The organism is Peptoniphilus sp. (genome assembly GCF_034090345.1).
Classification (GTDB): domain Bacteria; phylum Bacillota; class Clostridia; order Tissierellales; family Peptoniphilaceae; genus Peptoniphilus.
Genome location: NZ_JAXDSS010000046.1, coordinates 1 through 57,671, shown reverse-complemented (window position 1 = coordinate 57,671; position 57,671 = coordinate 1). Strand labels below are relative to the sequence as shown.

Below are 57,671 nucleotides of genomic sequence, written 5' to 3'. Positions count from 1 at the left end.
TATCAGAGTTTCCGACACTCATTTTACCAAGTATTAGAGAACATATTGCATACGAAAAAGCTCCTATTCCCCTGGCTTTTGAAAAGTCTATATTTTTATCAAGTTGCATATAATTCATTCCAAGACTGTTCAGTAATGGTTGAAGAGATAAAACTAACACATTGGGAATTAAAATTAAAATGAGCACTGTGATAATTGGACTGCGAAACAATAGTGAAAGTATTAGAGATATGATTGAAACTAAAATTACAATCAGCATGTATTCGCGTTCGGTTTTGCTCTTTGAATTTTCACATAGTTGAGATATAAATGGTCCAAAGAAAGCTGCAATTACACTACCGACGGCTGCTATTATTCCGATATTTGAAACGCTTATTCCACGACCGGTCAAGATAACATTGATGTATGATGTCAGACAAGCCATCAACATCCAAAAAATTGATTGAGTTAAAATATATTTTAATTTAAGATTTTTCATAAACACCTCAAGATTATTATAATTTAAAATATATAAGATAACAAAGAAAATATTTAGTTGACTGATACATTGGAGGTGAGATTATCATTTAGATAGAGGTGATAATATGTTAATAAATGAAGTTGCAAAAATTACTGGGCTAACTAAAAAGGCAATTGTGTATTATACAGAGAAAGAACTTGTGAGTCCAAAAATATTAGAAAACGGATATAGAGATTATTCACAAGAAGATGTAAAAGTTTTAAGAGATATCTATGTGTACAGAAAATTGAATTTGCAAGTTGAAGAGATAAGAGAGATTTTAAAGTACGGAAAGAAAAAGTTAGATGAAATTTCAATAAAAAAGGATTTGGAATTAAAAAGTCAATCTATTCGAGCTGAACTACTTCACAAACTATCAAATGGGTCTAAATTTGAGGAGATTGAAGAACTATTAAACATTTTAGAGAAAAACAGTTATATTTCAGAAATGCTGATTGAAAAATTTCCGGGGCATTACGGAAGATATTTATATTTACATTTTTCAAAGTTTCTTGAGATAAAAATTGTAACGGAAGAACAGAAAAGAGCGTATGAAAAAGTCATGGAGTTTTTAGATAATATGCCAAACTTTACAATTTCTGATAAACTGAGCAAGTTTTTAGAGGCTACACCTAATATGGAAATTCTTGAGATAGCGGAAAGTGAAACTATTAAGAGCATTGAAGATCCTGAGAACTTCTTGAAAAATAGAGAACAGATAGAAGCTTATTTAGAATATAGAAAGTCTAATGAATATAAAAGTTCAATTGGCTATGAGTTAATGGAAAGTTTTAAATCTTTTAATCAGGAAAATGGATTTTATGATGTATTTATTCCAAATATGAGAGTTTTGAGTAAAAAATATGATGAATTTTATAAGAAACTTGAAATTGCAAATGAACTTTTTATAGAGGAGTATGGAAATTTGGATTAAAATTTGTGTAAACTCAATCTCAAAGGGTAAATAGAGTTTGGGTGAATTTATGAATATAATAGGATTAAAAACTATAAAGATAGCTTTGGCGGCGGGAATATCTTTGTTCATAGCAGAATTATTGGGGCTTAAGTCTTCTTCAGCTGCAGCAATAATAGCAATACTAAGTGTGATGGACACTAGAGAGGCAACTTACAAAGGTGCTATAAATAGAATAGCATCGGCAATACTGGCATTGGGAATAGGAACTATGTGTTTTATGATCTTGGGGTATAATCTTTGGGCATATGTATTGTATTTAATGTTATTTGTGCCAATTTCTTTGTCATTAAAAATTGATATAGGACTTGGACCGTCAAGTGTGCTTGTAACTCATTTATTGTTATCAAATGGAGTTGATTTAGGTTTGATATTAAATGAGATTGCGCTCATGGTTATTGGTTCAGGATTTGCAATTGTAGCCAACTTATATTTCCCATCTGTTTCAAAAGAACTACAAGAAGTTTTGAATAAGATAGATGGAAAAATAAGGTCTATTTTAGTTCACTATGCAAATTATATTACACAAGATATGCCTTTGATGAAAGGTGAAGTTGTGTTTAATATTTTAGACAATGACCTCAAATTGGCAGAGACATTGCTGAGGAATGAGCGAGAAAATATGTTTTATGAAGAAAGTGCCGATTTAATGAGTTATTGGACTATGCGTGTTGAGCAAGTTAGAATTTTAAGACGCATGTTTGAAAACTTAAAGTATATGCCTCAAGAGTTTACACAGGGAACAGGCCTTGCAGAATTGATGATTTTACAAAATGAAAAGAATAGTGAGGCTGAATTAACAGACACTATAATTAATAGATTAAAAGAGCTCTACAACAGATATAGAAATTTACCATTACCTGAATCGAGAGATGAGTTTGAAAAAAGGTCTACATTATTTAGGGCTTACTTAGAGTTTAAAGAGTTTGTAGATGTTAGAAATGCTTATGATGATGTGATAGAAGCTAAAAAATCCACAATAAATTAAAAGAGAGGGCACCCTCTCTTTTTTAGCTAGTTTTTATTTACAGATGCATCGAAGATTGAATCGATTGATGCTTGAAGCATATTGTCGAATTCTTCATCAGTTTGGTCAGCTCTTAATCCTTCAGAAAGTGCTCTTGAAAAAGAAGCTATCAATCTGTGATTAGCCTTTAATCTCGCATTAGATTCTTCTCTTGAATAGCCGCCTGAAAGTACTACTATTCTAACAACTTGTTCGAAGTCGTACAGGTCTTCATAAAGGTCATTCTTTTCAGGAAGAGTAAGTTTGAACATAAGTCTTGAATCAGAATCTAAAACTTCAAGTTGAGCTTTTAGTTCATCATGAAGAACTTGTTCTATTTCTGCTTTCTTTTCAGAGTGAATATCTACTTCCGGTTCGATGATAGGAACGAATCCGGCTGCCATAATTTTTTTAGCATATTCAAATTGTTGAGCAACTACAGCCTTGATTCCTTCAACATTAAGTTCTTTTATAACTGATCTCATCTTAGTTCCGAATATAGCACGTTCTTTTGCATTTTCAAGAAGTTCATCAAGACCCTTCATTTCTTTCATAAGTTGAACGCCATCTTTTTCTTCATCAAGACCTTCATCAATTTTTAAAATAGGAACTATTCCAAGTTCATTCCATAGGTAGTCTGCAGTGTAAACGCCATCAATTTTAGAATTCATTGTTCTCTTGAAAAGTATTGTAGCAAGGATTTTTTCGCCGTTAAAAGCAGGACTTTTTATAATCCTTGTTCTCATTTCATGAACAAGTTCAAACATTTCTTCTTCGCTATTGTAGCTACTTTCTTCAATTCCGTATAGTCTAAGTGCTTTTGGAGTAGATCCACCACTTTGGTCAAGAGCGGCGATAAATCCGTCTTTAGATTTCATTTGTTCGAGTTGATTTTGATTCATTTTATCCCCCTTTTATTTATTTTAAGTATATCATAAACCTTAAGTGTTGTATAATAAAGGTTAATATAATACAATAAGACAAATAAAATTTAGGAGTATTATGAATTATTACGCAGTAAAAAAAGGAAGACAGACAGGAGTATTCACCACTTGGAATGAGTGCAAAAGACAAGTGCTTGGGTTCGGCGGAGCAGTATACAAAAAATTTCCAACACTTTCTGAAGCGGAGGCCTTTATAGGTGGAGAAACTCATTTAGAAAAAAAGATAGATAATAAATCAGAGATAGTGAGTTCTATATCTGATGGAGAGATAATAGCTTATGTTGACGGTTCTTATGACAAGAATGAAAAAAGCTACTCTTATGGAATGGTACTGACTGACGGAGTGAATGTAATAGAAACTGACAGCAAGAGATTTTTCGAAGCAGAAGATGCTTCAATGAGAAATGTTGCAGGAGAGATAATGGGTTCTAAAGTTGCAATTGAACGAGCTTTAGAGCTTGGATATAAAAAAATATATCTTCACTACGATTACATGGGCATAGAGTGTTGGGCTCTTGGAAGTTGGAAAGCGAACAAGAAATCAACTCAGGAGTACAGAGATTTTTATTCTAGTGTAAAGGACAAGATAACAGTTGAATTTATAAAGGTGCAAGCACATACTGGAGTTGAGTTTAACGAACTTGCAGATAAGCTTGCAAAAGGTGCAAAATGAGAAAAAGTTGGGATGAATATTTTTTAGAAATAACAGAGATGGTAGCCACAAGGTCAACTTGTGACAGAGCATTTGTGGGATGTGTAATAGTAAATAACGAACACAGAATTGTTTCTACGGGATATAATGGTTCGTTGGCTGGGAATCCACAATGTGATGAGATAGGACATACTATGAGAGACGGACATTGTATTGCAACAATACATGCTGAGATGAATGCTCTTTTATATTGTGCAAAAGAGGGTATAAGTGTAAAAGGTTGTACTGCATACGTCACTCACTTTCCTTGCTTAAACTGTACAAAAGCTCTAATCCAAGCCGGCATAACTGCCATATACTATAGGGATGCATATAGAGTGGATGACTATGCTCTAAAACTTATAAAGGATAACAATGTAGAGTTGAAGAAGTTAGAGAGGAGAGACAAATGAGTTTTATAAAGGAATTTAAGGAATTTATTGCCAGAGGAAACGTAATGGACCTTGCTGTTGCAGTTATAATAGGTGGAGCATTTGGTAAAATTGTAACTTCATTAGTAGATGATGTAATAATGCCTGTAATCGCATATATAACAGGTGGTATTAATTTTGACGATATGTTTATAACTCTTGACGGTTCAAAGCATGCTACTCTTGCCGCAGCTAAAGAAGCAGGAGCTCCGGTTATGGGACTAGGAGCGTTTATTGGCAATGTTTTAAACTTTTTAATAATTGCACTTGTAATTTTTATTATGATTAGACAAATTAATAGAGTTAAAAAGAGATTTGAAAAAGAAGAGGAAGAAGCTGCACAAACAACAAAAACTTGCCCTTATTGCAAGAGTGAAGTTGCTATTGATGCTACAAGATGTCCTCATTGTACAAGTGAGCTTAACTAATTGAGGGGAACGAAGAATTATGCTTGGATTAGTTTTAGAAGGTGGAGGAGCAAAAGGAGCCTATCAAATAGGTTCCTATTTTGCGTTAAAGGAACTTGGATATAAGTTTGATGCGGTAGTTGGGACTTCAATTGGAGCAATAAATGGAGCTATGATAGCTATGGGAGAAGCTAATGTGGCTATGGAAGCTTGGAGGAATACGGGACTTTCAGATTATTATGATAGCAAAGAAGTTGCTCAGATAGTTTCGGAAAAGCAAACAAACAATATGTTTCACAATCTTAAAAAGTTAATTGACAACTTAAATAGCAAGAGAATTTCAATTGAACCACTTAGAAATTTTGTTTATCAATACATAGATGAAGATAAAGTAAGAAATTCAAAAATGAAATTTGGCCTTGTAACTATAAATTTGACAGATAGAGTTGTTGAAGAAAAGTTTGTTGAAGATATTCCGAAAGGACAACTTAGAGATTATATAATAGCCTCTTGTTACTTACCGATTTTTAAAAGAGAATTGATAAATGGGAAGTCATATCTAGACGGGGGTTTTGCAAATCAAATTCCATATAATATGGTTGAACGATTGGGAATGCGACCGGTTATTATAAGAGCAAATCCAAATGATTTTAGAAATATGATAATACCAAGCGATGCCATAGTAATTGCACCGAGCGAAAAATATGTTGAAACTATGGACTTCAACCCAAATAAATCAGAGGAACTTATAAGGATAGGGTATTTTGATACATATAAGAAGTTCAAGGGATTTTTGGGCAAGAAATACTATGTGAAACCATTTGATGAAGTTGAAGCTGACAAGCTTTTAAGAGAACTATATTTTGAAAAGGTAAAGGAGTATTCAAATCTTCAATTTGAGTCAGAGTATAGAAAATTCTATGAAGAATTCATACCATCTATAGCTGTAAGTTTGAAACTTGAAAGTAACTATAAATATTCTGAAGTTTTGACCGGATTGTTTGAATACTTTGCCAATAAGCACAACATAGATTACTTAAAGATATATGATATAGAACAGCTAGGTACTATTTTAAAAGCAAGAGGAGATTTTGAAAAATTACCTGAAGAGTTATTGAGTGTATTCAACATCAAGATTTTAATGAATAAGGTGTTAAGATGAAGTTAGAAGAGATTTCAGAAATATTTAAAGACTATGAGCCAAAACCCATAGAAGTGGAAAATAGCTATAGTGTATTAATTCCACTAATAGAAGTTGGAAATGAAATACATTTATTATATGAGGTTAGAAGTAAAGAGCTGAGAAATCAGCCCGGTGAGATAAGTTTTCCGGGCGGAAAGATAGAAAGCGGGGAAAATCCGGCTGAAGCGGCAGTAAGAGAGACCTCTGAAGAATTGTGTATCACAAAAGATAGGGTTGAAGTGATATCAGAAGGAGACTATTTAGTCAATCCGTATCACGCAATAATTTATTCTACAATTGGAAAATTGAATTTAGATGCGAGTAAGATACATCCAAGTAGAGATGAAGTTGATTCAATATTTTGCGTTCCTCTCACTTATTTTTTAGAAAATGAACCCAATATATATGAAGTCGATTTAAAAGTTAAGAGTTCAGAAGACTTTCCTTATGACTTAATTCCAAATGGAAAGAATTATAAATTTAAAAGAGGAACTGACAAAATTTATTTTTATAGATATAAGGACAAAATAATTTGGGGATTCACAGCTAAACTTACCTACACATTTATACAAATGTTAAAACAAAAAACAATGTGAAATAAAAGTAACTTTAAACCAATTTGCAAGAATAATTATTAAACTTTTTGGGAAATAGTCACAAATAATACCGGAAAACTTGAAAATTAAAATAAATTTGTGGGACAGATATTCAAAAAATTTTAAAAGGTTACAAATTATTGACAAATTTATAAAACTCCTATATACTAACAAAGTCAGAAAGTAGTTACAAAACGATTACAAAATTTACAAATCAGTAACCGTTTTAGAGTAGGAGGAGTTATGAGTTTAAATCATGGAGAGTGGAAGAAGAAAGCACTAACTTTTGCGATGGGAGCAATTATTCTTTCTTCGACATTCACATTAGGTTTTAACACTATAATGAGCAAGGAAGTAAGTCTTATTATAGATGGAAAAGAAAGCAAAGTAGTGACATATACATCGACAGTAGGAAGCTTTTTAGAAAATGAAGGAATAGAATTAAAAGACAAAGAAGTCGTTGAACCAAGTTTAGATACAAAGCTTGTTGATGATATGGACATAATAATAAAGGCACCAAAGAACTATAAGCTTCAAGATGGAGCAGAAGTAAAATCAGTAAAGGCCATAGGAGACAATGTCGGAGAAATACTTAAGAATTTAAAGGTAAACGTAGATGAAGATGACGTTGTTACACCGGCTATGAATACACCTGTTAAACCGGACACTCTAATAGTTATAGAGAGAGTCAACAGAGAAGCTTTTGATGTGCAAACAGATATACCTTTTGAAACAGAAGTAAGAGAAAATCCTGAAATGTTTAAAGGTGAAGAAAAAGTTATCCAACAAGGTATAGTTGGTAAGAAAACAGACACAGTACAACATACTTTTGTAAATGGTCAAATGGTTTCAATAGATGTAATAAATTCTGTTGTATCTCAAGAACCTGTAAATACCATTGTTGAAAAAGGTACTAAAGATAAACCTAAAGAAGAGCAATCCTCTTCTTTACAAGGAAGAAATGTAAAAAAAGTCATAGTTATGCAAGCAACAGCTTATGACCCAACAGCTGGTTCGAAGACAGCTATGGGGACAAGAGCAAGAGTTGGAGCAGTAGCTGTAGATCCAAGAGTTATACCGCTTGGCTCAAAATTATATATAGAGTCAATGGATGGATTCCCAACTTATGGATATGCTGTAGCAGAAGACACAGGTGGGGCAATTAAAGGAAATAGAATAGATTTATTTTACAATACAAATGCTCAAGCAAATAAGTTTGGAAGAAGGAATGTAAAAGTTTACGTATTAGATTAGACAGGAGCCGAAAGGCTCCTTTTTATGTTATAATCCGATTTAGGAGGAAGTATGAGAGAAAAATCGGATTTGTTGGATAGATATATAAATCAAATGGTAAAGTATTTGAGCTATGAAAACTCTATAACTGCGACTAATGATTTAAACGAAATAATAGAGAGTGAACTGGGAGAGGATTATACATACGAAGAATTAGAAGCTTTTCTATTGACGCTTGGAAGCCCTTATAATTTTTCAACCAAGTATGAAGTCAAACAAAATATACTCATTTCAGGGAAAAATTATGAGATATTTTTTAAGTATTTGAAGATAATGGCTTTAGAAATCATATTGGCTACAATAATTTATAAATTTATTGGCGGATTTGAAAACAAGACCGGAATTATAAACTCAGTTAAAATTTTATTGCTGACAGTTTTTATAACGGGAGTACTTAGCAGTTTCATATCGGAGAGAGTTAAGAATATCAGAATGATGAGCTCTCTTGTAAAAGACTTCTCTATAGAAGAACTGTATTATTCAAAAGAAAGATACACTAAAAATAATGGCGAGTATCTATTTATGTGTGTATTCAGTTTATTTATATTCTTGAGTATAATCTATGCTAGTTTAAGTTCAGAAGAAGCACTTACAAAAGCATTACAAATAATATTTTTCATGTTGGTTTTAAGGGATATAAGTAGGATATCCGAAGTATATTATGGAAAATTTATCACTACGCTAAGTGTAATAACAGATGTAGGAGCTTTGATTTTGCTAAGCACAATACTCAAAATGTATTTTTATGAAACACAACTCAGAATAGTTTACTATCTATTAATTTTAACCATTGCATTTGATTTAGTAAGTACACTAATCAAATTAAAAAGAAGTATGAAAATTTCGAATAATAAAAACAAAAGTAAAAGAAGGTAAAAAATATATTTGACTTTCTTTGACTTTAGTTCTATAATATATTTAGCACTTGAGATAAGAGAGTGCTAAATATATTATAGATGGAGATGTTAAAATGACAAATTTAGTTAGAAGAAATGGATTTGGATTACAAAATAGGGGTTTTGAAGATTTTTACAACATGATGGATTCATTCTTTAATGAAGAGTTTCCATCAAAGAGAACTAATATGGAATCTTTCAAGGTAGACATAATTGAAAATGACAATGAGTACACTGTAGAAGCTGAGCTTCCGGGATTCGAAAAGGAAGATATAAGCATTGAATTTGACGAAGGAAGATTGACATTAAAAGCTGAGAAGTCAGAGGCAATTGATGAAAGTGATAAGTCTAAAAATTATATTCATCGTGAAAGAAAGATGTCCAAAGTTTCAAGAAGAATGTATTTTAAAGATGTAGATGAAGAAAATATCAAGGCAAGCTTAGATAAAGGAGTGTTAAATATACAAATTCCTAAAAAAGCTGACTTGCAAAGAGTAAAAAATATACAAATTGATTAAAAATATGACTCCAAGTCTTTAGAGATTTGGAGTCATATTTTTAATTTGTGGATATTCTATAGACTTAATAGGTATAAAATAAAATTATCGACAAAAATTTTTTTGAATTATATTATTCACAATAATTATAATTTTAGGTTTTAGAACGAAAGGAAGTTTAAAGTACGATGGATTTTAACTATAGAGATAAAAAAATTGTAAGTGGAGAAAAGACAATTTTATGTGGAATAATAAATGTCACACCGGACTCATTCTCAGATGGCGGAAAGTATTACGAGATAGAAAATGCCGTTAAGAGAGCCAAGGAATTAGTTGCTGAAGGAGCAACTATGCTAGACGTTGGGGGAGAGTCCACAAGACCGGGGAGTACTTATGTGGAAATTGAAGAGGAAATAAAGAGAGTTGTGCCGGCTGTTAAAGCGATTAAAGAAGCAGTTGATGTTCCGATTTCAGTGGATACATGGAAGAGTGAAGTGGCTAAGGCGGCAATTGAAGCAGGAGCGGATATAATAAATGATATAACCGGATTCTTGGGGGATTTAAACATGGCGAAAGTAATAGGAGAATCAAATGTCGGAGCAATAGTTATGTTTAATCCTGTAATAGCAAGACCTAATCATCCAAGTTCAAAAGTATTTCCTAAATTTGGAGGAGACGGAGTATTTTCAGAAGCAGAGTTAAAATCGTATGAAGTTATGAACATTGTGGAAGTAATGGGAAAATATTTTGAAAAAAGTTTGGAACTTGCTGAAAAATATGGTATATCTAAAGAAAGAATTATGCTTGACCCGGGTATAGGATTTGGACTTACAAAAAAAGAAAATTTAGAGTTGATAAACAAGATAGACATTATAAGAGAAATGGGATATTTTACATTCCTTGGAGTATCAAGAAAGAGATTTATAATGAACATCTTAGATGAAAATAGTTTTGAGACAGATTTTGAAACGGAAGAAGGAAGTATAAACAGAGATCAAAGTTCTGCTATTTTAACATCTATAGCTGCATTTAAGGGTGTTGAAGTTTTAAGAGTTCACACTATAAAACCTCACTTGATGGCATCTTGTATTTCAGATAGCGTGAGAATGGCAGATAAAATGCAAGATATAAATTTTGGGGCGTATAAAAATAAATAAAATTTTAAAGATCATGAGCTGACTTTTATGAGATCAGCTCTATTTTAATATAAAATTATGATTAATGAGTGAAATTAAAGTTTTATAGAAATATAAACTCTTTAGATTTATAATGAAATAAAGGATGAAATCGAGATTGAAATTTTAATTTAACATTTTGATTTCAAACCACTTTTAAAGACAAAAAATTTATAGGGGGAGGTGAAGCGAAAATATTTTTATGGGTAGGTAGCTTAAAAAACAATTAATAAGATAAGGAGGATAAAATGAATAAAGATAGGAAAAAGATAAAATTTGATGCATTTGTAATTATATTTTTAGTAATTGTTTTTTGTTATTTTTTGACATTGCTAGTTCCATCGGGAGAATTCCAAAGAGAAGAAGTTAATGGAGTTACAACTGTAATAGCAAATAGTTTTCATGCTACAGAAAAAACTTATTTAGGACCGCAAGCTATTTTCCAAGCTGTGCCGGAAGGTTTGACATCATCAGCATCTATGATGTTTGTAGTTATGATGGTGGCTGGATGTATAGAGATATACAAGCGTTCAGATGCAATAGACAAACTGGTATCTGCACTTCTATCCAAGGCAGATAGATTTGGCAGTGAAAAAATATTGTCTTTAATAATGGTTATGTTCGGGTGTTTGGGTGGATTTTTAGGTTGGAATGAACAGATAGTTCCGTTCATACCTATAATTATCTCGCTCTGTTTGGCAATGGGATATGATGTAATGACGGGGATAGCTTGTTCAGCCATGGTGGATATGATAAGTTTCTCTGTATCTCCATCAAGCGTGTATACAGTTGGGATTTCACACGAAGTAGCTCAGCTGCCAATGTTTTCAGGATTTGCATTTAGATTTATACTATTGGTAATATTTAACATAATTATGCAAATTTATGTACTTAGATATGCAAGAAGTGTAAAGAGAGACCCTAACAATTCATATATGAAGGGAATTGACGATTCAAGTTTTAGGATTAATTTTTCAGATGAATTGAGTGCCGAGATGAATGGTAGACAAAAGTTATCTCTTTTAGTGTTCTTAGGAACTTTTATAGCAGCTATAGTTGGTGTTTCATCAAAAGGCTGGAGCATGAACGATTTAGGCGCAGCATTCTTCTTTGCGGGAGTAATGGGCGGAATAATAAACGGAATGAATATAAATGAAGTTATCTCCGGATTTATTGCCGGAGCTAAGGACGGCCTTGGACCGGCGCTTGTAATAGGACTTGCAAGGGGTATTCAATGGATGTTGAACTCCGGTGGAGTAATCGACCCTATAATAAATGCACTTTCTAAACCGTTGAGTAAGATGGGTGCAGTTAGCACACCTATAGCCGTTATGTTTATAATCTCACTATTCAACGGTCTTATCACATCAGGTTCTGCAAAGGCCACAGCACTTATGCCTATACTGATTCCTTTGGCAGATTTGATAGGGATGACAAGACAAACTATGATTTTAGCATTCCAATTTGGAGATGGTTTGACAAACAGTTTGTGGTTTACAAGCGGCACGCTTTTAATGTTCTTAACAATTGCAAAAATTCCACTTAACAGATGGTATAAATTTGTTTGGAAATTACTCGCAATCTTATTTGTAGTTGCGATTATATCTTTAATCATAGCTGTAAAAATCAACTACGGACCATTCTAATTTACGAGGGAGAAAACTATGGATATAAAAGATAAAATACTAAGTGTCGAAGATTATACAATACAACTCAGAAGATATTTCCATGAAAATCCCGAACTGTCTTGGAATGAATTCAACACAGCTAAGAAGATTCAAAATGAACTTCAAAGCATGGGTATAGAGTACAGAGTTGTAAAAGACACGGGAGTTATAGCCAAGATTTGCGGGAAAAGTACCGGAAAAAGACTTGGTATAAGAGCGGACATAGATGCTCTTCCGATAAAAGAAGAGACTAATTTGCCATATGCATCTAAAAACAGCGGAGTGATGCATGCTTGCGGACATGATGTACACGCAGCTGTATTGCTTGGAACGGCTAAAGTATTAAATGAAATGAGAGATAAGTTTAATGGAGAAATAGTTTTTGTTTTTCAACCGGCTGAAGAATTTATACAAGACTCCGGAGCAAAATATCTTTCTAAAGAAAAAGAAATTGAGACGCTTGATAACATAATAGGACTTCATATATGGGCTGGCATCAAGTCAGGACAGGCGTCGCTAAATGTTGGGCCGATTATGGCATCGGCAGACACTTTTGACATATATATAAAAGGCATAAGCGGACATGGAGCAACACCTAATTTGGCGGTAGATCCAATAGTGGCAGGCTCTATGGTAGTAAATGCACTTCAAACTATAGTCAGCAGAGAAAACGACCCATTGGAGCCACAAGTTATAAGCGTGACGGCATTTAACTCTGGAAATTCTAAGAATGTAATCCCTGAGATGGCACATTTGGAAGGGACTACAAGGTCATTTAACAATGAACTAAGAGCAAGATATAAAGAACAGATAGAGAGAATATTAGCCGGAGTTGCTCTTACTACAAGAGCAGAAATCACTTTGGACTATCACGATGGAACACCCGCTACAGTCAACGAAGAAAAAGCTACTGAATTTGGAATTGAAATAGCAAGGGAAGTGTTTGGAGAAAATTATATCGAAAACTATCCTAAACTGATGGGCGGAGAAGATTTTGCAAAATATCTTTTGAATATACCGGGTTGCTTTTTATTGTTAGGCGGAGCAGGAGATAAGGGATATTTCCCTCAACACAATGAGTATTTTGAAATAGACGAGGGAGCAATGAAACTTGGAATAGAATATTTTGTAAGATATGCTTTAAAATATTTACAATAACTAACAAAAGCTAATGGATTTAGTAAATGAATCCGTTAGCTTTTAATTTATATTTGTTCAAAGAAACTATTTATATAAGATTTAATTGTGTCTAAATCTGAGAAGTGGTCTAATTTGTAAGTTTTATCCTCATATTTAAAAAATGCTGAATAAAAAGGGTTATTAGAAATGGTTTTTACGATAAGTATATCGTTACCTTTCAATGAATACTCTTCAGCTTTTTCCAATAGACCTAAAAGCTCATTAGGAACAGGATCTTGAGCACTATCACTAATCCATTTTACAGTGATACTAGGAGAACTATTAGGTGAAATTATTACAGGCATACCATCGGCATCTTTATCATATGTTTTTGGTAGAATAAACAATTGGCTCATAGTTTCTTCTCTCGTTAATACATATACAACATCATTGTTTTCTGTTAAATTTGAGTGTAGGAACTTTTGATTGAGGTCATTTTCTAACATTTGCAATTCGGAATATTCATCAGATATATAAGTATTATTACGAATTTCCTTAAAACCTTTAACATTATCAAAAGACGTCGGAATATATTTTACGTCGTAGAAAGAATCTAATGATATTTGATTATCTTCTTCTGGGTAAGTATTCTTACAATCACTTAAATTAAGTAAAATTAATAATAAAAAAATATAAAAAATTAATTTTTTCATACTTACACCTCCATAAGAATATAATACATTGAACTCACAAGTTTGTAAATTCAATGTATTAGCAAGGTTTAATCTTTTTTAAAACTCAAGATTACTATGGAAGACATTACAAGAGCAATGCTCACTAAATCTTGAATTGTGAATGTCTGTCCTAATAGGATTATTGAAAAAATAAGTGAGGCAACAGCTTCAAGACCGGCTATAAGACCTCCCATAACCGGACCGACAATACTAACTCCAATTAAAAACGAAGAGAAAGAAAAGACGGTTCCGATAAATACAATTCCAAATAGCGCCCATAGAGATACAAAGTCAGTTGGTACTACAAATTTCCAAGGTTGTAGGTAAATGGTAAATACAATTCCACCGACGAGCATTCCAAAGCCTATGACTGAAAGTTTCGGATATTTGAGCATTAAGCTAATTGGTATGAGTGTATAAACAACTACGCTGATTGCTGCCATTGTTCCCCAAAACAGTCCTAAAGGACTTATTACTAATTCACTTAAACTGAAGTTAGTTGCAAGTCCAAAAACTCCAAGCAAGGATAGGAATATTGCTAAAATTTCTATGATTTTAGGAAATCTCTTTTCAACTAAGCAAACATAGACAACGATTATTCCGCTGCTTAAAAATTGAAGTACAGTTCCAGTTGGAGCATTGGTATATTTTATAGCGGACAGGTAGGAATATTGACAAAAGAGTATTCCAAAAACACCAAATATTATTAAATTAAGTAAGTCTTTTTTATTTTTAAAAATTAATAGGGATTCTTTTTTATACTTTACTATAGATAGTATAGTTAGTAAAAGTCCTGCAATTATAAGTCGTATGTTTACTATGAGTCCGGTGTCCATATGGCTGCTCTGCATTAAGTATTCGCCACATATTCCTGAAAAACCCCAAGCTACAGCTCCAAGTATTGTCAAAAGGTATCCCAATTTTAAATTATTCTTTTCATGTATTTCCATTTTAAATCACCTTAGTGTATTATACTATACATAGACTAAGGAAGGGGAAAATATGAAAAAACAACTTCTATATTATGGATTTGACGCAGAGCGTCTTGAAAAAGTAATAACTGTGGCTGAAAAATTTGGAATTGAGACAAATGAAGTTAGACAAGAAGATTTGGAGCAAAAGGTAGCTGCATTATTTAATCTTGAAGGTTATGAGAGAGAAGATGTAGATTATATTGATATTCCGAAAGTAGAGATGTTATTATTCGGAGATTTAGATAGAAATATTCTACAATCTTATCTAATGGCACTTAAAGAAAAGGAAGTGGTTGTTCCGTATAAAGCAGTGATAACCGAAACTTCAAAAGATTGGAAATTTTCTTATTTATTAGAGCATATAAAAGATGAACACGAAGTTGTTCAATTGTTTAATCAATTGGGTAAACTAACTAAGAAAGCGCAAAAGAAATTAGATACAGTAGGTAATTCTGAACTTAGAGAGGCAATAGATTATGCCCTTTCTATTAGAGAGATAAATGGTGTGGAGAAAGAGGATATACTGCCAAGATATAATAGACTAAAGGAGGCACTAGGTGAATAGCAGAGTAGAAGGCCTTGTGAATTTTATAGACAAGTCCATGACTGCACATTTCGCAGTTAAAAATATGGAGAACTTGTTAGTTGAAAATGATTATACGGAATTGAAGTTAGAGGAAGAGTTTAAATTAAATGGTAAAAAATTCTATGTGAAAATAGATGATACAGCTCTTCTTGCAATTAACATAGGCGATAAAAAATTAGAAGATGGTTTTAAAATTATAGGTTCTCACACCGATTCTCCGACATTTAGAATAAAGAGAAACCCTGTGATGAAAAGTGCCGGAAATATCATATTGAATACAGAAGTTTATGGAGGACCAATTTTATATACTTGGATGGATAGACTTTTATCAGCAGCCGGAAGAATTAGTTTTTTTAAAGAAGGAAAAATTGTAACTGAACTAATAGATTTTAAAAAGCCGATTTTTACAATTCCATCTTTGGCAATTCACATGAACAGAGAAGTTAACAAAGGATTTGAATTTAATGCTCAAAAACACACATTACCTCTAGTGGCATTGGATAGTGAAGAGATGAAAGAAGACTTGCTATTAAATGAGATGGCAAAGATAAAGGGAATAGATTCTAAAGATATTTTAGATTACGATTTATACATCTATGATACAGCTAAGGGAGAATTAGTAGGTCTTAAAGAAGAATTTATTTCTCAAGGAAGACAGGATAACTTATTTATGGCTTATACAAGCTTAATAGCTCTTTTAGAGTCGAATGCATCAGGGATCAATGTGTTCTTGGCAACGGACAATGAAGAAGTTGGTTCAACATCTTATGCTGGAGCTGATTCGCCAGTGCTCGGCAGGATTCTTGAGAGAGTTGCAATAGCACTTGGAGCAAATAGAGAAGAATATCTAAGAGCTTTAGAAAATTCTTTCTTGATATCAGCCGATGCGGCTCATGCAGTACATCCTAATTTTACTGAAAAAGCAGACCCTACTAATCAACCGATACTAGGTGGAGGTCCGGTTATCAAATATGCGGCGAGTAGATCATATACTTCAGATGCATACAGCGCTGGAAAATTTATAGATATGTGTACTAAAGCCAAGGTTCCATTCCAAACTTATCACAACAGAAGTGATGTAAAGGGAGGTTCTACAATAGGGCCTATTTCACAATCACAAATAGCTATTAAATCTGTAGACATAGGTATGAGCACGCTAGGTATGCACTCAGCAAGAGAGCTTACAGGAGTTTCAGACGTTGCTCATTTTATAAATGTTTTTAAAGAATTCTATAAATAACAAAAACGGACTGTTTTTTTACAGTCCATTTTTAATATACAAATAAAATTAAATTTTATACTAATAATATGAGTAAGGCTCTAATATGTACTTAGTCATGCTTTTTGAAAAATTTGTCCATTATTAAATAAAATATAGTTGAGATAATTGAAAAAATTAAAACTCTAGTGCCAAGTAAGGATACTTTTTCAGAATGGGATAGGTGTGAGTAAATATTACTGCGTTTATTAAAAAGATTATAAGATAAAATTAAAGTAAATACAAAGATATAAAATAATATTTTTTTTACATTTCTCATAAAAGTATCTCCTTAAATATATTTTGCTATTAAAATGATTATAACATGGTAGTAAATTAAAATGTAGCATAATAAAAAATTAAAGTGTAAAAAAGATTTTAAAAATTAAATACAGAAAATATTTTTTACACATAGTATTGCAATGAAGATGTAAAGATAATAAAATTAGTTTAAGAACAAATAAAATAAATGTGAAAACGTATTCTAATTTAATTTGTTCTTAATTCTATAGTAGAGGGGAATCAAAATATGGAATTTTATGTTGATTTGAACAGTGACATAGGAGAAGGTTATGGAAGTTACAAGTTGGGAATGGATGATGAAATCATAAAGTATGTTAGCAGCATAAATTTGGCTTGCGGCTGGCATGCAGGAGACCCTATGATTATGGACAAAACTGTAAAGCTTGCAATTGAAAATGGGGTAAAAGTTGGAGCACATCCTGGCTATCCGGACCTTTTGGGATTTGGAAGAAGAGCCATGACTATAACTAGAGAAGAGGCTAAAAATTATATGTTGTATCAAACAGGCGCTTTAATGGCATTTGCTAAAGCTAATGGCACAAAATTACAGCATATGAAATTGCACGGAGGATTTTACAATAAAGCTTGCGTTGATCCTGATTTGGCAGCAGGAATAATAGATGGTATAGAAGCTTTAGATAAAGATATAATTTTAATGGTTTTAAGCGGAAGTTACATAGCAAAAGAGGCAAAGAAGAGAGGACTTAGAGTAAGTGAAGAAGTCTTTGCTGATAGAGGATACAATCCGGATGGAACACTTGTAAATCGTTCTCAACCGGGAGCGTTCGTAAAAGATATAAAGGATGCATTGCCAAGGGTTATAAGAATGATTAAAGAAGGAAAAGTTACAGCTGTTGACGGAACAGATATAGACATAAAAGCCGATTCTATATGTGTTCATGGAGATAATCCAAAAGCAATGGAATTTGTTCAACAGATAAGAGCAGGTTTAATTGAAGCGGGAATTGAAATAAAGCCTGTAGATGAATTTATAAAGTGAGGTAATTTATGGAAAAGAAAAAAATAAATTGGTCGGTTCTTTTAGGGGCAGCTTTTTTAATGGCTACTTCTGCAATAGGACCTGGATTTATGACACAGACAGCAAAGTTCACAAATGATTTACATGCTGATTTTGCTTTTGTAATATTTGCTTCAATAATAATGAGTTATGTTGCGCAACTTAATGTTTGGAGAGTTATAGCAGTTTCAAGATTAAGAGGACAAGATATAGCAAACAAAGTATTGCCTGGATTAGGATATTTTATAGCATTTTTAGTAGCTCTTGGTGGCTTTGCATTTAACATAGGAAATGTTGGTGGAGCAGGACTAGGACTAAATGTAATATTTGGTATGGATACAAAACTTGGAGCAATAATTGCTGCTCTACTGGGAATAGTAATCTTCACTTCAAAGTCAGCCGGTAATGCAATGGATAAACTAACCCAAGTGTTAGGTGCCGGAATGATACTTTTGATAGGTTACGTATGTGTTACCACTGCGCCTCCGGTTGGAGAAGCTGCTGTTAGAGCAGTTGCACCTACAGAATTAAACAATACTATTCCTGCTGTACTAACTCTTCTTGGAGGAACTGTTGGTGGATATATAGTATTCTCAGGCGGGCACAGATTAATTGATGCGGGAATAACTGGCGAAGAAAATTTACCACAAGTTACTAAGTCGGCAACAATGGGAATAGGAGTTGCTCTAATAGTTAGAATTTTATTATTCTTAGCTGTTCTTGGAGTAATATCATCAGGCGGACAACTTGATCCTGAAAATATAGCGGCGTCAGCTTTTAAAATAGCAAGTGGAGAAGTTGGTTATAAGATATTTGGTTTGGTATTTACTGCAGCTGCGATTACTTCAATCGTAGGTTGTGCTTTTACTTCAGTATCTTTCTTAAAAACTCTATTCAAAGTAGTTGAAGAAAAGGCTAATTTATTCACAATTGGCTTTATAGTAGTTTCAACTCTTGCATATGTCTTAATAGGTCAACCACAAACACTACTTGTACTAGTAGGAGCTTTAAATGGATTGATTTTACCAATAACTTTAGCGGTTATGCTTATTGCAAGTAAGAAGAAATCAATAGTAGGAAATTATGAACATCCAATGGTTCTTTTCTATTTAGGATGGATTGTAACGGCACTTTCATTCTATTTGGGAGTTACAACAATGGTGACTAAATTATCTACTTTCTTCTAAGGAGGAATTATGTACAATGAAGTTAAATATCTCATAGCCGGAGACAGAGCCATAGTTATGGAGTTTGGAAATGAGATAAACAAAGATATAAACGCCAAAATCAGAAGTACTATGGCGGCGATAGATGGTAATATAGACGGAATAGTGGAGATGACTCCAACATATAGGTCCATAACCATAGTGTATGAACCTGAAAAGTTGAGTTATAGTGAATTGGTTGAACAGTTAAAAAAATATGAGAGTGTTTCTTCAAGTGATGGAGAAGAAAAAGTAAATCTTATAGAGATTCCGACTTTATATGGTGGAGAGTATGGCCCTGACATGGACTTTGTAAAATCAAATGCAGGTCTGTCAGAAGAAGAGGTTGTAAAAATTCACACAGGAACTGATTATTTAGTTTATATGCTTGGATTTGCACCGGGATTTACTTATTTGGGCGGAATGGATGAGAGAATAGCAACACCAAGGTTGAAATCTCCAAGGTTTAAAATTGAAGCCGGTTCTGTTGGAATAGCAGGTAGTCAAACGGGAATGTATCCATCTGAGTCACCGGGTGGTTGGCAGTTGATAGGAAGAACGCCACTTAAACTATACAATCCGGAAGCGGAACCGCCGGTGTTTATACAAGCCGGAGATTATATAAGATATGTGAGTATAGACGAAGAAGAGTACAATAAAATAAAAGCTGAAGTGGAATCTGGAGACTATAAAGTCAATGTTAGACGTGTAGAAGTAGGTGAGTTGAATGGCTAAAGTAGAAGTTATAATGGGAGGTATACTCACTACCGTTCAAGATTTTGGGCGAATAGGATATCAAAAGTTTGGCATAGGACAAGCAGGAGTAATGGATGAATACAGCTATGAGTTGTCAAATATTTTAGTTGGCAATAAAAGCGGTGAAGCTGTATTTGAAATAACTTATTTGGGACCAACTTTAAAAGTTGATGAAGACGTAACTTTTGCTGTTACAGGCGCTGATGTTACACCTAAAGTAGACGGTATAGAGGTTGCAATGTATGAGACTCACTTGTTAAAAGCTGGAAGCACACTAAGTTTTGGAAAATTAAAATCCGGAATGAGAGCATATTTGGCTTTTAGTGGAGAGATAGGCGTTGAAGAATTAAATGGAAGTAAATCAACTTTAATAAAAAGCAAGATAGGTGGCTATAAAGGAAGAGCTTTAAAACCAAAAGATGAATTTGAAATTTTAAATGCAAGAGATTTTGTGAAGAGAGTTATTCCTGAAAAATATAGACCTGTTATGAGTCAATTTGCAGTTTTAAGAGCTGTGCTAGGACCACAAGATGATTATTTTACGGAAGAAGGTATTAAAAAATTCTTTATGTCAGGTGGATATACAATAACTAAAAATGCCGACAGAATGGGGATTAGATTGGATGGAAACCCATTGGAATTTAAAAAGGGTGCGGATATAATATCAGATGGAACAGTTAAGGGTTCTGTCCAAGTTCCGGCAGATGGCAGGCCTATTGTGTTAATGGCAGACCGTCAAACCACTGGTGGATATACTAAGATAGCAACTGTAATAACGCCGGATATTTGTAAATTGTCACAAATGGCTCCGCATGGAAAAGTTTTATTCCAACAAGTTTCTATAGAGGAAGCTCAAAAAATTTATAAAGATTACCGTAGAAAAATAGAAGAAATTAGAAATTTAGTATAAAAATTAGGTGTCGGTATAAAGCCGGCACCTTTTAAAATATAGAGGATGTGCGTATATTATTTGTAATACACATATTCTTAAAATTACATTTTTTCTGAAACTATATATGAAACTTTTTCTAAAAAATCTTTTTCAATTTTTGAAAATCTATTGAATGAAGTTGAATCTATATCAATTACTCCAATCGGGAGATCATCTTTCATAATTGGAACAACTATTTCAGAATTGCTTCTTGAATCACAAGCTATATGTCCATCAAATTTATGGACATCATCAACGATTAGCGTTTCACTTTTTTCAAAGGATTTGCCGCAAACACCTTTTCCGATTTCAATTTTAGTACAAGCTACTCTACCTTGAAATGGTCCTAGCAATAGTTTTTGATTTTTTAATATATAAAACCCCGCCCATGAAACATCTTCCATTTCAAACAATACTGCTGAAACATTTGCCAGAATTGAAACTTTATTCTCCGTTTGAGAACAAAGAGATTTTATCTTAAATAAAAGTTCTTCATACTTATTCATTCTTTCCTCTATAGCCTAGACGTTTTGAAAGTTCCAAGGCTGCTCCTTTCACATATTTAATCATTTCATCAACTTTATCTTTTGACCTGTATTCGGGGGTAACTATACCTATGGAAGCTATGAAGTCGCCTGTATGATTAAAAACCGGTGCTCCAAGGCCTATAGTATCTTTTATGTACTCTCCTTCTGAAATTGCAAGAGATTTTTCTCTAATTCTTTGAAGTTCAGATTTTAATTGTTCAATATCTACAGGGCCGGTTGAATATGGATCTAATTCAAGTTTTAAGTAAGAATTTATAAAATCCTCTGACTGGTATGCAAGAACTACTTTTCTTATAGCACCTTTATGTAGAGGTATTTGTCTTCCGAAATTTTCAACGATTTTCAATGTTTCAGAGCCTTCGGCTTTTCCTATGACAACTCCTGTATTTTCAGAGCGAACTATCATAAATGAGTCCTCATTAGTTTCGTCTGAAAGTTTTCTTAAAATAATATCAGCCTCACTTTGCAGACTTATATTTCCTGAAGCTGCCATGCCTATTGAAATAAGTCCGGGACCAAGTTTATATAAGTGGGTATTGTTGTCTTTAGTTACAAACTCACAGGCTATTAGTGTGGATAAAATTCTGTGAGTTGTACTTGGTGGAATTGATATGGCTTCTGAAATTTCTGCGATGGTGAATTCGCGGCTGTCTTGTTTCATATATTCGAGTATATTTGCTGCTTTAATTAAACTTTGAATCATATTAACTCCTTTCCTACACGTTAGTGAAATTATACCACAATATGTATATAAATAGCATATTAACAAATATCTATTTTATATTTAGTTGGTATGGTAAAATAAAAAATAGTAAGGGGATGATTGAAATTACAAATTCAACATTAAATAAGTTTATATTGGTTACAAGAGCAGTACTTATTGCTGCGATTGGAATGGTTTTTCCACCGGCATTTTTATTTTTACCGGCTATTTTCGTTGGGGAAGCTATATCAGGAGGCGTTATGAGCGCTTTTTCGATGTTCTTTGTTGCCAATGCACTACTGACTATGATTTCTTTAAATTATGCAATAGTAGTTTTTACGTTATTTGGGCCAATGATTTTAGTATTTCACTGGATGATGCATAAAAATTATGACCAGAATTCAACTGTAGTTTTGGCAGCGGTAATGTTTTTTATTTCTATATTTGTAACTTCATATTCTTATGGGGTTAGCCCTGAAATGTTAAAATCAAAAGAAGTTTTAGAAAGTTTTATACAAGTACAAAATAATATGAGTATTGAAAAGCTCTCAACTGCAGAATGGACTATGTTGTATAATAGGTCGTTGCAATTGATGCCGGCTATGTTAGTTATAATTTCTCTTTTGTTAAGTTATGTAACATATCACTTATCAATAAGAAAGCTTATCTTAAAACAAGGATTAAAATTAAACTATAAACCATTTATTTATTTTAATCTACCAAAAGGAATATTATTTGTAGGAGTTTTTTCAATAGCTGGATTATATAGCTTTGGAGATAGACTTTTTGAGTCACCTAATTTAGTTATAGAAAACTTAATCTTAGTATTCTCAAGCATACTATTTTTCTTGGGAATGAGTGTTATAATGTTCATACTAAATAAGATTAAAGCTGGAAGGTTTATAAAAATTTTAGTGCCTCTTTTTGGATTTTTAGTTCCGGGAGCACAGTTTGTTTTTATAGCCATGGGTGTTTTGGACAATATATTCAACTTTAGAAGGCTCGCGTGAGGTGAAAGATGGATTATAAATTTGATTTAAAAGACTTTAAAGGATTTATAGTAGTTGTTGCTATATTGAGCATAGGACTTTTATACTTTGAGCCTTGGCTAGGTATTTTGGGACTTCTAATTTTGGTTTATTTGATATACTCAGGTAGTAAGACCATAGAAGAGTACAACCAAAAGTCAGTTGAGATGATTGAAACAATAAGTAGAGACTTTGACTCGATAACAAAACATGCTATTTTTTCTATGCCTTTTCCAATGGTAATAACAGATGAAAATGCGAATGTAATTTGGTACAACACAACTTTCTTAAATATATTTGAAGATGTTGAAATTATGGAGATAAATGTTTCTGAGTTGATTCCTGAAATAAATTTTGAAAGTATAATTGAAGCGCCTAATGATGAAGATTTAACTGCAAAATTAGGCTCTAAGTCATATAGAGTTTATGCGAATGTAGTTGATGTAAAAAAAACTGAATCAGATAGAAGTAAATTAATTCTATTATACTTTGTAGACAAGACTGATTATGATGTTTTGAGAGATAAATATGTCTCAGAATATCCAATAGTTGCAAAAATAGAAGTGGACAACTACGATGAGGCAATGGACTCAGCACCAACTGCCAACAGACCACAGTTAATAGCTGAGATAGATTACTTAGTAAGAGGATATTTTCAAAGTTATGATGCCTTGGTTAGAAAGTATGATGACGATATGTACCTAGTTGTCATGACTTTTGGGGCATTAAAGAGCATAAAGGAAAAGAGATTTGATCTACTTGACGATTTAAGAGAGTTAGATATGGGTAATTCCATACCTATGACACTTTCGATAGGAGTATCATCTTTTGGGCTTAATTTTAAAGAGTCTGTGGATGAAGCTGACACTTGCTTAGACCTTGCACTCGGACGTGGAGGAGACCAAGCCGTAATAAAAGTTGAGGACAATTATGAATTCTTCGGGGGCAAGTCAAAAGCTGTTGAAAAGAGAAACAAAGTAAAGGCAAGAGTGTTAGGTGTTGCATTAAAACAACTTATTGATGGAGCGGAAGACGTCTATATAATGGGACATAAAAATGCCGATATGGATGCTATAGGTTCAGCGATAGGTATTTTAAGAGCTGTGTTAAATAGAAATGTTGAAGGGCATATTGTTTTAAATAAGAGCAATCCTTCAATATCAAACCTTCTTGATAGAATGAAAGAAGAAGAACCTGAAATTTTTGAGAAGATAATTTCCTCAGAGCAGGCAAAGAGTAATATAACACCTAAGTCATTGGTTATATTGGTCGATAATCATAAGCCAAACTTTACTGAAAGTCCCGAGCTTTTAGATTTGACAACACAAATAGTTGTAATAGACCACCACAGAAGAGGTAAGGAATTTGTCAAAAATCCGGTGCTGACTTATGTTGAACCATATGCATCCTCTACAAGTGAACTTGTAACTGAGATGTTGACTTATATGAATGATGAATTAAATTTAACCCATTTTGAGGCAGATGCGCTAATGAGTGGTATAGTAGTTGATACTAAGAACTTTAGTTTCCAAACAGGAGTTAGAACTTTTGAAGCGGCATCAATATTAAAACGTGCCGGTGCAGATATGATAAAGGTAAAGAACTTGTTCCAAGATGACTTAGATACACTTCAAAACAGAGCTCAAGTAGTGCACGCTACAAAGGTAGTTTGTGATGAAGTGGCAATTTCAAGGTTAGATAAAAAGGCTGCGAATTCCATATTGATAGCGGCACAAGCTGCCGATGAATTGCTTGATATAAATGGAATAAGAGCAAGTTTTGTAATGACTCCGGTAGATGATGAAATTCACATTTCAGGAAGGTCATCTGGGGATTTTTCAGTGCAGTTGATACTTGAAAAATTAGGAGGTGGAGGACATCTTAACATGGCTGGAGCCAGACTAAAGGTAGAATCTCTAGATGAAGCTGAAAATATTTTAGTACAAGCAGTGGAAGAGTATATTGATGAACAGAAAAAGGGAGAAAATATATGAAGGTAATTTTATTAAAAGACGATAAAAATTTAGGGAAAGCGGGGTCTCTTGTTGAGGCAAAAGACGGATACGCAAGAAATTTCTTGCTGCCAAGAAAAGTTGCCATAGAAGCTAATGAAGAGAATCTTAAAAAATGGGAAGAAGATAACGAAAAGAGAGCAGAAGAAGAGAAGAAGAACAGAGCTGAATTCACTGAACTAAAAAAGAAGATTGAAGCAGGCAAAGTTGTAATAAAGGCTAAATCAGGTGAGGGAGGAAGACTTTTCGGAGCGATAACTTCTCAAAATATAAAAGAAGCTCTTGAAGAGCAACTTAAAATAAAACTGGACAAGAAAAAAATTGAATTAAGTGAAAACATTAAGATGGAGGCCACAAAAACTGTACCTTTAAAATTGTATCCTGGAATAGTTGCAAAATTAAAGGTAATAGTTGAGGCAGAATGATGGAAGATTTAAATCTCAAAATACCTCCTCATGTCACTGAAACGGAACAGTCAGTGCTTGGTGCTATGATGCTATCTAAAGATGCCATCACATCGGCCGTTGAAATTTTAAGAGCTGAAGATTTCTATTCGGAAATTCATGGTGAAATATATGGAGCCATAACCTCTATATACAATAGAAATGTTCCGGTTGATGTGATGACTACAATAGATGAGCTGAAAAAGAGAAATAGTCTTGAAGATGTCGGGGGGATTAGCTATATAGCAAGTTTGAGTTCATCTGCCGGCTTAGTCTCAAATACAAAGTATCATTGTGAGATAATTAAAGAAAAGTCTACACTGAGAAAGTTGATAGCTGCCTCGGATGAAACTATGTCAAGTGCATATGCACAAGATGCAGATTTAGATATGATTATAGAAAAAGCCGAGTCAAGTATATTTAACATAACCCAAGATTCTCACAGAGCAGGACTTTCTCCGATAAAAGAGACTTTACTTGAGTCATTTGCTGCAATGGAAAAACGTGCGCAAAATCCAAACTCGCTAACTGGGGTTACTACAGGTTTTGAAGATTTGGATAGACAGTTGAGCGGTCTACAAAAGTCAGATCTTGTACTTCTTGCGGCAAGACCATCAATGGGAAAGACTGCTCTAATGGTAAACATAGCAACTAATGCAGCGCTAAGAGCAAAGGCAAAAGTTGCAATGTTTTCTCTTGAAATGAGTAAGACTCAGCTGGTTGACAGAATCATAGCTTCAATAGCACATGTGGATTTACAAAAGATAATATCCGGCAATTTGACAGCAGATGATTGGGAAAGAGTCATAAATGCAATGCCGATAATATCTGAGCTTGAAATTGAAATAGATGATACGGCAGGTATTTCTCCGTTGGAGCTAAAAGCCAAGTGCAGAAGACAAAAGATGGAGAAAGGTTTGGACTTGGTGGTTATAGATTATCTCCAACTTATGCAAATGAGCGAAAAAGTTGAATCTAGAACTCAAGAAATTTCAGCGATTTCAAGAAACTTAAAAGCTATAGCAAAAGAACTTGAAGTGCCGGTGCTAGCACTGTCTCAACTTTCACGTTCACCCGAAGCAAGAGCTGATCACAGGCCTATTCTTTCAGACCTTAGAGAATCAGGAGCTATAGAACAAGATGCCGACGTTGTAATGTTTCTATTTAGAGATGAGTACTATACAAAAGAAGAGTCGGAAAAACCAAATATTGGCGAAGTTATAATTGCAAAACATAGAAATGGACCAACAGGTACAGTGGAACTGATATTTAGAAAAGAATTCACTAAATTCTTGAATAAAGAATATGGTTCATAGGAGGGAAGATGGAGTTAATTAAGATAATAATTTTGGGAATTGTAGAGGGTATTACGGAATTTTTGCCGATATCATCTACAGGACATTTAATCTTAGTTGGTGAGATTTTAAAATTACACTCACAAAGCTTTGAAAATGCGTTCTCAGTAATAATTCAATTGGGGGCAATTCTAGCAGTAGTGCTATTGTATTGGGATAAATTAAACCCACTATCAAAGAAAAAATTATCCTCAAACATTGTAGAAAATGAATCACATTTATCTATTTCAGATAGATGGCACTTAAGAGATAAGAAAACCATGAGATTGATAGCGAAGGTTATAATAGGATTTTTACCTGCTGCAGTTTTAGGTTTTCTATTTGATGATATAATAGACAAGTACTTATTTAATCCAACCGTAGTTGCAATAACATTGATAATCTATGGTGTCATAATCATATTTATGGAAGATAAGAAAAAATCTGAATTTAAATATGAAGACATTGATGAGCTAAGTGTAGTGGATGCTTTTAAAATAGGAGTGTTCCAATGCTTAGCGATGATACCGGGCACTTCAAGGAGTGCAGCTACCATAATTGGAGGAATGACTCTTGGCTGTAACAGGACAACAGCAGCTGAGTTTTCATTTTTCTTAGCAATTCCAACAATGTTAGGGGCAACGGCTTTGAAGGTATTGAAGATGGGAACATCGTTTACAGTAAGTGAGTGGTTCTATATTTTAGTGGGCTTTGTAGTCTCTTTTGTAGTAGCATATGCTGTAATAACTAAGTTTATGAGTTACATTCAAAAACACGATTTCAAAGTGTTTGGAATGTACAGGATAGCACTTGGTATACTAGTAATTTTATTTTTGAAGATATTTTAGTATAAAAAGGCTTGAAATTAACGGTTTCAATTGATTTTGAAAATTTATTGTGGTAGAATTAATGCATTGTGGATAAATAAAATAGGAGGTTTTATAGTGGAATTATTTTTGACAGTAATTATTGCCATTTCATCGCTCGTTCTAATTGGCACTGTGGTAGTTACTGAGAGTGCTCAAGCAGGACTTGGCACATTACAGGGAGAACAATCAAATCTATGGGGCGAACATAGAGGAACAAGCAAGAAGGAAATTGAAAATCGTATTATAACAGTATCATCTATAATATTTTTAGTTTCCGTAATAGCACTTTCAGCAATATAGGGGGTATACGGAAGAATGAATGTTTATATTTTAGCTATAGTAGCCGGAGTTTTAGCACTAGCTTTTGCTTTCTTTAAAGCATCTTTTGTGTCTAAACAAGATCCGGGGAATGAAAGAATGAGGGAAATTTCTTCATATATACAAGATGGTGCAATGGCATTTTTAACAAGAGAATACAAGGCACTTGTAGTATTTGTAATAGTTCTTGCTGCAATTTTAGCTGTTGGACTTCACAGTGTGGCAACAGCTCTATGTTTCATTGCAGGAGCTATTTGTTCAGTAATCGCAGGTTATGTTGGTATGAGAGTGGCAACACGTGCAAATGTTAGAACTGCAAACGCAGCTAATGTTTCAGGTCTTGCAAAAGCACTTGATATAGCATTCTCAGGCGGGGCTGTAATGGGTATGTGCGTTGTAGGATTGGGAATTATAGGTATCACAGCAGCTTATATGTTAACTCAAGATACAACTATAGTTACAGGATTTTCATTAGGTGCTTCTTCAATCGCTCTTTTTGCAAGAGTTGGTGGTGGTATCTACACTAAAGCGGCAGACGTTGGAGCTGACCTTGTAGGTAAAGTTGAAGCGGGAATTCCTGAAGACGATCCAAGAAACCCGGCTGTTATTGCTGATAACGTAGGAGATAACGTAGGGGACGTTGCAGGTATGGGAGCAGACTTATTTGAATCATATGTTGGAGCTCTTTTATCGGCTATTACTCTAGGAGTAGTTGCATATCAAGAAAATGGTATAGCATATGCGCTATCAATAGCAGCAGTAGGTATAATTGCTTCGATCATAGCAGTGTTCTTTGTAAAGGGAGATAAAGACCCTCAAAAAGCTCTAAACGTTGGAGAATACATTGCAGCCGGAGCTAGTATAATTGCAGCAGCTGTATTATCAAATATGATATTTGGTAACTTTAAACCATTTGTTCCTGTAATAGCAGGTATATGTGTTGGACTTATAATATCTAAAATAACTGAGTACTATACAGCGGATGAATACGCTCCGGTGCGAAGAATAGCATCAGAATCTGAAACAGGTTCTTCTACAAACATAATTTCAGGGCTTTCTGTAGGTATGATGTCTACAGTTGGACCAATCATAGTAATCGCTATTGGCATAATGGTTGCCTTTATAGGTGCTGGTGGAAATGAATCATCAGTTCACGGATTGTTTGGTATAGCTCTTGCAGCAGTAGGTATGCTTTCAACTACAGGTATGACAATTGCAGTTGATGCTTATGGTCCTATAGCTGACAATGCTGGCGGTATTGCAGAAATGTGTGAACTTCCAGAAGAAGTAAGACAAATAACTGACTCACTTGATGCAGTAGGTAATACAACAGCAGCTATCGGTAAGGGATTTGCAATTGGTTCAGCAGCTCTTACAGCTTTAGCACTATTTGTTTCATATATCAACGCAACAGGGCTAGAAGGAATTGATGTATCTAAACCGGAAGTTATTGCCGGAACATTTATCGGTGGTATGCTTCCATTTGCCTTCTCTGCTTTGACAATGTCAGCAGTAGGAAACGCAGCTTCTTCAATGATTGATGAAGTAAGACGTCAATTTAGAGAAATCCCGGGAATTATGGAAGGTAAAGCAACTCCTGAATATGCAAAATGTGTAGATATTTCTACAGGAGCTGCTCTTAAAGAAATGATCGTTCCGGGAGTAATAGCAGTAGTAGTTCCAATAGTAGTAGGTCTATTACTTGGAGCAGAAGCTCTAGGTGGATTACAAGCCGGAGCTCTTATCACCGGTGTATTAATGGCAATCTTTATGTCAAACTCCGGTGGAGCTTGGGACAATGCTAAGAAATTTATCGAAGGTGGAGCACATGGCGGAAAAGGTTCAGAAGCTCACAAAGCAGCTGTAACTGGAGATACTGTAGGGGACCCATTCAAAGATACTTCAGGACCTTCATTAAATATTCTTGTAAAACTTATAACAGTAGTATCATTAGTATTTGCACCATTATTCGTAGCATTTGGCGGAAAATTATTCTAAGATATTTAAAGCACAGGTTAGATTGCCTGTGCTTTTTTATGCAAAAATTTAATGAGAGTTAAGATTAATATTTAAATTACTAAAAGATAATAATTTTTAAAGTGGCTTTAAAGTTTAATTTGTGTCTGTTACACTGTGTATATAAGTTATTTATTGGGAGAATATTTATGGATAAAAATAAATTAAAGGCATCTATTTATTTACTATTTGCAGCAGCAATATGGGGTTTGACATTTGTGGCACAGAGTAAGGGAATGGAATACATAGGCACAATGACGTTTTCTGCATTAAGATGTTTGATTGGCGGATTTGTGATACTTATTATGAGGATGAATCCATTTTTAAGAAAAGCTATACTTGATGAAGAAAGTGTTGTCGTAGATCAAGCAGCTACAAGAAGAGGGGGAATCCTGACTGGAATAGTGTTGTTCTGTGCAATGAATATACAACAAATAGGAATAGTAGATACAACTGTGGGTAAGGCGGGGTTTATAAGTGCACTTTATATAATAATAGTTCCAATACTCATGATGTTTAGAGGGCATAGACTGTCTAAAAAACTAATATTTTGTATTGTACTATCTGTAATAGGCGTTTATTTATTGTCAGTTAAAGAAAATCTATCAATAAATGAAGGCGATTTAATAGTTTTTATTTCTACTATATTTTTCTCTATTCATATGCTTGTAATAGCGTACTATTCTCCGAGAACAGACGGGTTGAAATTTAATGCTTATCAATTTATAGTATGTGGACTTTTAAGTGTAGTAGGAGCTGTTGTATTTGAAACAATTTCATTAGAAGCTATAAAGTTGGCGATGTGGTCAATACTTTATGCTTCAATAATGTCAAGTTCTGTGGCATTTACATTACAGATCATGGCTTTAAGGTATATAGATGCTGCTTTAGCGTCTTTGATAAGCTCAATAGAATCAGTTTTTGCAGCGGTAGGCGGTTATTTAATACTTGGAGAAATTTTAACTAAAAGAGAATTAATAGGATGTCTGTTGATGTTTATTGCAATTATGGCTGCACAGTTGGGAAATAAAGAAAATGGAAAATAAATACTATATTGATAATAATAAATTGACAATTTCAGAAAATGGTGAAAAGTTTTTTTGGATAGAACTTATAAAACCCAATCAACAAGAAATTGATGAAATACTTACAAAATATAAAATTCCAAAGGATTATATCTACTCTGTGCTAGACAATGAAGAAGTTCCAAGAGTTGAAGTTTGGGAAAGTGGAGCAGCTAATTTATTTTTACTAAGTCATCCAGTAAAAATAAATAATTGTAGCTATATAACAAGACCGCTATCAATGATAATGGTTGATGGAATTTTGATTACAGTTTCTACTGAAAGTTTGAAGTTGATGAACAAAGTTAAAAATTCTTATGAACAGAAAGATCTGGGAGAAGATAGTGAGAGTCTATCTACAGAAATTGCATGGGCAATTTGTTCTGAATTTGTAAAAAGTGTTAGAGAGTTAAATGAAAGCATAGAGAAAATTGAGCGAACAGTGCTTAAAAATAGTGATGAAAGAGCTTTTTCAGATATGATAGCAATACAAAAGTCACTTATAAAATTTAGTATGGCAACCAGAGAAAATGGACCGGTAATAGAAAAGATGTTTGAGTCATATTCTAAATTAAAAAGCGATAAGGCATCTGAATTGTTACATGATTTGCTTGTTGAAAACAAACAAGCTAGAGTGATGATTGAAGAGTCTACAACTATAATGGAGAATTTATCTGATTTGTATTCAAATTTGATTTCACATAAATTGAATGTGGTAATGCAAGTTTTGACTTCTATAACAATAGTAATGACTGTACCAACTATAGTTGGTGGATTGTGGGGAATGAATGTAAAACTTCCGATTGAAAATCATCCGGCGGCATTTTGGATTTTGGTACTGCTTAGTATGGTGATATCTTGGTATATAGTGAGGATATTAAAGAAAAAAGGCTATCTATAGAAATTATTTAGTACAATCTTAGAAATCATAATCTATTTTTTAATAAATTATTTATTCTAATGTGAGATAATGTATTTAATAGGGAAGTGATAAAGATGAATTTTTTTAATAAATTGTTAGGTAATTCAAGTACATCTAATGATGTAATATATACAATTGACAGAGAACATGGGACTGGAGCTTTTGAGATAGTTTCTATACTTGCAAAGAAATTAAATATTGAAGTTTATGATGAGGATATAATAGAGTTAAAAACATTGGAGAGCCAAGTAGATCCTTCAAATGTAAAAAAAGATGATACATTTTTACAAGGAACCGTGTATGATTTATACAGAGAAAATTACTCTTATTCACAAGAAGATATTACAAGTAATGATGCACAATTTTTAGCTAATTCAAAAACAATAAGAGATTTAGCTAAAAAAGGTCCTTGTATAATGATGGGTAAGTGTACAAATTATGTTTTGAGTACGGGGAAAGTATTCAATGTTTTTTTGACCGCACCGGAAGAATATAGATTAGAAAAGATAAAAGATAGATATAAATATGACGATACAAAAGCTAAAAATGAAGTTCAAAAGATAGATGCAAGAAGAAGAAACCATTATCAAAAGTATACAACAGGACAGTGGGGCTACTCATCTGATTATGATATAACAATTGATGTATCAAAATTTTCTGTACAAGATGTAGCCAATATAATATTAAGAACATCTGAATTAAAAAAATATTAAAAATTAGGAGATATTTACAAAGTTGTAGTTATCTCCTTTATATTGAGATTATAAATTTTTTAAATCCAGCTCAGATGAGAAAGAATAAAATTTTTCTCCTTCTCCAATCATTATAGTGGGGACTCCAACTTGACCTTTAAATTTAATAGAGTCGAAAAAGGAATCTTTGTCTCTATATTTTAAGAAGGCTTTTAAATTAGCCATAGATTCAGTAATGTCTATTATTTTATAGTCAAGTAAAGAATTTTCAAAAGCTTCTACAGCTGGTGGACAATCCGGACATAAACTTGATATAAATAGTGTTATCATAAAATACCTCCTGTTTGATTTGCAAGAGTAGATAGAAATTTTCTAACGGAAATTATAAAATTTTGAGTATCTATTTCTTTGCGGGCATTAATTTTTGAATATATACCCTTTTTTCTAAGATTTCTATTAGTGTGTCTAGTATCTAAGTGGAACAAAATATTGTTGTCATTTATATTATTTCCATGAAAATCTATAACATATGAGCCTTTTGCCAAGATAAGAGCTGATAGAGCTTTATCGGCAGTTATAGTTAAATCCCCGCGCTGAACGTGGTTTGCAATATATAAATCAGCAGAGTCAGAAGATATATCAACACTTACAACAGTTGCATAGTCACTTTTTATGTCAGTTAGATAATTTTTAACTATTATTAATTCTACATTGTATTCTCTTGCTAAATTTATTAGCACATTAGTAATGGGAGACCCATCTGCATCAAGATAAATTTTCACTAAACCACCTCTTATTTTAAATAATGTGATTACATGATATAATAAAAAACTAGGAAGTGAAAGTATGGAACTTTATGTTGTAGGTGCAATAGTTGCGATACTATTTGCATTAATTATATTTAAGTCTATAAAAATAGTTGTTAAAGTTATATTGAACACAATCATAGGAGCTATAATTCTCTATGTTGCAAACATTTTATTGAGCTCTTTTGGTATTTACATAGCAATTAAACCAATAGTGGCATTTTTGACAGGATTATTGGGAGTACCATTCGTTATAGCTTTAATCATACTAAAATTATTTATATGAGGTGTAGAGTGAAATATGTATTCAGAATATTCGCAGTTTTAATGCTGTGCTTGTTAGCAGGGCTGGTTTTGCTATTATACAGAATAAAACCTGATTATGAAAACAAGGGAAAAGTTAGTTTAAAAGATAAAAAAGAAGAATCTATCCTAGACACTAAGGGAACGGAAGTTTTTAACAATGATGCAGTGTTGAGAGTGCTTGTTTTAGGAGTTGATAAAACAGCGACTAAACAACTTTCAGAAGAAAAAAATGGAATGAGAAGCGACACTATAATGGTATTCTCAATTGACCCGGTAAGTAAGAGAGTACAATTACTATCAGTTCCAAGAGATTCTTATGTAAGGATTCATGGATATGATAAAAATAAAATAAATGCTGCATTTAGTGACATAGTTTATCCTAAGGGAGGATTAAAACTTGTAGCTTCTACAGTTGAAGATTTATTGGATGTTAAGATAGACCACTATGCTTTGATAGATTATAAAGCGGTTACACAAATCGTTGACGCTGTTGGGGGAATGGATGTAGAGTGGGATAGGCCTGACTATACTTATAAAGATGATTGGGTAGTGCCACCTTTAGAAATAAACATGAAGAGGGGGATTAACCATTTAGATGGTAAAAAGGCAGTTGACTATCTTAGAATAAGAAAGGCTTATGAAGGTCAAGATATAGATAGAATAGGAGCGCAACAAGGATTTTTGATGATGCTTTTTGAAAAATTGAAGTCTCCTGCAATGATATTAAAAATTCCGGAATTACTTGATATTGTTGATGAGTTTGTGGAAACAGATTTGACATATGGACAAATGGTTACTTTAGCAAGGTTTGGCATTGGAATAGATAGAGAAGATATTTCAACAGCTACGCTTGAAGGTGTACCTGTAAATAGTGTAAAAATAGGAAGAGATAAAGTTTCTGTTTACAAGATAGATGAAAAATTTGCAAAGGAAGTAGCCCTTAGAAGTGAAGTTGTAGAAGCAGAAGGCAGTGTAGAAAATGAAAGCAAAAATGGTTCAAATAAAGACAATGATGAGAAAAATGATAAGAGAAATTTAAATTCAAAAAACGATAGAGAATCTAATAAACAAGTTAAGACAAAAAAATAGTTTTAGAAAATTTAAATTCTATTGGGAATTAAGATAAGCTCAGAAATTTCTGGGCTTATTGTTTTAATAATTGATATTGTCCTTTTAATAAAGGACAATTAGAGAAAAAATTAAAGGATTTAATCTAAATTCTATTTGGAATTTAAATTTATAGAAAATAAATGATATAATTATTTATATTTAAAATTTAAAGAGGTAGTTGTGAATATATTAGTAATTGATGCTCAAGGGGGCGGACTTGGAAAACAAGTTATTCAAGCCTTAAAAGAAAAGTATAGAGATCTAGAAATTATTGCAGTTGGTACAAATAGTATTGCAACCACAAATATGTTAAAAGCAGGAGCGAACTTTGGTGCAACAGGTGAAAATGCTGTGGTGGTAAATTGCGCAAGAGCTGATGTAATAGTTGGACCAATTGGGATTTTGTTGACTAATTCGCTATACGGCGAGATAACGGCAAAAATGGTAGAGGCTGTAAGTCTTAGTAGAGCAAAGAGGATTTTAATTCCGTTTTTACACGATGATAACGTTATTGTGGGAATTAATGAATACTCTATCAAAAAATTGATAGCGCTTGCGGTTAAGGAAGTTGAAAAAATTTTATAGTTGTTTGAGTTGAATCTTTTATATGAAGTAAAGGATGACTAGAGAAGTAGTCGGTTAAAAATTCAAACGGTCTTTTAATAGTACTATGAAAGTATGCAATCTCTGTAGGGATTTGCATGCTTTTTATTTGTGAGGAACAAAGGATGAATTTAAAGGAATTCTTTAGCAAAAATAAAAAAGTTGCAATTGCTTTTTCGGGTGGAGTTGATTCTGTTTTTTTGTTACAACAAGCTCTAAAAAACAAAGCTGAAGTGAGAGCATATTATGTGAAATCAGATTTTCAACCTGAGTTTGAGTTTAAAGAAGCAAAATATTTTGCTCATGAATTAGGAGCGGATTTAAAAATACTAGAAGTTGATGTCTTAAAAGATGTCCGTATAGAGAAAAATGATAAGGATAGATGTTATTTTTGTAAGCAAAAAATTTTTGGAACTATTATTGAGGCAGCAAAAATAGATGGGTTTGATGTCTTATTAGATGGGACAAATGCTTCGGATGAATATGAAGATAGACCGGGGATGAGGGCAAAAGAAGAGATGAAGGTATTATCTCCACTTAGAGAGTGTAATTTGACTAAATCTGAAATAAGGGAATTGTCCAAAAAAGAAGGATTGGCAAGTTGGAGAAAACCATCATATTCGTGCTTGGCAACGAGAATAAAGACAGGAATGAATATAACAAAAGAAGATTTAGCAGTCATTGAAAAAGCAGAAGCATTTTTAATGAATCTTGGGTTTAAAAATTTTAGAGTCAGGAAAATAGACGATGTTGCAAAAATTGAAGTTACGGGGAAAGACTTCGAAAAGATAATTTCATTTAGAAAAGAAATAGTAGATGAATTTAAGAAGTTTTATAGAGAAGTGACACTGAATTTAGAGGTGAGAGATGAAGAATGATATTAAAAAAATTTTAGAGTCTGTAAAAAATGGAGAAATTTCAGTTGAAGATGCACTGTTAGAATTAAAATCTAAACCTTTTAAAGATATAGAGTATGCAAAGATAGATTTTCATAGAAAAGTAAGACAAGGCGTTGGAGAAGTCATCTACGGTGCAAGCAAGACTGCAAATCAGATGATAGGAATTATTTCTACAATGCTTGAGAATGGACAAGGTTCAATTTTGATTACGAGATTAAATGAAGATGCAGCAAGAGAGATAAAAAAAATACACTCAATAGAATATTATGAAGAAGCAAAGATAGGGATATACGGGCCATTAAAGAAACCGAATGGAATTGGTAAGATTGTAGTTGCTACGGGAGGAACAAGCGACATTCCGGTAGCGGAGGAAGCAGCTTTGACATGTGAATTCTTAGGAAATGAAGTGGTTAGACTCTATGATGTAGGGGTTGCAGGACTTCATAGAATTTTAGGGCATCTTGATGAAATAATGAGTGCAAGTGTTGTTATCACCATCGCAGGTATGGAAGGAGCGCTTGCAAGTGTAGTAGGAGGCCTTACAGATTGTCCTGTTATTGCGGTTCCAACAAGTGTTGGATATGGAGCGGCATTTAATGGAGTAGCGGCACTTTTATCAATGCTTAATTCATGTGCAAGTGGAGTGAGTGTTGTAAATATAGATAATGGATTTGGAGCGGGTTATACAGCCAGTATGATAAATCATATGGAGGTCAAGAAATGAAAACTTTATATTTGGAATGTTCAATGGGAGCGGCTGGAGATATGTTGACAGCGGCGATATTAGAACTGTTTGAAGATAATGAAAAGCAAATAGAAAACTTAAATAATCTTGGAATTGAAGGGATTAGTTTTGAAAAAGTGGATTCTTTTAAGTGTGGCATAAAAGGAACTCGTATGGTTGTAAAAATAAATGGAGAAGAAGAGAAAATCGACGAACATGAACACCATCATGAACATCACCACCATCATCATGGAGACCATGAACATCACCACCATCATGAAGACCATGAACATACACATAGTCACCATCACCATGAACACGGGCATCATGTGCATAGAAGTATGAAAGATATTGAAGAAATAGTTCGTAATATAAAAGTGTCAGAGAAAGTTAAAAAAGACATTATGGAAGTTTATAAGCACATAGCAGAAGCAGAAAGTGTAGCTCATAATGTTGATGTTTCAGAAATTCACTTCCATGAAGTTGGAACTATGGATGCAATAGCAGATATAACAGCAGTTTGTTTTTTGATTGATGAGTTGGAAGTTGAAAAGATAATAGCATCTCCAATAAATGTTGGAAGTGGACACGTACATTGTGCACATGGGATATTGCCTGTTCCAGCTCCGGCAACAGCTTATATATTAAAAGATGTTCCAATGTATACTTCTGAAATACGCGGAGAACTTTGTACTCCTACTGGAGCGGCTATATTAAAACATTTTGTATCAAAATTTGAAGAAATGCCTAAATTGAGAGTTGAAAAAATAGGTTATGGAATGGGGAAAAAAGATTTTGAGAGAATAAACTGTGTAAGAGCTTTTTTGGGAGAGACCAAAGACTCAGAAGAAATAGTGTATGAGTTGTCTTGTAATGTTGATGATATGAGTGCTGAAGAAATTAGTTTTGCAATGGACAGATTTTTTGAAGCTGGAGCTAAAGAAGTGTATACAGTTCCAATAGGAATGAAAAAATCAAGGCCGGGAACTTTGATAAAGGTAATGTGTAGAGAAGAAGATAAGAGTAATTTATTAGAGCTTATATTTAAACACACTACTACTATTGGTATTAGAGAAACTCAAACTTCTAGATATATTTTAGATAGAAATATTGAAGAAATCGAGACTTCTTTAGGCACGATAAGATTTAAGAAATCTTATGGATATGGAGTGAGTAGGGGAAAGTTTGAATATGATGACCTATCAAAGATAGCAAGAGAAAATAACTTGAGTATTTTTGAAGTGAAAGAGAAAATTAGAAAAAAATAATTTTATAGGAGGAAATTTATGAGAAAGAATACGACAAAAGAATTGATTTTAGCGGCATTATTTATAGCTTTAGGATTGATTTTACCAATGGTATTTCATGCTATTGGTGCAGGACCGGTATTTTTGCCTATGCATATTCCTGTTTTATTAGCGGGGTTTTTCTTGAGTGTGCCTTATGCAGCTTTAGTTGGAGCCTTGACTCCAATTCTTAGCTCTGTGCTAACCGGTATGCCACCAATGTTTCCTGTATTACCTTTTATGGTTTTTGAACTTTTGACTTATGGAGCAGTTGTAAGCTATATTCACAACAAGGTAAAAGCTAATATATTTGTGTCATTAATAGTGGCTATGATAGCAGGAAGAATTGTATCTGCGATTGTAGTTTGGGTTTTAGCTTCTTTCTTTATGGCTAAGTTACCGGCGCCTACAGTGTTTATTACTGGAGCTATTGTAAAGGGAATTCCAGGAATTATAATTCAGCTAATATTTATTCCGGCCATTGTATATATTTTAAATAAACAAAAAAGGCTTGAAATATGAATCAAAGAGAATTTTTTAATTCAATGGCTGAAAAATGGGACAGTTTTTGTAAGCACGATAATAAAAAGATTATAGAGATTTTGAATTTATTAGAAATTAAACCAAGTGATAAAGTGCTTGACGTTGGAACGGGGACGGGGATTTTGATTCCATTTTTACTTGAAAGAGTTGGTAAAGGTGGAGAAGTGTGCGCGGTTGATATCTCTGAGAAAATGATAGAAGTTGCAATGAAAAAGTATGCTGCAAGTAATTTGACATTTAAGAATGAAGATATTCTAGATTGCGATTTAAACACTAGATATTATGATAAAGTTATATGTTATTCAATGTTTCCTCATTTTGAAGATAAAAAGAAGGCGATAGAAAAGCTTAGAAAATATTTGAAGAAAAATGGAAAGTTAATTATATGTCATTCTCAAAGTAGAGAGGCAATCAATAATTTACACAAGGATTCGTCAATTGTGGTAGAAAAGGATATTTTGCCAAAGATGGAAATTTTAGAAAATTATTTTATAGGAGCAAATTATAAAGTATTAAAAAAAGTAGATAGTGAGGAAATGTTTGTTGTGATTGCTAAAAAGATGGATTAAATCTAACAACATTAGTAGGAGGAGTTATGAAAAAATTTTTAAAAAACGCTTTGTTGATAATGATGCTGTTATTTGTAATGGTAGCTTGCGCAGATAAGAAAGAAGAGAATACAAAAGAAACTACTGCTAAAAAAGATGAATTAGTTCTGGGGTTAGGTAGTGAGCCGGAACAAGGTTGGGACCCAATACATGGCTCAGGACATTATGGGACTGCTATTTTTCAGTCAGCTCTATTTAAAAGAGATATTGATTTGAATATAGTTCCGGACTTAGCAAAAGAATATAAATTATCTGAGGATAAGAAGGTATATGAAATTACATTAAGAGATGATGTAAAGTGGTCTGATGGAGAAGTTTTTACGGCGGATGATGTTGTCTTTACATATAATTTAGCTAAAGAAGAAAAGACGCCAGGAGTTAATTTGAGTAGGCTTTTAGAAGCTAGAAAATCAGACGAATACAAGGTTGAGATAGAATTGAATCAGCCGGATATTTCGTTTATGTCCTCTATGTGTTCACTGTCAATTGTCCCAAAACACGCTTACAATCAAGATTATGGGAAAAATCCAATCGGGACAGGGCCTTTTAAGCTGTTGGAGTGGAAAGAAGGGCAACAACTTATTGTAGAACCTAATGAATACTATTACGGAGACAAAGTTCCGTTTAAAAAATTAACTTTTTTATTTTTCAAGGATGATGATTCTGTTTTGGCAACAGCTAAATCAGGAGACTGCGATATGATAAAGATTCCTTACACTGCTAAAGATATAAATGTAGAAGGATTCCATGTTGAAAGTATAAAGTCAATAGATAACAGGGGAATTTCAATGCCTGTTGTAAAGAATGAAGGAAAGGTGACAAACGATGATACAATGTCGCCGGGAAGTCCTATTGGGAATGATGTAACTTCTGATCTTGAAATTAGAAAAGCACTTAATATAGCTATGGATAGACAAGAGATAATAGATAATGTTCTAAATGGAGAGGGAACTAAGGCAAATTCAGTTGCCGATGAAATGCCGTGGTACAATGAACAAACTAATGATTTATTTGATGGTGATATAGAAGGTGCAAAGAAGATTTTAGAAGATGCAGGTTGGAAAATGGGAGCTGATGGAGTACGCGAGAAAAATGGACTAAAAGCAAAATTTGATTTGCTGTACTCTTATAAAGAAAGAGAAAATATTGCACTGTACTTCGCTGAGAGAGCAAAAGAAATAGGCATAGATGTGAATCTTGTATACGGAGATTGGGATTTTGTAACTCCAAGAATGTATAGCAGTGCTGTTTTATTTGGGTGGGGAGGATATGACCCTCTAGAGATGTACTATAACTATTCTAGTAAATTTAAAGGATTTGAATATTATAATGCAAATCAATATGCAAATGAAAAAGTTGATGAGTACTTTGAAAAAGCTCTATCTAGTGATAATGTTGATGCACTTTATGAAAATTTCAAGCTTGCTCAATGGGATGGAGAAACAGGTTTATCATGGAAAGGTGATTGCCCGTGGATTTGGTTGGTAAATGAAAATCATCTATATTTAGTTCGCGATGAACTTGAAATAGGAAGACAAAAAATACAACCTCATGGTGGGGGTTGGCCAATGATTGATACAATTTCTAATTGGAAATGGAAGTAATTTTTAAAATGAAAAAGATTATAAAACAAACTTTATTCTTTTGTGTTTTAATTTTAAGTATTTCTTTTATATCTTTTTTATTGATAGATCACTCGCCTATTGACCCTGTTGCTTCATTTACAAGGAGCAGGGCAATAGGTTTAACACTAGATGAAAAACAAGCCCTAATATTAAAATGGGGCTTAGATAAATCGCTATTTGAAAGATATATAATATGGCTTAAATTTTTATTAAGAGGGAATTTAGGAATCTCAAATATATATAATAGACCAGTTTTAGAAATAATAAAAAGAGGGTTTTCATCTTCTATTATGCTAATGGCATGTGCATGGCTTCTACAGGGGATATTTGGGATTGTATTAGGGATCGTTGCAGGGGCTAATGTAGGCACAATAAAAGATAAAGCAATTAAGTTATATGCTTTAATTTTTGCTGCAATGCCTACATTTTGGATAGGGTTGATGTTGATAGTTGTGTTTTCAATAAAATTGAATTGGTTTCCGGCATCTATGGGTTCGCCAATAGGTGTTAGAGATATAGATGTAAATTTTTTACAAAGGTTAAAATATATGGTATTACCTTGTATAAGTCTTGTGTTGGCAGGAGTCTCAAATATAATTTTACAAACACGTGCTAAAGTTGAAGACATTTTAAACTCAGACTATGTACTTTATGCAAAGGCAAAAGGATTAAAGAAGAGAGAGATACTTTGGAACTATGCTTTTAAAAATATGATTTTACCTGGACTGACACTTCAATTTACGTATTTTAGCGAATTGTTTTCGGGGACTGTATTAGTAGAAAATGTTTTTAATTATCCGGGCTTAGGGAATTTGACAGTTGAGGCTGGGCTTAGAGGTGATACGCCTTTACTGTTGGGACTAGTGGTTTTTTCCGGTGTGTTTGTATATGTGGGCAATAGAGTTTGTGATTTACTATATTTATTTATAGACCCAAGGCTTAGGAGGAAAAGTGGAATTTAATAAAGATATAAAATCAAAAATAAAAATTTTTAAAAATACTAATCAACGAAAATCACAAAGACAAATAACATTAACTATAATGACCGTAGCAATATTTTTTATAGCATATATATTTATAAGTTATTGGAGAATAAGTGAAGCAGATTTAAAAGTTAATTTTTCTGAAAAGTTTCTAGGTCCTAGTTTAGAGCATCTTTTTGGAACTGATGCAGTAGGCAGAGATATGTTTTTAAGGACAGTTAAGGGCCTTGGGATATCAATTTGTGTAGGAATGGTTGCAAGTTTTTCCAGTGTTTTAATAACTATGACTTTTGCAATTCTATTGACTGTGTTTGGCAAAAAGACAGATATTATTGTGAATTGGCTGATAGATATATCTTTAGCAATACCACACATGGTGTTTTTAATTGTAATTGCTGTAGCAGTTGGAAGAGGGGTTAAAGGGATTATAATTGGAATAGCACTGACTCATTGGACTTCTCTTACTAGAATTATAAGAGCTGAAATTTTGGAGATAAAACAAGAAAACTACATAAAAATTTCACAAGCTATGGGTAAGAGCAGTTTATATATTGCATTTAATCACGTTATACCTAAAATATTACCACAGATTTTAGTTGGAACTATATTGTTATTTCCTCATGCAATATTACATGAGGCAGGAATAACATTTTTGGGATTTGGATTTGATGCATCTACACCGGCGGTGGGAATAATTTTGTCAGAGGCTATGAAATATTTAATTTATGGTTATTGGCATTTGGCAATATTTCCGGGGATAGCATTGGTGAGTATAGTAGTATGTATTAATTTTTTAGGAGAAAGTTTAAAAGATTTAATTTGCCCATATTCTTATCACAGGTGATTTTATGTTATTAAATATAGAAGATTTAAGCATTTCATTTCTACAGTATGAAAAAGGTCTTAGAGTAAGAGAATTAAATGTAGTACACAATTTAAACTTAAAAGTTGGAGCTAATGAAGTTGTTGCGATTGTTGGGGCGAGTGGGTCCGGAAAGAGTTTATTAGCTCATGCAATCTTAAATTTATTACCATATAATGCTGTTGTAAGGGGTGAAATTTATTATAAAGAGCAATCGTTAAACAATAGATCTATTGAAAAGCTGCGTGGTGAACAAATTTGGTTAATTCCACAGACGGTAAACTCATTAAATCCACTTTTAAAAATTAAAAAGCAACTTAAATTTTATAAAAGAGATGAAAAGAAATACGAAGAAATGTTAAATCAGTTTGGATTAAAAAAAGAAGTCCTTTATAAATATCCATTTGAACTTTCGGGGGGGATGGCAAGAAGGATACTCGTTAGTGAAAGTATGATTAGTGAAGCTGACTTGATAGTAGCGGATGAACCAACACCAGGTATGGACGACTTGGGTGTTGAAGAAACAGTTAACTTTTTTAAATCCTTAAAAGAGAGAGGAAAATCAGCTTTAGTCATAACACATGATTTGAAAATGGCACTTGAGTTTGCAGATAGGATTGCAGTTTTTTGGGATGGGACAATTATAGAAGTTGAAGACATAAAAGATTTTGAAAATAATGGCTTAAATTTAAAGAACGATTACACAAGGAAGTTGTTAAGAGCTTTGCCTGAAAATGAGTTTAAAGTTGACTTTTAGGAGAAGAAATATTGATAAAGTTAGAAAATGTGTGTTTTTCTTATGACAAAACAACTCCAATTATAAAAAATTTGAGTTTAGAATTAGATGAAAATGAAATTTTGGGAATTGTGGCTCCGTCTGGATATGGGAAAAGTACTTTGGGACAGTTGATGAGTGGATATCTAAGACCAAACTCAGGTAAAATTTTAGTGGATGGAGAAGACATAGAAAAATTGCAAGGATTTTTAAAAGTACAAATGATTCATCAGCATCCTGAAAAAAGCATAAACCCAAACTGGAAAGTATCAAAAATTTTAAATGAAGGTTGGAACGTAAGTGAAGAAGTAATTAAAAGTTTTGGAATAAAAGATTTCTGGTTAAGAAATTTTCCAAATGAGCTATCTGGAGGAGAGTTACAGAGAATATGTATAGCCAGAGTTATGCATGAAGATACTAAGTATTTGGTAGCTGATGAAATAACTTCAATGTTAGATGCAATAACACAAGTCAAACTTCTGGAGGAATTAATCAACTATGTGAGACAGAGAAAGATAGGCATGTTATTTATATCACATAATTATGCTTTGATAGATAAAATATCAGATAGAATAATTGACTTAAAAGAGATAAATAAGCGATAAATGGATCATATTTTTCCGTTTATCGCCTATTTTATTTTATATATGTTGTTCTAAATTCAGAAGGGGTAATATTTAAAATCTTTATAAAATTTCTGACGAAAGTTTTTGTAGAATTATATCCTACTAAAGCTGAAATATCTGCGATAGGAAGTTCAGTCTCAGTGAGTAGGTCGCAAGCTTTATGAATTCTAATTTGATTTAAAAAGTTGTAAAAATTTTTCTCAATGTAATACATTAGAATACTATTTATATTTTTTGGTGTGGTCTTAAATAAATCTGAAACTGTGCCTATATCTAATTCTTCATCATAATTTTCATACATATATTCAATTATTTTTAGTCCTCTATAATCAAGCCTTATGTTTACTAATGACTCAGGACATTGTAATTTTTTAAAATCTTTAGTTCCAAGATGATATTTGTCATGGAATATTTTTGATAGTTGCCCGGGATCGGAATAGTTTAATATATATGCAATATCTTTTATATTTAAATTTGTATGAGTTAAAAGAAATTTAGCTTTAAAAATTCTCATTTCATTTAATAATTCATAAAATCCAATTCCGGTAAAATCATGTATATATTTGGAGATGGAACTTTCGCTCATAAAGAATGCTTTTGAAATCAATTCTAAACTCAAATTATTGCAACAGTTTAAAAACATATACATAAAAATCATGTCCGGGTTAATTTCATCGTCAGCTGGTGTAGTTTCATTAATATTTCTTAAATATATAACTAAGAGTTCAGCAAATTTTGAAATGCCATAAAGAGTTGAATAAGGTTTTGATTCTGAAATGAAATTAACAGAGCAAAGTCCAAATTCATCTTTAATATCTTCAAAAATTGATTTTATTTTCAGTGAATCTTTGCTGGAAGGTATGATTACATTTGATTTATAAAGAGAATTTATTATGTTAATGTTTTCACTATTGATATTAAATTCTTTTTTTATATAGATGTTTAGGAGATTAAAATTATAGACCAAAAGATAGTATGTGAGTTCTTCGGAAACTTCTATTATTTCCGAAATTTGCCACGGAGCTATTGAAATTATAACTCCCGGGAATAAGGCTATAATTTTATTTTGAATTTTAATTTTGCCATGTCCTTCTAAGATGTAGATAAATCTGCTGTGTTTATGCAAAAGTGGTTCTGTGGGTTTAGAATCACTTTGTATGTCAAAATTAAAAATGTAGTTATTATCAACAGTTTCGTTATAATTTTCTTGTATTTTAATTTTTTTCATGGTGAATCTCTCCAAAATATAACATAAGGATCAGATAAGAAACATTATTCTATGTTTAAGTTATATTTAATGTGATAAAATTATTATAATACGTAATTCACTTTAGTGCAATTGGAAAACATTGGACTAAATTAGTACTATAAAGATAGCCATATTTGTACATTGTGAGATAATAGAAATTATTTACAGAAAATTAATCTTAATTTGTCTCTGGAAATGTTTTCAAATGTGATAAATTAATCTTAGGTAGTAAAGATAAGTTACATAAAGGAGTGATTAAAATGGCACAAAATCTTAGAGGTAGAAATTTTTTAAAGTTGATTGATTTTAGTTCAGAAGAAGTTCGTTATTTAATGGAACTTGCTAAAAACTTCAAGTCAATGAAAAGAGCAGGACAACCACACAAGTATCTTGAGGGGAAAAATATTGTTTTATTATTTGAAAAGACTTCAACTAGAACTAGATGCTCATTTGAAGTTGCTGGAAACGACCTTGGAATGGGAGTAACTTATTTAGATCCAGCCGGTTCTCAAATGGGACATAAGGAATCTATTGCAGATACAGCGAGAGTTCTTGGAAGAATGTATGATGGTATTGAGTATCGTGGATTCTCTCAAGAAACAGTTGAAGAATTGGGGAAATATGCAGGAGTACCTGTATGGAATGGATTGACTGATGAATGGCATCCAACTCAAATGTTGGCAGATATGCTTACAGTTGAAGAACATTTTGGATATTTAAAAGGATTAAAATTTGTATACATGGGAGATGCAAGAAACAATGTTGCTAATTCTCTTATGATAGTTTGCGCAAAATTAGGAGTTAATTTCGTGGCTTGTGCACCGGAAGAATTATTCCCTGAAGATCATCTTGTAGAAATGGCAAAAGAAATAGCTAAGGAAAATCACTGTACAGTAACTTTAACATCTGATGTTAAAGAGGGTACTGAAAATGCTGATATTCTTTACACTGACATCTGGGTATCTATGGGCGAGCCGGCAGAAATTTGGGAAAAGAGAATATCACTTTTGAAGGATTATCAAATAAACAAAGCGGCTATGGAAAATGCTAATGAAGAAGCTATTTTCTTACACTGTCTACCATCTTTCCACGATACAAAGACAAAAGTTGGAAAAGATATTTATGAAAAATTCGGATTAGAAGAAATGGAAGTTACCGATGAAGTATTTGAATCAAAACAATCATTAGTATTTGATCAAGCTGAAAATAGAATGCATACTATAAAAGCGGTAATTTATGCAACTCTTTGTTAATGGACAACTTATGAGATAGAGAATTTATTGGTGTATTTAGGGGAGACGCAACAGTTTCCCCTAAATCTCAATTAACTAAAGGAGTTTATTATGGAAAATTTAATAAAAATAATATCTGATATAACTAACGCATTTTGGGGATGGCCAATATTAATAGTATTACTTGGTGGAGGGCTTATAATCTGTGTGAGAACAGGATTTATTCAAGTCAGATATCTTTCATTTATTTTAAAACAAACTTTTGGAAAAATGTTTTCTTCTAATGTTGGAGGAGAGGGTTCAGTAAGTCCTTTCCAAGCGGCAACGGCAGCACTTGCATCGTCAATAGGAGCGGCAAATATAGTAGTAGCACCTTCTATTATTTTTACCGCAGGTCCTGGAGCAATATTTTGGATGTGGATTGCAGCTTTAATAGGTCAAGCAACTAAGTTTGGAGAAATAATATTAGGTATTAAGTATAGAGAAAAGAATGTTGAAGGAGAATATGTTGGAGGACCTGCATATACATTTAAAAAGGGTATTGGAGGAACTTTAGGCAAGATAATGGGGTTCTTAGTATCTTTCTTCTTTATGATAGAAATATTGCCATCAATAACATTACAAACGATTTCAGCAGCTGCGCCTTTGGAACAACTGGGTTTATCAAGAGTGGTTTCAGCTGTTATAATAGCTGTGTTGGTTGTGTTAGTAGCTTATGGCGGGATTAAGAGAATTGCTCAAGTAACTGAAAAGATGGTACCTATAATGGCAACAATCTACATATTGGCAGGTCTTGCAATTATAGTTATGCATATAGATAAACTCCCTGAAGCATTTAGAATGATTATAGTCGGAGCATTTAATCCAAGAGCTGTTGTTGGAGGAGCAGCCGGAGCAGGTATAGCTCAACTTATTAGAGCCGGAGCAGCAAGAGGTTGTTATTCAAATGAAGCGGGTATGGGTTCAGCGCCTTATGCACACGCAACAGCAGTTACTGACCATCCTTGTAGACAAGGTATGTGGGGTATATTTGAAGTAATAGCAGATACAATTATCGTATGTACAATTTCTACGCTTGTAGTTATTGTAACAGGGCTTTATCAAAATCCTGATATGAAAGATATAGGGGTTGAGAGAGCATTTAATTCTGCATTTGGACAAGTTGGAACAGCAATTATAGCAATAAGTTTGTTCTTATTTGTACTTTCTACAATAATAGTTATAGTATTTTATGCTGAAAAACAAGGCGAATATCTATTCGGTACAACTATAGGTAAAGTTGTAAGACTTATAGCTTGCGGCATGGTTATACTTGGTGGATTTGTATCATTTGATAATGCAGGAGTATTCTTGGATGCAACTTTAGGACTTGTTGTTTTTACTAACATGGTAGGTATGATAATGCTCAGTGGAGAACTTAAAGAGCTTGTAGATGAATTTTTTAAAGATCCGAAATATTATCCGGGGGCTAAAAAATAGTCAACAAATTTTATGACAGAGGAAAATAAATGGAAGAATTAAAGAATGATAGACTGTTAAAAAAAGAAATTGGATGGGAAGCTCCCATATTTTTAGTAATATTTTTTGGGCTATTTGCCTATATTGGGAACGTAATGGGCGGAACCAATATGATTAAGACAATGATGAATACTGCGTTTGATTTGCTTATAAATGTTTGTTTTTATCTTATGGCAGTTGCAGTTATAGCAGGGGGGATTTCTTCTATATTTTCTGAATTTGGAGTTATAGCTTTAATAAATAAGGCAGTATCTGTAATTATGAAACCAATTTATGATTTACCGGGGGCCAGTTCAATAGGTATATTAAACTGTTTTATGTCAGATAACCCTGCTATATTGACTCTCGCACATGATGATAATTTCAGAAAATATTTTAAAAAATACCAAATGCCGGCCCTAACTAATTTGGGGACTTCATTTGGCATGGGTCTTATCACTGTTACTTCAATGATGGCGTTACCTGTTGATGGAGCAATTAAAGGTGCATTGGTAGGTCTTTTAGGAGCTATTATAGGAAGTGTTGTTTCCGTGAGACTTATGATTAGAAAAACTAAGAAGTATTATGGAACAGAAGAAATGGTTGAGTGTAAGAATACTGTTTCATTACCTAGTGGGAAGAGAAAAATAAGAGAAGGCTCTGTGGGGTCAAGATTTATACAATCTCTTTTAGAAGGTGGAAAGATAGGAGTTGATATGGGTATTGCCATAATTCCCGGAGTATGTTTAATTTGTACAATTGTAATTTTACTTACAAATGGAACAGGAGCAAGTGGAATATACGATGGCAGTGCAAATCAGGGGATAGGAATTTTGCCAATAATTGGCGAAAAACTTAGTTTTATTTTAACGCCACTATTTGGATTTAGCACACCTAAGGCCATTGCTATACCTATAACTGCACTTGGAAGTAGTGGAGCTGCAATTGGTATGGTTTCTGATATGGCTAGTAAAAAAATAATAGGTGGAAATGACATAGCGGTATTTACTTCAATTTGCATGTGCTGGAGCGGATATTTATCAACACATATTGCAATGATGGATGCACTTGATACTAAAGAGATGACGGGAAATGCCATACTATCTCACACAATAGGAGGACTAAGTGCAGGAATAGCATCGCATATAATTTGGGGGTTATTGTTTTAATGGATATTTCAAGATACTCACAGGCAGCTATTAATATAATTAATGAATCGAATCAAGTTGCTATAAGAAATAACAACAATGAAGTAACCGATTTACACATTTTTTATACCATTCTTCTAAATCCGAATAAGAATATTAAGGATTATTTCAAGGAAAGAGGAGTTATTTTACAAAACTTAAAAGAAGATGTTAAAAATGCAATAAGTAAATTGAGAAGTTTGAAAGGTGTTTCTAATTTATACGTGAGTAGATCTTATCAAAGAGTTTTGTTAATATCTGAAGAAATCTCAAGAAATTTATATGAAGAAAAAGTAACTATAGAGCATTTATTTTTAGCTCTTTTAAGAGAGAATGACATTGCGAGTGCTAAGCTTGCAATGTCATTTAAAGTAGACTATGAAAGTTTTATGAGATATGTTTCAAAAAAATTTAATGAAGCTTTTTTAAGTGGAGTATCTCAAGAAACTATGCTAAATCTTGAAAGATATGGGAGAAATCTCACAAAAGAAATAATTGAAGGAAAATTAGATCCTGTTATAGGTAGAGATGAAGAAACAAGAAGTGCGATAAGGGTGCTTACAAGAAGAATAAAGAACAATCCTGTCTTAATTGGAGAAGCGGGCGTAGGAAAGACGGCAATTGTAGAGGGAATAGCTCAAAGAATTGTAAGAGGAGATGTTCCGGACAATTTAAAAGAAAAGATCGTTTTTTCATTAAATATGACTGCGTTGATTGCAGGAGCTAAATATCGTGGTGATTTTGAAGAAAGACTTAAAAAACTTTTAGATATAATTAAAGATTCAGATGGAAAAATAATTTTGTTTATAGATGAAATTCACAACATAATGGGAAGCGGAAATACATCTGGGACCATGGATACTGCGAACATATTAAAGCCAATGCTTGCAAGAGGAGAAATACTAACTATAGGAGCGACAACTATAGAGGAATATAGAAAATATATTGAAATAGATGGAGCTTTAGATAGAAGGTTTCAAAAAATTTTGATTGAAGAGCCAAGCATAGAAGATTCTATCGCCATATTAAGAGGATTAAAGAAAAAATATGAGAATCATCATATGGTAAAAATTACAGATGGAGCATTGATAGAGGCTGTAAAACTTTCAAAGCGATTTTTAACTGAAAGGAAGTTGCCCGATGTTGCACTGGATGTAATAGATGAAGCATGTGCACTCGTTAGAATGGCGAGAGATCAAAAACCGGAAGAGCTTGATAATTTGCATAGAAATATTGTTAAGTTGGAGATGGAAAAGATTGCATTAAAAGATGAAGTGGATAGTGTTTCAAAAGATAGACTAAGTGAAAAAGAAAGAGAAATTGAAAAACTTGAAGCATTATTAAAGCATAGAACTGAATTGTATAATTTAGAAAAAAAGCGACAAGAAGATATATTATTAAATGAAAAAGAGATAGAAGATATAAATTTACAAGTAGAAGAGGCAAAAGAGCTACATGATTTTAAAAAATTAGATGAACTAATTGTTGCCCAAAAGAGGATAGAAAAAAAAGTAAAATCTCTTATTAAAATAAATCCATATTATCCAATACACACCAAAGTTACAGATAATGAAGTAAAAGAAATTATATCTAAAATTTCTGGAATGCCAAAAGTGAATTTACAATTAAATAAACTTGAAAAGCTTGATGAAATAAAGAACTCTATGAAAGAAGAATTTGTTGGTGAAAATGAGTTAATAGATAAGATAGTCAATACTTATATGATTTCAGAGAGTGGATTAATTAATAGAGACAAACCGATAGGGAGCTTTTTAATATGTGGAAGTTCAGGTTCTGGTAAAAGCTATCTTGCAGAAGTTGTATCAAGAAATTTATTTGATGGGCGGACAAGTTTAATAAGATTTGATATGAGTGAATTTAGTGAAAAAGCTTCTATAACAAAATTGATAGGCGCACCTCCGGGATATGTAGGATATGAAAAGGGGGGAGCATTGACAGAAGCTTTAAGAACTAAACCTTACAGTGTGATATTGTTTAAAAATATAGAAAATGCTCATAGAGAAGTTCAAAGCTTGATCATGCAGATTATTCAAGATGGCAAAGTAAAAGATAATAAAGGACGAGAGATAAATTTTAAAAATACAATTATAATACTGACCGCAACGTGTGGTGTTGGTGAAAGTTGTAAAGATATTAATAAAAATTTCGGATTTCAAATTGACAACTATGTAGATTATGTATTTTATTTGAAATCATTGACACCTGGTACTATTAAAAAACTCATACAATACAATTTAAACGAAGTTACAAAATTATTAAAAGATAGTCGAATAGAATTAAACATTACAGATGAGTTTATTGAAAACTTAACAAGTTATGTTTTAAAAGAAAAAATGGGTGCACGAGAAATTAAAAAGTATATAGAGCATGAAATATATTTCTTGATTTGTAAGAAGAAATTAGAAAATCAAACGGATGACAATATAAGTATTATTTTAAAAATGAAAAATGAAAGATTATATGTAGATATTAAATAAAAATAGGAGGCAAGCATGGGAATTCAAATACCTGAATTTAATTCACCAAATTTTTCCGAAGAAAAGTATAAAAATGCACCGAATATTGAGTTGGGAGTTGTTGAAAGAGATGGGGTAGCACCTGATAATTTTTATCTTACAACTCATATGCCAACTTTCTATAAATATGGAGATAGATGGCTATTTCCAAAACATAATTCACTAAACTGTGTAGCTGTCTTAGAAAATGGTGAAATTTTTGTAAAAGAGATAAGAGAACTTAAAAAAGGTGAGAATGTTGTACTATCTTTGACAGGAGAGATAGACACAGGTGTATTGGTATATAGAGAGGGATTTCCAAAATCTATATATTCAACACTGGGTAAGGCAGTTGAAACTTCATTTTCAAAAGACTATGAGTATTTATTTGAACTTATGCAAAATGAAAGAGATAGCGAAGATGGATACATTACATGGGTTTTAGGACCCAGCGTTGTATTTGACTATGATACAAGAAAAGCGCTTAATCAGTTAGCTGAAAATGGATATATTGATTGTCTACTTGGTGGAAATGCAATGTGTACTCATGACTTGGAGGGTGGATTTTTACAAACAGCATTGGGACAAAATATATATACCCAAGAAAATGTTCCTATGGGACACTATAACCATTTAGACTTATTAAATGAAGTTAGGACAACAGGTTCTATAAAAGAATTTATAGCCAGTGGTAATGTAAAAGATGGAATAATAAAGACATTGTCAGATATGGATATTCCTTTTGTATTAAGTGGATCAATTAGAGATGATGGACCACTACCGGAAGTTATAGGAGATACTGAAAGGGCTCTTACTGAGACAAAGAAAGCTCTTGATAAGTCAACATTGATAATTTGTATTGCAACTATGCTTCACAGTCTTTCTGTTGCTAATATGGCTTCAGGATACACTGTTAGAAAAGATGGAAGAATAACACCGGTGTATATGTATTCGATAGATGTAACAGAAAATGTAGTAAACAAAGTTGGAGCAGCAAGAGAACTTATGGCATTTGTACCTATGGTAACTAATGTCCAAGATTTTGTGGTAAATTGTGAAAAAGCTCTTATAACACCTGCAAACAAAGTTTTTGCAGATGAAATGAAAATACCTGAAGAAGAATATGTAGGAATTGAGAGAGACAAAGAAGAAAGCAAGGGGGAGATTTAAAATGAAATTTGAAATGCCAAAATATCACCATCCGGATTTTGAACAAGAATTTTTAAAAAAAGCTCCTAATGTAACTTTAGAAGAAGTGAAAGTAGATGGAATAAGTCCGAGAAATTATCACGCTCTTTCGGTTTACCCTGAATATTTTAAAATAAATGGGAAATGGGTCTTAGCTACACAATCAAGAATGGATACAGTTTGTGTTGCTAATGATACATTAGGAGAAGAAAGTGTAAATATAGTAGAATTTCGAAACCTAAAAAAAGGCGACAAAGTTGTAATAGGACGTACTGAAGATGCTTCAGAAGGTATTTATGTTTGGACTCAAGGATTCTTAACAGCAGATGAGAATACAGATACTTTTGCTTTCCGTTCAGGACGTTCGAGAGAAACGGCATTTTCTATAGATTATGATACTCTTTATGAAGTTTTAAGACATGAAAAAGCGAATAATGGATATGTTACTTTGATAGTTGGTTCTGCTCTTTCGCTTGATACCGATTCAAGAAATGCATTAGCAAGACTTATAAGAAATGGATTTGTTCAAGCGATTTTCTGTGGGACAGAAACAGCGGCATTTGACCTCGAAAAAGGATTGTTTAATACATCTTGGGGACAAGAACATTTTGAAAAAGAACAAAATACAACAAGAAATTTATTTGAAACGCTCAACTTAGCTAGAAAGTACGGATCTACAAAAGCTCTTGTTGAGTCAGGATTGGTAAAAGATGGATTTATAAAAGCGTGTGTTGAAATGGATGTTCCATTTGTAATAGCGGGTACAATTCGTGATAGATTGGGATTGCCTGAGACTATAAATAATGTATATGAAGCACAAAATACAATGCGATCTCACGCAAGGAAAACTTCTACCATAATCATGATGTCAGCTATTTTATTTACAATAGCAACTGGTAACATGACTCCATCATACAATGAATTCAATGGAGAAATCAGACCTGTTTATATGTATACAATAGATATTCAAGAATTTGCCGTTAACAAATTATCAGATAGAGGAACTGTTACCGCTGTCTCAATGGTAACAAATGTACAAGACTTTATAAGAAATGTAGATAGAGCACTTAATAGTTAGGAGGGATTGTTATGAAAAAGATAGTTTTAGCACTTGGTGGAAATGCACTTGGTAATTCACCTGAAAAACAAAAAGAGGCTGTTAAGGTTACTGCTAAATCAATAGTAGATTTAGTAGCAGAAGGAAATAAAGTAATAATTTCACATGGAAACGGGCCACAAGTTGGGATGATAAATTTAGCTATGGAAACTGCTTCAAAGTCAGAAGCTAAAACTCCAAGCATGCCTTTCCCGGAATGTGGAGCTATGAGTCAAGGTTATATAGGATACCATCTACAAAATTCAATAGAAAATGAACTCAACAAAAGAAATATGAAAGTGGATGTTGTTTCTCTTGTAACACAAGTTTTAGTTGATAAAGATGACAAGGCTTTTGAAAATCCAACTAAGCCAATAGGTTCTTTTTATTCTAAAGAAGAAGCTGAAAAAATGATGGAAACAGGATTAGTTTTTAAAGAAGATGCGGGACGTGGATACAGAAGAGTTGTACCTTCACCAAAGCCGATAGACATAATAGAAAAGAAGTCGGTAGAGCTTTTATATAACAATTCAACAATAGTAGTGGCTGCCGGTGGCGGAGGTATTCCGGTGGTAGATGAAGGTGGAGAATATGTTGGAGTTCCTGCTGTTATAGATAAAGATTTTACAACTGCTAAATTAGCTGAACTGGTAGATGCTGATGTATTGATAATTTTGACTGCTGTAGAAAAGGTTGCAATTAAATTTGGAACACCTGAAGAAAAATGGTTGAGTGAAATGAGCGTTGAAGAAGCTGAAAAATATATAGAACAAAAAGAGTTTGCAGAAGGTTCTATGAAGCCAAAAGTTGAAGCGGCATTAGGATTTGTAAAATCAAAAGAAAGTAGAAAAGCTATAATCACTTCTCTTGAAAAAGCACTTGAAGGATTAGAAGGAAACACAGGAACTTTAATTAGACAGTAATTAAAGTAGCATATATTATTAAAAGAAAAATTTTTTATAAAGTTAGATTTAAAAGCCCGGGATTTCCTGGGCTTTTAAACAAATAAAGCAGCGATATCATTTAGGATTTATATATTGTTAAAGCAATCAGATAAAAGGGTAAATATGTATAGTAATGTGTTATGATATTAAAGTAAGATAAATTTATCACAATTAGATATTGGTGAGAATATATACTTATCATAATCAAAGTGATATAATATTAAAAACTGATATAGGAGGTGGAAAAATGGCTAGTGCAATAGAGCGTATTGTAGAAAGTGAGAAGTTGGCAGAAGATCAATTGAGTAGTGCTAAAAAAACTGCAGAGCAGATATTGAGAGATGCAAAAGCCGAAGCCGAAAAATTGAAACAAGAGATATCAGTGCGAAGTGAAGAATTGAGGAGTCAAAAAATTCAAGAAGCTGAAGAAAAGGCTAATTCAATAAGGACTAAAATTCTTGAAGAGAGTAGGAAGAAAGCTGATGTTATTTCTCAAATTGACAAGGGAAAGATAGAGAAATTAGCAGATATGATTGTAGATAAGGTCGTGAAAAATGGCAATAGTTAAGATGCATAAGTTTGATTTGTATACATTTGCCACTCGTCAAAGTGATATTTTAAAATCTTTGCAGGAATTTAAAGATGTTCATTTGAGCGATTTAGAGCTTGCAGAAGGCCAAGATTATTTAAAAAAAGTTGATGTTCCAGAGTCTGTGTCTAAACTTGACAGTGAAATAGGTAAAGTAAAGTGGACAATTGATTTGTTACAAACATATATGCCTGTAGCATCCACGATTGATGGCTTTAAAGGTCAAAAGATAAAAGTTTCATTAAGAGATTTAAAAGAAAAAGCAGATGATTTTAACTTCAATGGACTTTATGAAAAGGTCAACAGCCTTTATTCAGAAAAAAATGAATTAATTCAAAAAATAGCAACTGTTAATGAAGTTATAAATGAATTAGAACCATTTTCGGAATTGAAAGTTGATTTAAGTAAGCTTAGAAATTTAAATCGTATAGAAATTATACCTGGAAGTCTTCCTTTAAGAAATGAAGCACAGTTTAAAGAAGCTTTAGCAAGCTCGGAATTAAAATTATATTCTATAGAAGAGTATAAAATATTAAATGGAATGAAGTATTTGATAATTGCAGTTGAAAAAACAGAAGAAGCTGAATTAACAAATATTTTAAGAGCTAATGGATTTACAAACAATAGAATAAAAACTGAAAAAAGAGTAAGTGAAGAAATTACAGATCAAAGAAATAAATTAAAAGAATTTGAAGATAGAATAGCAGAAATAGATTCTGAGATAGATTTAGAAAAAGAAAACTTAGAAGTTCTTAAATACTATTATGAATATTTGAGGAATGAAAGTTTGAGACAAGCGGCAGTACAAAATTTTGCAAAATCTAAGAAAATAGATTTTATTGCAGGATATGTACCAAGTAATAAAGTTGATGCTTTTAATAATTTATTAGAAGAAGTTTTAGGCACAGAATATTACTTAGAAATTACTCCGGCAGAACAAGAAGACGCAAATGTACCTATTAAATTAAAAAACAACAAATTAGTAGAACCTTTTGAATCAATAACAGAAATGTATTCAATTCCAAGGTACCAAGAAATAGATCCTACACCATTGTTCGCGCCTTTTTATTTTGTATTTTCGGGAATTATGGTAGGTGATATGGGATATGGCCTCTTAGTCACTTTAATAAGTTTATTTGTACTAAAAATTTTAAAACCAGATAGAGTAAAGGCAAGACTTATAAAGTTTGTAATGTATATGGGAGTTTCATCTACATTTTGGGGTTTCATATTCGGCTCTTTTTTTGGAGATTTGATTCCTATTAAAGCATATTTAAATCCATCAGAAGATTATATGAAGATGATAGCAATGTGTATGGCTTTTGG

General features: G+C 32.8%; 60 protein-coding genes (1 of these 60 running past the window's edge). 51 read left to right on the top strand and 9 right to left on the bottom strand.

Annotation, left to right across the window (positions count from 1 at the left end):
- Nucleotides 1–478: the start of an MFS transporter gene (locus SOR77_RS03690; protein ID WP_320635836.1), read on the bottom strand. It extends 686 nt beyond the left edge of the window; only the first 478 of its 1,164 coding nucleotides appear in the window; it begins with the start codon at nt 476–478; its stop codon lies beyond the left edge, outside the window.
- A gap of 106 nt (nt 479–584) precedes the next feature.
- Between SOR77_RS03690 and SOR77_RS03685 the strand changes: the two genes are divergently transcribed.
- Together SOR77_RS03685 and SOR77_RS03680 are read left to right on the top strand one after the other, a co-directional pair.
- Nucleotides 585–1,433: a MerR family transcriptional regulator gene (locus SOR77_RS03685; RefSeq protein WP_320635835.1), complete on the top strand. Its 849-nt coding sequence runs from the start codon at nt 585–587 to the stop codon at nt 1,431–1,433.
- 49 nt (nt 1,434–1,482) lie between these two features.
- Nucleotides 1,483–2,460 (top strand): aromatic acid exporter family protein, encoded by a 978-nt coding sequence (locus tag SOR77_RS03680; protein WP_320635834.1) that lies wholly within the window; start codon nt 1,483–1,485, stop codon nt 2,458–2,460.
- Nucleotides 2,461–2,486: 26 nt separating this feature from the next.
- Here the strand turns inward: SOR77_RS03680 and SOR77_RS03675 are convergent, their stop codons facing one another.
- Nucleotides 2,487–3,380 carry a fructose bisphosphate aldolase gene (locus tag SOR77_RS03675; protein WP_320635833.1) on the bottom strand — a complete coding sequence of 298 codons (894 nt, stop codon included), beginning with the start codon at nt 3,378–3,380 and terminating at the stop codon, nt 2,487–2,489.
- A 100-nt stretch (nt 3,381–3,480) separates the two neighbouring features.
- Here SOR77_RS03675 and SOR77_RS03670 point away from each other — a divergent pair, with 100 nt between their 5' ends.
- The 11 genes from SOR77_RS03670 to SOR77_RS03620 all read left to right on the top strand — a co-directional run bounded on the left by SOR77_RS03670 (nt 3,481) and on the right by SOR77_RS03620 (nt 13,416).
- Nucleotides 3,481–4,095, top strand: a complete 615-nt coding sequence (locus SOR77_RS03670; protein WP_320635832.1) for a ribonuclease H family protein — start codon at nt 3,481–3,483, stop codon at nt 4,093–4,095.
- Nucleotides 4,092–4,526 (top strand): deoxycytidylate deaminase, encoded by a 435-nt coding sequence (locus SOR77_RS03665; RefSeq protein WP_320635831.1) that lies wholly within the window; start codon nt 4,092–4,094, stop codon nt 4,524–4,526. The genes SOR77_RS03670 and SOR77_RS03665 overlap by 4 nt, the downstream gene beginning before the upstream one ends.
- Nucleotides 4,523–4,972: a large conductance mechanosensitive channel protein MscL gene (mscL, locus tag SOR77_RS03660; protein ID WP_320635830.1), complete on the top strand. Its 450-nt coding sequence runs from the start codon at nt 4,523–4,525 to the stop codon at nt 4,970–4,972. The genes SOR77_RS03665 and mscL overlap by 4 nt, the downstream gene beginning before the upstream one ends.
- 19 nt (nt 4,973–4,991) lie before the next feature.
- Nucleotides 4,992–6,113: a patatin-like phospholipase family protein gene (locus SOR77_RS03655; RefSeq protein ID WP_320635829.1), complete on the top strand. Its 1,122-nt coding sequence runs from the start codon at nt 4,992–4,994 to the stop codon at nt 6,111–6,113.
- Nucleotides 6,110–6,730: a CoA pyrophosphatase gene (locus tag SOR77_RS03650; protein ID WP_320635828.1), complete on the top strand. Its 621-nt coding sequence runs from the start codon at nt 6,110–6,112 to the stop codon at nt 6,728–6,730. The genes SOR77_RS03655 and SOR77_RS03650 overlap by 4 nt, the downstream gene beginning before the upstream one ends.
- A 243-nt stretch (nt 6,731–6,973) precedes the next feature.
- Nucleotides 6,974–7,984 (top strand): 3D domain-containing protein, encoded by a 1,011-nt coding sequence (locus tag SOR77_RS03645; protein WP_320635827.1) that lies wholly within the window; start codon nt 6,974–6,976, stop codon nt 7,982–7,984.
- 51 nt (nt 7,985–8,035) lie between these two features.
- A complete protein-coding gene (locus SOR77_RS03640; protein ID WP_320635826.1) occupies nt 8,036–8,899 on the top strand; it encodes a hypothetical protein in 864 nt (287 codons plus the stop codon).
- A 94-nt stretch (nt 8,900–8,993) separates the two neighbouring features.
- On the top strand, nt 8,994–9,437 hold the full coding sequence (locus tag SOR77_RS03635) for an Hsp20/alpha crystallin family protein (RefSeq protein WP_320635825.1): 444 nt from the start codon (nt 8,994–8,996) through the stop codon (nt 9,435–9,437).
- Between the two features lie 167 nt (nt 9,438–9,604).
- The gene (gene folP / locus SOR77_RS03630) at nt 9,605–10,573 is read left to right on the top strand and encodes a dihydropteroate synthase (RefSeq protein WP_320635824.1); all 969 of its coding nucleotides are present in this window, start codon (nt 9,605–9,607) and stop codon (nt 10,571–10,573) included.
- A 266-nt stretch (nt 10,574–10,839) separates the two neighbouring features.
- On the top strand, nt 10,840–12,237 hold the full coding sequence (locus SOR77_RS03625) for a YfcC family protein (protein ID WP_320635823.1): 1,398 nt from the start codon (nt 10,840–10,842) through the stop codon (nt 12,235–12,237).
- An 18-nt stretch (nt 12,238–12,255) separates the two neighbouring features.
- Entirely contained in the window at nt 12,256–13,416 is a 1,161-nt protein-coding gene (locus SOR77_RS03620; protein WP_320635822.1) for an amidohydrolase, read from the top strand.
- Nucleotides 13,417–13,463: 47 nt separating this feature from the next.
- Here the strand turns inward: SOR77_RS03620 and SOR77_RS03615 are convergent, their stop codons facing one another.
- Nucleotides 13,464–14,090, bottom strand: a complete 627-nt coding sequence (locus SOR77_RS03615; protein ID WP_320635821.1) for a hypothetical protein — start codon at nt 14,088–14,090, stop codon at nt 13,464–13,466.
- A gap of 68 nt (nt 14,091–14,158) precedes the next feature.
- Nucleotides 14,159–15,061 (bottom strand): DMT family transporter, encoded by a 903-nt coding sequence (locus SOR77_RS03610; RefSeq protein ID WP_320635820.1) that lies wholly within the window; start codon nt 15,059–15,061, stop codon nt 14,159–14,161.
- A gap of 52 nt (nt 15,062–15,113) precedes the next feature.
- Between SOR77_RS03610 and SOR77_RS03605 the strand changes: the two genes are divergently transcribed.
- The 6 genes from SOR77_RS03605 (at nt 15,114) to SOR77_RS03580 (ending at nt 21,121) form a co-directional block, all read left to right on the top strand.
- Nucleotides 15,114–15,650, top strand: coding sequence for a DUF3783 domain-containing protein (locus SOR77_RS03605; RefSeq protein WP_320635819.1), 537 nt, complete (start codon nt 15,114–15,116; stop codon nt 15,648–15,650).
- Nucleotides 15,643–16,911 carry a M18 family aminopeptidase gene (locus SOR77_RS03600; protein ID WP_320635818.1) on the top strand — a complete coding sequence of 423 codons (1,269 nt, stop codon included), beginning with the start codon at nt 15,643–15,645 and terminating at the stop codon, nt 16,909–16,911. The genes SOR77_RS03605 and SOR77_RS03600 overlap by 8 nt, the downstream gene beginning before the upstream one ends.
- Before the next feature lie 547 nt (nt 16,912–17,458).
- On the top strand, nt 17,459–18,232 hold the full coding sequence (locus SOR77_RS03595) for a 5-oxoprolinase subunit PxpA (protein WP_320635817.1): 774 nt from the start codon (nt 17,459–17,461) through the stop codon (nt 18,230–18,232).
- A gap of 8 nt (nt 18,233–18,240) precedes the next feature.
- The gene (locus SOR77_RS03590) at nt 18,241–19,437 is read left to right on the top strand and encodes an NRAMP family divalent metal transporter (RefSeq protein WP_320635816.1); all 1,197 of its coding nucleotides are present in this window, start codon (nt 18,241–18,243) and stop codon (nt 19,435–19,437) included.
- Nucleotides 19,438–19,446: 9 nt separating this feature from the next.
- Nucleotides 19,447–20,190 carry a 5-oxoprolinase subunit PxpB gene (gene pxpB / locus SOR77_RS03585; protein WP_320635815.1) on the top strand — a complete coding sequence of 248 codons (744 nt, stop codon included), beginning with the start codon at nt 19,447–19,449 and terminating at the stop codon, nt 20,188–20,190.
- Nucleotides 20,183–21,121: a biotin-dependent carboxyltransferase family protein gene (locus SOR77_RS03580; RefSeq protein WP_320635814.1), complete on the top strand. Its 939-nt coding sequence runs from the start codon at nt 20,183–20,185 to the stop codon at nt 21,119–21,121. Before pxpB ends, SOR77_RS03580 begins: the two co-directional genes overlap by 8 nt.
- A gap of 83 nt (nt 21,122–21,204) precedes the next feature.
- On the opposite strand, the gene SOR77_RS03575 is transcribed toward SOR77_RS03580, so the two are convergent.
- On the bottom strand, nt 21,205–21,648 hold the full coding sequence (locus SOR77_RS03575) for a GAF domain-containing protein (protein ID WP_320635813.1): 444 nt from the start codon (nt 21,646–21,648) through the stop codon (nt 21,205–21,207).
- A complete protein-coding gene (locus tag SOR77_RS03570; RefSeq protein ID WP_320635812.1) occupies nt 21,641–22,393 on the bottom strand; it encodes an IclR family transcriptional regulator in 753 nt (250 codons plus the stop codon). The genes SOR77_RS03575 and SOR77_RS03570 overlap by 8 nt, the downstream gene beginning before the upstream one ends.
- Before the next feature lie 116 nt (nt 22,394–22,509).
- Here SOR77_RS03570 and SOR77_RS03565 point away from each other — a divergent pair, with 116 nt between their 5' ends.
- The 10 genes from SOR77_RS03565 to SOR77_RS03520 all read left to right on the top strand — a co-directional run bounded on the left by SOR77_RS03565 (nt 22,510) and on the right by SOR77_RS03520 (nt 33,112).
- Nucleotides 22,510–23,403 carry a DUF2232 domain-containing protein gene (locus SOR77_RS03565; protein WP_320635811.1) on the top strand — a complete coding sequence of 298 codons (894 nt, stop codon included), beginning with the start codon at nt 22,510–22,512 and terminating at the stop codon, nt 23,401–23,403.
- Nucleotides 23,404–23,411: 8 nt separating this feature from the next.
- On the top strand, nt 23,412–25,415 hold the full coding sequence (locus SOR77_RS03560; protein WP_320635810.1) for a DHH family phosphoesterase: 2,004 nt from the start codon (nt 23,412–23,414) through the stop codon (nt 25,413–25,415).
- A complete protein-coding gene (gene rplI / locus SOR77_RS03555) occupies nt 25,412–25,858 on the top strand; it encodes a 50S ribosomal protein L9 (RefSeq protein WP_320635809.1) in 447 nt (148 codons plus the stop codon). Before SOR77_RS03560 ends, rplI begins: the two co-directional genes overlap by 4 nt.
- Nucleotides 25,858–27,192: a replicative DNA helicase gene (dnaB, locus tag SOR77_RS03550; protein ID WP_320635871.1), complete on the top strand. Its 1,335-nt coding sequence runs from the start codon at nt 25,858–25,860 to the stop codon at nt 27,190–27,192. The genes rplI and dnaB overlap by 1 nt, the downstream gene beginning before the upstream one ends.
- Before the next feature lie 8 nt (nt 27,193–27,200).
- A complete protein-coding gene (locus tag SOR77_RS03545; protein ID WP_320635808.1) occupies nt 27,201–28,058 on the top strand; it encodes an undecaprenyl-diphosphate phosphatase in 858 nt (285 codons plus the stop codon).
- Nucleotides 28,059–28,154: 96 nt separating this feature from the next.
- Nucleotides 28,155–28,379, top strand: a complete 225-nt coding sequence (gene secG / locus SOR77_RS03540) for a preprotein translocase subunit SecG (protein ID WP_040552117.1) — start codon at nt 28,155–28,157, stop codon at nt 28,377–28,379.
- Nucleotides 28,380–28,394: 15 nt separating this feature from the next.
- On the top strand, nt 28,395–30,395 hold the full coding sequence (locus tag SOR77_RS03535) for a sodium-translocating pyrophosphatase (RefSeq protein WP_320635807.1): 2,001 nt from the start codon (nt 28,395–28,397) through the stop codon (nt 30,393–30,395).
- A gap of 167 nt (nt 30,396–30,562) precedes the next feature.
- Nucleotides 30,563–31,459 (top strand): DMT family transporter, encoded by an 897-nt coding sequence (locus SOR77_RS03530; RefSeq protein ID WP_320635806.1) that lies wholly within the window; start codon nt 30,563–30,565, stop codon nt 31,457–31,459.
- Entirely contained in the window at nt 31,449–32,378 is a 930-nt protein-coding gene (locus SOR77_RS03525) for a magnesium transporter CorA family protein (protein WP_320635805.1), read from the top strand. Before SOR77_RS03530 ends, SOR77_RS03525 begins: the two co-directional genes overlap by 11 nt.
- Nucleotides 32,379–32,473: 95 nt before the next feature.
- Nucleotides 32,474–33,112 carry a cytidylate kinase-like family protein gene (locus tag SOR77_RS03520; protein ID WP_320635804.1) on the top strand — a complete coding sequence of 213 codons (639 nt, stop codon included), beginning with the start codon at nt 32,474–32,476 and terminating at the stop codon, nt 33,110–33,112.
- A gap of 48 nt (nt 33,113–33,160) precedes the next feature.
- Here the strand turns inward: SOR77_RS03520 and SOR77_RS03515 are convergent, their stop codons facing one another.
- Both SOR77_RS03515 and SOR77_RS03510 read right to left on the bottom strand, forming a co-directional pair.
- On the bottom strand, nt 33,161–33,421 hold the full coding sequence (locus SOR77_RS03515; RefSeq protein WP_320635803.1) for a glutaredoxin domain-containing protein: 261 nt from the start codon (nt 33,419–33,421) through the stop codon (nt 33,161–33,163).
- Nucleotides 33,418–33,873, bottom strand: coding sequence for a DUF188 domain-containing protein (locus tag SOR77_RS03510; protein ID WP_320635802.1), 456 nt, complete (start codon nt 33,871–33,873; stop codon nt 33,418–33,420). Before SOR77_RS03510 ends, SOR77_RS03515 begins: the two co-directional genes overlap by 4 nt.
- Before the next feature lie 64 nt (nt 33,874–33,937).
- Here SOR77_RS03510 and SOR77_RS03505 point away from each other — a divergent pair, with 64 nt between their 5' ends.
- The 13 genes from SOR77_RS03505 (at nt 33,938) to SOR77_RS03445 (ending at nt 44,826) form a co-directional block, all read left to right on the top strand.
- On the top strand, nt 33,938–34,183 hold the full coding sequence (locus SOR77_RS03505) for a pro-sigmaK processing inhibitor BofA family protein (protein ID WP_320635801.1): 246 nt from the start codon (nt 33,938–33,940) through the stop codon (nt 34,181–34,183).
- 8 nt (nt 34,184–34,191) lie between these two features.
- Nucleotides 34,192–35,292, top strand: a complete 1,101-nt coding sequence (locus SOR77_RS03500; protein ID WP_320635800.1) for an LCP family protein — start codon at nt 34,192–34,194, stop codon at nt 35,290–35,292.
- A gap of 201 nt (nt 35,293–35,493) precedes the next feature.
- Nucleotides 35,494–35,898, top strand: coding sequence for a DUF3842 family protein (locus SOR77_RS03495; RefSeq protein WP_320635799.1), 405 nt, complete (start codon nt 35,494–35,496; stop codon nt 35,896–35,898).
- Between the two features lie 143 nt (nt 35,899–36,041).
- The gene (larE, locus tag SOR77_RS03490; RefSeq protein WP_040552404.1) at nt 36,042–36,794 is read left to right on the top strand and encodes an ATP-dependent sacrificial sulfur transferase LarE; all 753 of its coding nucleotides are present in this window, start codon (nt 36,042–36,044) and stop codon (nt 36,792–36,794) included.
- The gene (gene larB / locus SOR77_RS03485) at nt 36,784–37,539 is read left to right on the top strand and encodes a nickel pincer cofactor biosynthesis protein LarB (protein WP_004819411.1); all 756 of its coding nucleotides are present in this window, start codon (nt 36,784–36,786) and stop codon (nt 37,537–37,539) included. Before larE ends, larB begins: the two co-directional genes overlap by 11 nt.
- On the top strand, nt 37,536–38,807 hold the full coding sequence (gene larC, locus SOR77_RS03480) for a nickel pincer cofactor biosynthesis protein LarC (protein WP_004819410.1): 1,272 nt from the start codon (nt 37,536–37,538) through the stop codon (nt 38,805–38,807). The genes larB and larC overlap by 4 nt, the downstream gene beginning before the upstream one ends.
- Before the next feature lie 18 nt (nt 38,808–38,825).
- Nucleotides 38,826–39,347 carry an ECF transporter S component gene (locus tag SOR77_RS03475; RefSeq protein WP_004819407.1) on the top strand — a complete coding sequence of 174 codons (522 nt, stop codon included), beginning with the start codon at nt 38,826–38,828 and terminating at the stop codon, nt 39,345–39,347.
- Complete coding sequence (locus SOR77_RS03470) at nt 39,344–39,937, top strand: class I SAM-dependent methyltransferase (protein ID WP_320635798.1); 594 nt, start codon at nt 39,344–39,346, stop codon at nt 39,935–39,937. The genes SOR77_RS03475 and SOR77_RS03470 overlap by 4 nt, the downstream gene beginning before the upstream one ends.
- 26 nt (nt 39,938–39,963) lie before the next feature.
- On the top strand, nt 39,964–41,580 hold the full coding sequence (locus tag SOR77_RS03465; RefSeq protein WP_320635797.1) for an ABC transporter substrate-binding protein: 1,617 nt from the start codon (nt 39,964–39,966) through the stop codon (nt 41,578–41,580).
- 8 nt (nt 41,581–41,588) lie between these two features.
- Complete coding sequence (locus tag SOR77_RS03460) at nt 41,589–42,563, top strand: ABC transporter permease (RefSeq protein ID WP_320635796.1); 975 nt, start codon at nt 41,589–41,591, stop codon at nt 42,561–42,563.
- Nucleotides 42,553–43,428, top strand: coding sequence for an ABC transporter permease (locus SOR77_RS03455; RefSeq protein WP_245946040.1), 876 nt, complete (start codon nt 42,553–42,555; stop codon nt 43,426–43,428). Before SOR77_RS03460 ends, SOR77_RS03455 begins: the two co-directional genes overlap by 11 nt.
- A gap of 4 nt (nt 43,429–43,432) precedes the next feature.
- On the top strand, nt 43,433–44,203 hold the full coding sequence (locus SOR77_RS03450; protein WP_320635795.1) for an ATP-binding cassette domain-containing protein: 771 nt from the start codon (nt 43,433–43,435) through the stop codon (nt 44,201–44,203).
- 11 nt (nt 44,204–44,214) lie between these two features.
- Nucleotides 44,215–44,826, top strand: coding sequence for an ABC transporter ATP-binding protein (locus SOR77_RS03445; RefSeq protein WP_320635794.1), 612 nt, complete (start codon nt 44,215–44,217; stop codon nt 44,824–44,826).
- A 31-nt stretch (nt 44,827–44,857) separates the two neighbouring features.
- On the opposite strand, the gene SOR77_RS03440 is transcribed toward SOR77_RS03445, so the two are convergent.
- The gene (locus tag SOR77_RS03440) at nt 44,858–46,075 is read right to left on the bottom strand and encodes a helix-turn-helix domain-containing protein (protein ID WP_115312008.1); all 1,218 of its coding nucleotides are present in this window, start codon (nt 46,073–46,075) and stop codon (nt 44,858–44,860) included.
- A gap of 281 nt (nt 46,076–46,356) precedes the next feature.
- On the opposite strand from SOR77_RS03440, the gene argF reads away from it, so the two are divergent.
- The 9 genes from argF to SOR77_RS03395 form a co-directional block, all read left to right on the top strand.
- Nucleotides 46,357–47,349, top strand: a complete 993-nt coding sequence (gene argF / locus SOR77_RS03435) for an ornithine carbamoyltransferase (RefSeq protein WP_004819390.1) — start codon at nt 46,357–46,359, stop codon at nt 47,347–47,349.
- A 90-nt stretch (nt 47,350–47,439) separates the two neighbouring features.
- Nucleotides 47,440–48,807 (top strand): amino acid carrier protein, encoded by a 1,368-nt coding sequence (locus SOR77_RS03430; protein WP_320635793.1) that lies wholly within the window; start codon nt 47,440–47,442, stop codon nt 48,805–48,807.
- A 29-nt stretch (nt 48,808–48,836) separates the two neighbouring features.
- The gene (locus SOR77_RS03425) at nt 48,837–49,994 is read left to right on the top strand and encodes a hypothetical protein (protein WP_320635792.1); all 1,158 of its coding nucleotides are present in this window, start codon (nt 48,837–48,839) and stop codon (nt 49,992–49,994) included.
- Nucleotides 49,994–52,510, top strand: a complete 2,517-nt coding sequence (locus SOR77_RS03420; RefSeq protein WP_320635791.1) for an ATP-dependent Clp protease ATP-binding subunit — start codon at nt 49,994–49,996, stop codon at nt 52,508–52,510. The genes SOR77_RS03425 and SOR77_RS03420 overlap by 1 nt, the downstream gene beginning before the upstream one ends.
- Before the next feature lie 15 nt (nt 52,511–52,525).
- Nucleotides 52,526–53,698, top strand: coding sequence for a hypothetical protein (locus tag SOR77_RS03415; protein WP_320635790.1), 1,173 nt, complete (start codon nt 52,526–52,528; stop codon nt 53,696–53,698).
- A 1-nt stretch (nt 53,699) separates the two neighbouring features.
- Nucleotides 53,700–54,794 (top strand): hypothetical protein, encoded by a 1,095-nt coding sequence (locus SOR77_RS03410; protein ID WP_320635789.1) that lies wholly within the window; start codon nt 53,700–53,702, stop codon nt 54,792–54,794.
- Nucleotides 54,795–54,805: 11 nt separating this feature from the next.
- The gene (arcC, locus tag SOR77_RS03405) at nt 54,806–55,735 is read left to right on the top strand and encodes a carbamate kinase (protein ID WP_320635788.1); all 930 of its coding nucleotides are present in this window, start codon (nt 54,806–54,808) and stop codon (nt 55,733–55,735) included.
- 268 nt (nt 55,736–56,003) lie between these two features.
- Complete coding sequence (locus SOR77_RS03400; RefSeq protein WP_320635787.1) at nt 56,004–56,324, top strand: V-type ATPase subunit subunit G family protein; 321 nt, start codon at nt 56,004–56,006, stop codon at nt 56,322–56,324.
- Nucleotides 56,311–57,671, top strand: a 1,361-nt coding sequence (locus SOR77_RS03395) for a V-type ATP synthase subunit I (protein ID WP_320635786.1), incomplete at its 3' end; no start/stop codon positions are given. The genes SOR77_RS03400 and SOR77_RS03395, both read left to right, overlap by 14 nt.

Excerpts from the sequence above, each read along its gene's own strand:
- SOR77_RS03685 (WP_320635835.1), top strand. The coding sequence starts at position 585 with ATGTTAATAAATGAAGTTGCAAAAATTACTGGGCTAACTAAAAAGGCA.
- SOR77_RS03680 (WP_320635834.1), top strand. The coding sequence starts at position 1,483 with ATGAATATAATAGGATTAAAAACTATAAAGATAGCTTTGGCGGCGGGA.
- SOR77_RS03675 (WP_320635833.1), bottom strand. The coding sequence starts at position 3,380 with ATGAATCAAAATCAACTCGAACAAATGAAATCTAAAGACGGATTTATC.
- SOR77_RS03670 (WP_320635832.1), top strand. The coding sequence starts at position 3,481 with ATGAATTATTACGCAGTAAAAAAAGGAAGACAGACAGGAGTATTCACC.
- SOR77_RS03665 (WP_320635831.1), top strand. The coding sequence starts at position 4,092 with ATGAGAAAAAGTTGGGATGAATATTTTTTAGAAATAACAGAGATGGTA.
- mscL (WP_320635830.1), top strand. The coding sequence starts at position 4,523 with ATGAGTTTTATAAAGGAATTTAAGGAATTTATTGCCAGAGGAAACGTA.
- SOR77_RS03655 (WP_320635829.1), top strand. The coding sequence starts at position 4,992 with ATGCTTGGATTAGTTTTAGAAGGTGGAGGAGCAAAAGGAGCCTATCAA.
- SOR77_RS03650 (WP_320635828.1), top strand. The coding sequence starts at position 6,110 with ATGAAGTTAGAAGAGATTTCAGAAATATTTAAAGACTATGAGCCAAAA.
- SOR77_RS03645 (WP_320635827.1), top strand. The coding sequence starts at position 6,974 with ATGAGTTTAAATCATGGAGAGTGGAAGAAGAAAGCACTAACTTTTGCG.
- SOR77_RS03640 (WP_320635826.1), top strand. The coding sequence starts at position 8,036 with ATGAGAGAAAAATCGGATTTGTTGGATAGATATATAAATCAAATGGTA.
- SOR77_RS03635 (WP_320635825.1), top strand. The coding sequence starts at position 8,994 with ATGACAAATTTAGTTAGAAGAAATGGATTTGGATTACAAAATAGGGGT.
- folP (WP_320635824.1), top strand. The coding sequence starts at position 9,605 with ATGGATTTTAACTATAGAGATAAAAAAATTGTAAGTGGAGAAAAGACA.
- SOR77_RS03625 (WP_320635823.1), top strand. The coding sequence starts at position 10,840 with ATGAATAAAGATAGGAAAAAGATAAAATTTGATGCATTTGTAATTATA.
- SOR77_RS03620 (WP_320635822.1), top strand. The coding sequence starts at position 12,256 with ATGGATATAAAAGATAAAATACTAAGTGTCGAAGATTATACAATACAA.
- SOR77_RS03615 (WP_320635821.1), bottom strand. The coding sequence starts at position 14,090 with ATGAAAAAATTAATTTTTTATATTTTTTTATTATTAATTTTACTTAAT.
- SOR77_RS03610 (WP_320635820.1), bottom strand. The coding sequence starts at position 15,061 with ATGGAAATACATGAAAAGAATAATTTAAAATTGGGATACCTTTTGACA.
- SOR77_RS03605 (WP_320635819.1), top strand. The coding sequence starts at position 15,114 with ATGAAAAAACAACTTCTATATTATGGATTTGACGCAGAGCGTCTTGAA.
- SOR77_RS03595 (WP_320635817.1), top strand. The coding sequence starts at position 17,459 with ATGGAATTTTATGTTGATTTGAACAGTGACATAGGAGAAGGTTATGGA.
- SOR77_RS03590 (WP_320635816.1), top strand. The coding sequence starts at position 18,241 with ATGGAAAAGAAAAAAATAAATTGGTCGGTTCTTTTAGGGGCAGCTTTT.
- pxpB (WP_320635815.1), top strand. The coding sequence starts at position 19,447 with ATGTACAATGAAGTTAAATATCTCATAGCCGGAGACAGAGCCATAGTT.
- SOR77_RS03580 (WP_320635814.1), top strand. The coding sequence starts at position 20,183 with ATGGCTAAAGTAGAAGTTATAATGGGAGGTATACTCACTACCGTTCAA.
- SOR77_RS03575 (WP_320635813.1), bottom strand. The coding sequence starts at position 21,648 with ATGAATAAGTATGAAGAACTTTTATTTAAGATAAAATCTCTTTGTTCT.
- SOR77_RS03570 (WP_320635812.1), bottom strand. The coding sequence starts at position 22,393 with ATGATTCAAAGTTTAATTAAAGCAGCAAATATACTCGAATATATGAAA.
- SOR77_RS03565 (WP_320635811.1), top strand. The coding sequence starts at position 22,510 with ATGATTGAAATTACAAATTCAACATTAAATAAGTTTATATTGGTTACA.
- SOR77_RS03560 (WP_320635810.1), top strand. The coding sequence starts at position 23,412 with ATGGATTATAAATTTGATTTAAAAGACTTTAAAGGATTTATAGTAGTT.
- rplI (WP_320635809.1), top strand. The coding sequence starts at position 25,412 with ATGAAGGTAATTTTATTAAAAGACGATAAAAATTTAGGGAAAGCGGGG.
- dnaB (WP_320635871.1), top strand. The coding sequence starts at position 25,858 with ATGGAAGATTTAAATCTCAAAATACCTCCTCATGTCACTGAAACGGAA.
- SOR77_RS03545 (WP_320635808.1), top strand. The coding sequence starts at position 27,201 with ATGGAGTTAATTAAGATAATAATTTTGGGAATTGTAGAGGGTATTACG.
- SOR77_RS03535 (WP_320635807.1), top strand. The coding sequence starts at position 28,395 with ATGAATGTTTATATTTTAGCTATAGTAGCCGGAGTTTTAGCACTAGCT.
- SOR77_RS03530 (WP_320635806.1), top strand. The coding sequence starts at position 30,563 with ATGGATAAAAATAAATTAAAGGCATCTATTTATTTACTATTTGCAGCA.
- SOR77_RS03525 (WP_320635805.1), top strand. The coding sequence starts at position 31,449 with ATGGAAAATAAATACTATATTGATAATAATAAATTGACAATTTCAGAA.
- SOR77_RS03520 (WP_320635804.1), top strand. The coding sequence starts at position 32,474 with ATGAATTTTTTTAATAAATTGTTAGGTAATTCAAGTACATCTAATGAT.
- SOR77_RS03515 (WP_320635803.1), bottom strand. The coding sequence starts at position 33,421 with ATGATAACACTATTTATATCAAGTTTATGTCCGGATTGTCCACCAGCT.
- SOR77_RS03505 (WP_320635801.1), top strand. The coding sequence starts at position 33,938 with ATGGAACTTTATGTTGTAGGTGCAATAGTTGCGATACTATTTGCATTA.
- larE (WP_040552404.1), top strand. The coding sequence starts at position 36,042 with ATGAATTTAAAGGAATTCTTTAGCAAAAATAAAAAAGTTGCAATTGCT.
- larB (WP_004819411.1), top strand. The coding sequence starts at position 36,784 with ATGAAGAATGATATTAAAAAAATTTTAGAGTCTGTAAAAAATGGAGAA.
- larC (WP_004819410.1), top strand. The coding sequence starts at position 37,536 with ATGAAAACTTTATATTTGGAATGTTCAATGGGAGCGGCTGGAGATATG.
- SOR77_RS03475 (WP_004819407.1), top strand. The coding sequence starts at position 38,826 with ATGAGAAAGAATACGACAAAAGAATTGATTTTAGCGGCATTATTTATA.
- SOR77_RS03470 (WP_320635798.1), top strand. The coding sequence starts at position 39,344 with ATGAATCAAAGAGAATTTTTTAATTCAATGGCTGAAAAATGGGACAGT.
- SOR77_RS03465 (WP_320635797.1), top strand. The coding sequence starts at position 39,964 with ATGAAAAAATTTTTAAAAAACGCTTTGTTGATAATGATGCTGTTATTT.
- SOR77_RS03460 (WP_320635796.1), top strand. The coding sequence starts at position 41,589 with ATGAAAAAGATTATAAAACAAACTTTATTCTTTTGTGTTTTAATTTTA.
- SOR77_RS03450 (WP_320635795.1), top strand. The coding sequence starts at position 43,433 with ATGTTATTAAATATAGAAGATTTAAGCATTTCATTTCTACAGTATGAA.
- SOR77_RS03440 (WP_115312008.1), bottom strand. The coding sequence starts at position 46,075 with ATGAAAAAAATTAAAATACAAGAAAATTATAACGAAACTGTTGATAAT.
- argF (WP_004819390.1), top strand. The coding sequence starts at position 46,357 with ATGGCACAAAATCTTAGAGGTAGAAATTTTTTAAAGTTGATTGATTTT.
- SOR77_RS03430 (WP_320635793.1), top strand. The coding sequence starts at position 47,440 with ATGGAAAATTTAATAAAAATAATATCTGATATAACTAACGCATTTTGG.
- SOR77_RS03425 (WP_320635792.1), top strand. The coding sequence starts at position 48,837 with ATGGAAGAATTAAAGAATGATAGACTGTTAAAAAAAGAAATTGGATGG.
- SOR77_RS03420 (WP_320635791.1), top strand. The coding sequence starts at position 49,994 with ATGGATATTTCAAGATACTCACAGGCAGCTATTAATATAATTAATGAA.
- SOR77_RS03415 (WP_320635790.1), top strand. The coding sequence starts at position 52,526 with ATGGGAATTCAAATACCTGAATTTAATTCACCAAATTTTTCCGAAGAA.
- SOR77_RS03410 (WP_320635789.1), top strand. The coding sequence starts at position 53,700 with ATGAAATTTGAAATGCCAAAATATCACCATCCGGATTTTGAACAAGAA.
- arcC (WP_320635788.1), top strand. The coding sequence starts at position 54,806 with ATGAAAAAGATAGTTTTAGCACTTGGTGGAAATGCACTTGGTAATTCA.
- SOR77_RS03400 (WP_320635787.1), top strand. The coding sequence starts at position 56,004 with ATGGCTAGTGCAATAGAGCGTATTGTAGAAAGTGAGAAGTTGGCAGAA.